This is a genomic window from Phycisphaerae bacterium, assembly GCA_017999985.1.
Taxonomy (GTDB): Bacteria; Planctomycetota; Phycisphaerae; order UBA1845; family Fen-1342; genus JAGNKU01.
Genome location: JAGNKU010000003.1, coordinates 115,344 through 173,014 on the forward strand (window position 1 = coordinate 115,344; position 57,671 = coordinate 173,014).

The 57,671-nt window shown below is 67.1% G+C and carries 50 protein-coding genes (2 of these 50 cut by a window edge); 23 read left to right on the plus strand and 27 right to left on the minus strand.

Annotated features, from left to right (window positions below; genetic code table 11):
• Window positions 1–140 carry the final stretch of a right-handed parallel beta-helix repeat-containing protein gene (locus tag KA383_05670; GenBank protein MBP7745601.1) on the plus strand. It extends 1,501 nt beyond the left edge of the window, so only the last 140 of its 1,641 coding nucleotides appear in the window; its start codon lies beyond the left edge, outside the window; its stop codon occupies window positions 138–140.
• A gap of 10 nt (window positions 141–150) precedes the next feature.
• On the opposite strand, the gene KA383_05675 is transcribed toward KA383_05670, so the two are convergent.
• The 4 genes from KA383_05675 to KA383_05690 are packed head-to-tail and all read right to left on the minus strand — an operon-like array spanning window position 151 to window position 4,519.
• Window positions 151–1,506 (minus strand): tryptophanase, encoded by a 1,356-nt coding sequence (locus KA383_05675; GenBank protein MBP7745602.1) that lies wholly within the window; start codon window positions 1,504–1,506, stop codon window positions 151–153.
• A gap of 42 nt (window positions 1,507–1,548) precedes the next feature.
• Entirely contained in the window at window positions 1,549–3,036 is a 1,488-nt protein-coding gene (locus KA383_05680) for a hypothetical protein (protein ID MBP7745603.1), read from the minus strand.
• A gap of 50 nt (window positions 3,037–3,086) precedes the next feature.
• On the minus strand, window positions 3,087–3,968 hold the full coding sequence (speB, locus tag KA383_05685; protein MBP7745604.1) for an agmatinase: 882 nt from the start codon (window positions 3,966–3,968) through the stop codon (window positions 3,087–3,089).
• A 5-nt stretch (window positions 3,969–3,973) separates the two neighbouring features.
• Entirely contained in the window at window positions 3,974–4,519 is a 546-nt protein-coding gene (locus KA383_05690; GenBank protein ID MBP7745605.1) for an arginine decarboxylase, pyruvoyl-dependent, read from the minus strand.
• Between the two features lie 457 nt (window positions 4,520–4,976).
• On the opposite strand from KA383_05690, the gene KA383_05695 reads away from it, so the two are divergent.
• Both KA383_05695 and KA383_05700 read left to right on the plus strand, forming a co-directional pair.
• Window positions 4,977–5,813 carry a sugar phosphate isomerase/epimerase gene (locus tag KA383_05695; protein ID MBP7745606.1) on the plus strand — a complete coding sequence of 279 codons (837 nt, stop codon included), beginning with the start codon at window positions 4,977–4,979 and terminating at the stop codon, window positions 5,811–5,813.
• Window positions 5,810–6,691 (plus strand): homocysteine S-methyltransferase family protein, encoded by an 882-nt coding sequence (locus KA383_05700; GenBank protein ID MBP7745607.1) that lies wholly within the window; start codon window positions 5,810–5,812, stop codon window positions 6,689–6,691. Before KA383_05695 ends, KA383_05700 begins: the two co-directional genes overlap by 4 nt.
• Before the next feature lie 33 nt (window positions 6,692–6,724).
• Here the strand turns inward: KA383_05700 and pyrE are convergent, their stop codons facing one another.
• The 4 genes from pyrE to KA383_05720 all read right to left on the minus strand — a co-directional run bounded on the left by pyrE (window position 6,725) and on the right by KA383_05720 (window position 11,017).
• Window positions 6,725–7,258, minus strand: coding sequence for an orotate phosphoribosyltransferase (gene pyrE / locus KA383_05705; GenBank protein MBP7745608.1), 534 nt, complete (start codon window positions 7,256–7,258; stop codon window positions 6,725–6,727).
• 2 nt (window positions 7,259–7,260) lie between these two features.
• Window positions 7,261–7,899, minus strand: coding sequence for a MarR family transcriptional regulator (locus KA383_05710; GenBank protein ID MBP7745609.1), 639 nt, complete (start codon window positions 7,897–7,899; stop codon window positions 7,261–7,263).
• Window positions 7,900–8,525: 626 nt separating this feature from the next.
• The gene (gene amrS / locus KA383_05715; protein MBP7745610.1) at window positions 8,526–9,653 is read right to left on the minus strand and encodes an AmmeMemoRadiSam system radical SAM enzyme; all 1,128 of its coding nucleotides are present in this window, start codon (window positions 9,651–9,653) and stop codon (window positions 8,526–8,528) included.
• Between the two features lie 47 nt (window positions 9,654–9,700).
• Window positions 9,701–11,017, minus strand: coding sequence for a UDP-glucose/GDP-mannose dehydrogenase family protein (locus tag KA383_05720; protein MBP7745611.1), 1,317 nt, complete (start codon window positions 11,015–11,017; stop codon window positions 9,701–9,703).
• Window positions 11,018–11,244: 227 nt separating this feature from the next.
• On the opposite strand from KA383_05720, the gene KA383_05725 reads away from it, so the two are divergent.
• From KA383_05725 to KA383_05735, 3 genes are all read left to right on the plus strand, one after another.
• Complete coding sequence (locus tag KA383_05725) at window positions 11,245–12,174, plus strand: SDR family oxidoreductase (GenBank protein MBP7745612.1); 930 nt, start codon at window positions 11,245–11,247, stop codon at window positions 12,172–12,174.
• Between the two features lie 249 nt (window positions 12,175–12,423).
• Window positions 12,424–13,713 (plus strand): HD-GYP domain-containing protein, encoded by a 1,290-nt coding sequence (locus tag KA383_05730; GenBank protein ID MBP7745613.1) that lies wholly within the window; start codon window positions 12,424–12,426, stop codon window positions 13,711–13,713.
• Between the two features lie 23 nt (window positions 13,714–13,736).
• Complete coding sequence (locus KA383_05735; protein ID MBP7745614.1) at window positions 13,737–14,258, plus strand: type II secretion system protein; 522 nt, start codon at window positions 13,737–13,739, stop codon at window positions 14,256–14,258.
• Window positions 14,259–14,349: 91 nt separating this feature from the next.
• On the opposite strand, the gene KA383_05740 is transcribed toward KA383_05735, so the two are convergent.
• Window positions 14,350–16,125 carry a 30S ribosomal protein S1 gene (locus KA383_05740; protein MBP7745615.1) on the minus strand — a complete coding sequence of 592 codons (1,776 nt, stop codon included), beginning with the start codon at window positions 16,123–16,125 and terminating at the stop codon, window positions 14,350–14,352.
• Between the two features lie 976 nt (window positions 16,126–17,101).
• On the opposite strand from KA383_05740, the gene KA383_05745 reads away from it, so the two are divergent.
• Window positions 17,102–17,356, plus strand: coding sequence for a hypothetical protein (locus KA383_05745; protein ID MBP7745616.1), 255 nt, complete (start codon window positions 17,102–17,104; stop codon window positions 17,354–17,356).
• A 153-nt stretch (window positions 17,357–17,509) separates the two neighbouring features.
• Here the strand turns inward: KA383_05745 and KA383_05750 are convergent, their stop codons facing one another.
• On the minus strand, window positions 17,510–18,358 hold the full coding sequence (locus KA383_05750; GenBank protein MBP7745617.1) for a sulfite exporter TauE/SafE family protein: 849 nt from the start codon (window positions 18,356–18,358) through the stop codon (window positions 17,510–17,512).
• Between the two features lie 122 nt (window positions 18,359–18,480).
• On the opposite strand from KA383_05750, the gene KA383_05755 reads away from it, so the two are divergent.
• Window positions 18,481–19,089 carry a tyrosine-protein phosphatase gene (locus KA383_05755; protein MBP7745618.1) on the plus strand — a complete coding sequence of 203 codons (609 nt, stop codon included), beginning with the start codon at window positions 18,481–18,483 and terminating at the stop codon, window positions 19,087–19,089.
• 84 nt (window positions 19,090–19,173) lie between these two features.
• Here the strand turns inward: KA383_05755 and KA383_05760 are convergent, their stop codons facing one another.
• From KA383_05760 to KA383_05770, 3 genes are all read right to left on the minus strand, one after another.
• On the minus strand, window positions 19,174–19,938 hold the full coding sequence (locus KA383_05760; protein ID MBP7745619.1) for a sigma-70 family RNA polymerase sigma factor: 765 nt from the start codon (window positions 19,936–19,938) through the stop codon (window positions 19,174–19,176).
• Between the two features lie 472 nt (window positions 19,939–20,410).
• Window positions 20,411–22,087, minus strand: coding sequence for a GH3 auxin-responsive promoter family protein (locus tag KA383_05765; GenBank protein MBP7745620.1), 1,677 nt, complete (start codon window positions 22,085–22,087; stop codon window positions 20,411–20,413).
• An 82-nt stretch (window positions 22,088–22,169) separates the two neighbouring features.
• A complete protein-coding gene (locus tag KA383_05770; GenBank protein ID MBP7745621.1) occupies window positions 22,170–23,126 on the minus strand; it encodes an alpha/beta fold hydrolase in 957 nt (318 codons plus the stop codon).
• A 386-nt stretch (window positions 23,127–23,512) separates the two neighbouring features.
• Here KA383_05770 and KA383_05775 point away from each other — a divergent pair, with 386 nt between their 5' ends.
• From KA383_05775 to KA383_05795, 5 genes are all read left to right on the plus strand, one after another.
• The gene (locus KA383_05775) at window positions 23,513–24,712 is read left to right on the plus strand and encodes a TlpA family protein disulfide reductase (protein ID MBP7745622.1); all 1,200 of its coding nucleotides are present in this window, start codon (window positions 23,513–23,515) and stop codon (window positions 24,710–24,712) included.
• A gap of 313 nt (window positions 24,713–25,025) precedes the next feature.
• Window positions 25,026–25,217 carry a 30S ribosomal protein S21 gene (gene rpsU, locus KA383_05780; protein ID MBP7745623.1) on the plus strand — a complete coding sequence of 64 codons (192 nt, stop codon included), beginning with the start codon at window positions 25,026–25,028 and terminating at the stop codon, window positions 25,215–25,217.
• A 214-nt stretch (window positions 25,218–25,431) separates the two neighbouring features.
• A complete protein-coding gene (locus KA383_05785; protein MBP7745624.1) occupies window positions 25,432–28,239 on the plus strand; it encodes a sodium-translocating pyrophosphatase in 2,808 nt (935 codons plus the stop codon).
• A 198-nt stretch (window positions 28,240–28,437) separates the two neighbouring features.
• Entirely contained in the window at window positions 28,438–28,824 is a 387-nt protein-coding gene (gene rsfS, locus KA383_05790; protein MBP7745625.1) for a ribosome silencing factor, read from the plus strand.
• Between the two features lie 166 nt (window positions 28,825–28,990).
• Window positions 28,991–30,412 (plus strand): hypothetical protein, encoded by a 1,422-nt coding sequence (locus tag KA383_05795; GenBank protein ID MBP7745626.1) that lies wholly within the window; start codon window positions 28,991–28,993, stop codon window positions 30,410–30,412.
• A 66-nt stretch (window positions 30,413–30,478) separates the two neighbouring features.
• On the opposite strand, the gene tpx is transcribed toward KA383_05795, so the two are convergent.
• The 3 genes from tpx to KA383_05810 form a co-directional block, all read right to left on the minus strand.
• The gene (gene tpx / locus KA383_05800) at window positions 30,479–30,994 is read right to left on the minus strand and encodes a thiol peroxidase (protein MBP7745627.1); all 516 of its coding nucleotides are present in this window, start codon (window positions 30,992–30,994) and stop codon (window positions 30,479–30,481) included.
• Between the two features lie 95 nt (window positions 30,995–31,089).
• Window positions 31,090–31,704 (minus strand): superoxide dismutase, encoded by a 615-nt coding sequence (locus KA383_05805; protein ID MBP7745628.1) that lies wholly within the window; start codon window positions 31,702–31,704, stop codon window positions 31,090–31,092.
• Window positions 31,705–31,814: 110 nt separating this feature from the next.
• On the minus strand, window positions 31,815–32,402 hold the full coding sequence (locus tag KA383_05810) for a sulfotransferase domain-containing protein (GenBank protein MBP7745629.1): 588 nt from the start codon (window positions 32,400–32,402) through the stop codon (window positions 31,815–31,817).
• A gap of 198 nt (window positions 32,403–32,600) precedes the next feature.
• Between KA383_05810 and KA383_05815 the strand changes: the two genes are divergently transcribed.
• On the plus strand, window positions 32,601–33,077 hold the full coding sequence (locus KA383_05815; GenBank protein ID MBP7745630.1) for a hypothetical protein: 477 nt from the start codon (window positions 32,601–32,603) through the stop codon (window positions 33,075–33,077).
• Between the two features lie 25 nt (window positions 33,078–33,102).
• Here the strand turns inward: KA383_05815 and KA383_05820 are convergent, their stop codons facing one another.
• From KA383_05820 to KA383_05830, 3 genes are all read right to left on the minus strand, one after another.
• The gene (locus KA383_05820; protein ID MBP7745631.1) at window positions 33,103–34,368 is read right to left on the minus strand and encodes a DUF2029 domain-containing protein; all 1,266 of its coding nucleotides are present in this window, start codon (window positions 34,366–34,368) and stop codon (window positions 33,103–33,105) included.
• Entirely contained in the window at window positions 34,365–35,087 is a 723-nt protein-coding gene (locus KA383_05825) for a polyprenol monophosphomannose synthase (GenBank protein ID MBP7745632.1), read from the minus strand. Before KA383_05825 ends, KA383_05820 begins: the two co-directional genes overlap by 4 nt.
• A 338-nt stretch (window positions 35,088–35,425) precedes the next feature.
• The gene (locus KA383_05830) at window positions 35,426–36,499 is read right to left on the minus strand and encodes a hypothetical protein (protein MBP7745633.1); all 1,074 of its coding nucleotides are present in this window, start codon (window positions 36,497–36,499) and stop codon (window positions 35,426–35,428) included.
• Window positions 36,500–36,800: 301 nt separating this feature from the next.
• Here KA383_05830 and KA383_05835 point away from each other — a divergent pair, with 301 nt between their 5' ends.
• The 6 genes from KA383_05835 to KA383_05860 all read left to right on the plus strand — a co-directional run bounded on the left by KA383_05835 (window position 36,801) and on the right by KA383_05860 (window position 43,890).
• Entirely contained in the window at window positions 36,801–37,376 is a 576-nt protein-coding gene (locus KA383_05835; GenBank protein ID MBP7745634.1) for a sigma-70 family RNA polymerase sigma factor, read from the plus strand.
• Window positions 37,377–37,429: 53 nt separating this feature from the next.
• Window positions 37,430–39,736: a serine/threonine protein kinase gene (locus KA383_05840; GenBank protein ID MBP7745635.1), complete on the plus strand. Its 2,307-nt coding sequence runs from the start codon at window positions 37,430–37,432 to the stop codon at window positions 39,734–39,736.
• A gap of 256 nt (window positions 39,737–39,992) precedes the next feature.
• Window positions 39,993–41,183, plus strand: a complete 1,191-nt coding sequence (locus KA383_05845) for a HEAT repeat domain-containing protein (GenBank protein ID MBP7745636.1) — start codon at window positions 39,993–39,995, stop codon at window positions 41,181–41,183.
• Window positions 41,180–42,226 (plus strand): hypothetical protein, encoded by a 1,047-nt coding sequence (locus tag KA383_05850; protein ID MBP7745637.1) that lies wholly within the window; start codon window positions 41,180–41,182, stop codon window positions 42,224–42,226. The genes KA383_05845 and KA383_05850 overlap by 4 nt, the downstream gene beginning before the upstream one ends.
• Before the next feature lie 198 nt (window positions 42,227–42,424).
• Window positions 42,425–42,883: a hypothetical protein gene (locus tag KA383_05855; GenBank protein ID MBP7745638.1), complete on the plus strand. Its 459-nt coding sequence runs from the start codon at window positions 42,425–42,427 to the stop codon at window positions 42,881–42,883.
• 32 nt (window positions 42,884–42,915) lie between these two features.
• On the plus strand, window positions 42,916–43,890 hold the full coding sequence (locus tag KA383_05860) for an SPFH domain-containing protein (GenBank protein MBP7745639.1): 975 nt from the start codon (window positions 42,916–42,918) through the stop codon (window positions 43,888–43,890).
• 137 nt (window positions 43,891–44,027) lie between these two features.
• Here KA383_05860 and KA383_05865 read toward each other — a convergent pair whose 3' ends face one another.
• On the minus strand, window positions 44,028–44,759 hold the full coding sequence (locus tag KA383_05865; protein ID MBP7745640.1) for a hypothetical protein: 732 nt from the start codon (window positions 44,757–44,759) through the stop codon (window positions 44,028–44,030).
• Window positions 44,760–45,201: 442 nt separating this feature from the next.
• On the opposite strand from KA383_05865, the gene KA383_05870 reads away from it, so the two are divergent.
• The 3 genes from KA383_05870 to KA383_05880 all read left to right on the plus strand — a co-directional run bounded on the left by KA383_05870 (window position 45,202) and on the right by KA383_05880 (window position 48,058).
• Window positions 45,202–45,720 (plus strand): hypothetical protein, encoded by a 519-nt coding sequence (locus KA383_05870; protein ID MBP7745641.1) that lies wholly within the window; start codon window positions 45,202–45,204, stop codon window positions 45,718–45,720.
• A gap of 179 nt (window positions 45,721–45,899) precedes the next feature.
• Window positions 45,900–47,183: an ABC transporter permease gene (locus KA383_05875; protein ID MBP7745642.1), complete on the plus strand. Its 1,284-nt coding sequence runs from the start codon at window positions 45,900–45,902 to the stop codon at window positions 47,181–47,183.
• A 41-nt stretch (window positions 47,184–47,224) separates the two neighbouring features.
• Complete coding sequence (locus tag KA383_05880) at window positions 47,225–48,058, plus strand: hypothetical protein (protein ID MBP7745643.1); 834 nt, start codon at window positions 47,225–47,227, stop codon at window positions 48,056–48,058.
• Here the strand turns inward: KA383_05880 and KA383_05885 are convergent.
• The 7 genes from KA383_05885 to KA383_05915 all read right to left on the minus strand — a co-directional run.
• Window positions 48,024–48,794: an MBL fold metallo-hydrolase gene (locus KA383_05885; protein ID MBP7745644.1), complete on the minus strand. Its 771-nt coding sequence runs from the start codon at window positions 48,792–48,794 to the stop codon at window positions 48,024–48,026. The two genes, KA383_05880 and KA383_05885, sit on opposite strands and share 35 nt — an antisense overlap.
• Window positions 48,795–48,987: 193 nt before the next feature.
• A complete protein-coding gene (locus tag KA383_05890) occupies window positions 48,988–50,178 on the minus strand; it encodes a S41 family peptidase (protein ID MBP7745645.1) in 1,191 nt (396 codons plus the stop codon).
• 581 nt (window positions 50,179–50,759) lie between these two features.
• A complete protein-coding gene (locus tag KA383_05895) occupies window positions 50,760–51,665 on the minus strand; it encodes a WD40 repeat domain-containing protein (GenBank protein ID MBP7745646.1) in 906 nt (301 codons plus the stop codon).
• A 661-nt stretch (window positions 51,666–52,326) separates the two neighbouring features.
• Entirely contained in the window at window positions 52,327–54,636 is a 2,310-nt protein-coding gene (locus KA383_05900) for a glycoside hydrolase family 65 protein (GenBank protein MBP7745647.1), read from the minus strand.
• A gap of 26 nt (window positions 54,637–54,662) precedes the next feature.
• Window positions 54,663–55,934, minus strand: a complete 1,272-nt coding sequence (locus tag KA383_05905; protein ID MBP7745648.1) for a hypothetical protein — start codon at window positions 55,932–55,934, stop codon at window positions 54,663–54,665.
• A complete protein-coding gene (locus KA383_05910) occupies window positions 55,931–57,058 on the minus strand; it encodes a L,D-transpeptidase family protein (GenBank protein MBP7745649.1) in 1,128 nt (375 codons plus the stop codon). The genes KA383_05905 and KA383_05910 overlap by 4 nt, the downstream gene beginning before the upstream one ends.
• Window positions 57,059–57,223: 165 nt before the next feature.
• On the minus strand, window positions 57,224–57,671 hold the 3' portion of the coding sequence (locus tag KA383_05915) for a glycosyltransferase (protein ID MBP7745650.1). 671 nt of this gene lie beyond the right edge of the window; 448 of the gene's 1,119 nt are visible here — the last part of the coding sequence; its start codon lies beyond the right edge, outside the window; its stop codon occupies window positions 57,224–57,226.

Sequence of the window (57,671 nt, forward strand, 5' to 3'; positions counted from 1 at the left end):
TCGTGCTCGCGCTCTGCAATCCGCCCCTGCACGCCACCCTGTTCCCGGGCTGCGCGCTGCAGACGGCGGACCTGAACAACGATGGCGTGCTCGACTTCGCCGACATCAACCCGTTCGTGGCGGTGCTGAGCGAGCGGTAAGTCCGCGGCTTCACACTTCCCGGAACCGCGCCGTGAAGTGCCGCAGCGAAGGCGGCGCGGCGACGATCTCCAGGGGCCGGAGCTGGTCGCGCACCTGGTACAGATCGATCAGCGCTTCGATCACGTAATCGATGTGGCTCTGCGTGTAGACGCGGCGCGGGATCGCCAGGCGCACAAGTTCCATCGGCGGAGCCTGCCCATTCTCCCCGAACATGACGCTGCCGATTTCGACCGCGCGGATGCCGGCCTGGCGGTAGAGACCCACCACCAGGGCCTGCCCCGGGAACTGCGCGGGTGGAATATGCGGCGCGAAGTGCTTCGCATCGATGTAGATCGCGTGCCCGCCGGGCGGTTCGACAATCTGGATGCCGGCGGCCAGCAGTTTCTCGCCCAGGTACGCGGTGCTGCGGATGCGGTAGCGCAGGTAGTCGTCGTGCACGACCTCCTCGAACCCCTGCGCCATCGCTTCCAGATCGCGGCCCGCCAGCCCGCCATAGGTGATGAAGCCCTCGGTCAGAATGAGCAGCTCGTCGGCGCGCTGGACCAGCGCCGGATCGCGCAGCAGCAGCAGCCCGCCGATGTTCACGATGCCGTCCTTCTTCGCGCTGATCGTCGCGCCGTCCGCGAGGTCGAACATGTCGCGGACGATGTCGCGCACGCCGCGCTCCTGCTGCCCCGGCTCGCGCTGCTTGATGAACCAGGCGTTCTCGGCGAACCGGCACGCGTCGAGGAAGAACGGCAGCTTGTAGCGGTCGCAGATCTGCCGCACGCCGCGCAGGTTTTCCAGGCTGACCGGCTGGCCGCCGCCGCTGTTGTTGGTGACCGTCATCATGACGACCGGGATGTGGGCGGGGCCGACCTCCTTGATTAGCGCCTCGAGCCGCGCGAGATCCATATTGCCCTTGAACGGGTGGCGCGTCGTCGGCTGGCGGCCCTCGGCGATGACCAGGTCGAGGGCCTGGGCGCCGGTGTGTTCGATGTTGGCGCGGGTCGTGTCGAAGTGGCTGTTGCTGGGCACCACCTTGCCCGGGCCGCCCACCAGCTCGAACAGGATGCGTTCGCTGGCGCGGCCCTGGTGCGTCGGCAGAATGTGCTCGAAGCCGGTGAGCTCGTGGATCTTGTCACGCAGGACGAACCAGCTCTTGGCGCCGGCGTACGACTCGTCGCCGCGCATGATGCCGGCCCACTGCAGGCTGCTCATCGCGCCGGTGCCGCTGTCCGTGAGCAGGTCGATCAGCACGTCCTCCGCGCGGATCAGGAACAGGTTGAAACCGGCCTCCCGCAGAATCTGCTCGCGCTCGGGGCGCGTGGTCATGCGGATCGGCTCAACGACCTTGATGCGAAACGGTTCGATAATGGTCTTCATGAGGTTTTTCCACTCAGGTACTGCGGGTTTGGCTGACGCGCATCATGGGATCCACGCGCGGAGCGGTTCCAGATGGCGCGCGGCGTCGGGGCCGGCCACAGCTTCGAATTCGCCCCGCTCATACGCCTGTGCCACGGCCTGCTCATACTGCGTTGTCCGCGTCCGGACGAGTTGACTCACAATCGGCAAAGACACGCTTAGCACGGCACAACTGATGACGGCGCCCGCGCTCACCCGCGCCAGGCGCACGCCGCGCGCTGCCGGCCAAAGCGCTGCGAGCCACGGCAGCGCGAGCGCGGCCAGCGCCGGCAGCAGCGGCAGGTACGGCCAGCCGCCGTCCGCCGTTCCGAGCCGCCGCAAATCCTCGCTCCCCGGCGCGAGTGCGAAGCGCGACCATGCCAGGCCGCCCGCCACGATCACCACGCCGAGCACCAGCCCGAACAGCACCGCGCGCCGCGTCAGCGCGCCTGGCCGCGCTGCACGTATCCAGAACCACGCCGTCAACAGCGCCGTCACGATGCTGCCAGCCAGCCCGCCGGCGATCCACAAGGCGGCCCCGAGCATGTCCCGCAGCCGGTCGTGGGCGCGCGAGTCGAGCTCGGGGCCCTCGGTCGTGCCGAACAGCGGCAGCGGCGCGCCGCGCTGCGCGGCGCTGTCGCGATAAGCGGCGCGCCAGGCGCGCAACGCGTCCGCCACTTCCGGCGGCGCGGCCGGCGCCGTGGTCGCCGGGCCGGAAGCCGGTGCCGTCTCGGCCACGAGGTGCCGGATCAGCAGGTCGGCTGCCAGCAACCGCAACGACGGCGGTCCCGGATCAAGCGTCCATTGACGCAGCACACGGCGCAGCAGACGCCGGCACAGGTCGGCCCCCGCCGTGTCCCCCATGTTCTGGCGGGTGGCGGCCAACTGCTGCACACGGTCCACCAAGTACTGCAAGAAGGGCCCGTGCGGCTCGCCGAACTGAATCTCGGCGCTGCGGCGGGCCGTACCGGGGCCAAGCCCCAGGCCCGTGAACAGCCGGGTCCGGGCGGCGAACTGCTCGGGCAGGAACAGGCTGAACGACGCGTCCTGCATGTCGGCGAAATAGGGCCCGAAGGTCGGCCACCACTGGTCGATCGGCACGCGAAGCTGCTCGAGCTGGAGCATCGTCAGGGCCGCCAACTGCAGGCGGACCGCGTACGTCTGGGTGATCATCGCCGCCCCGGCGCGCGCGTCCTCGAACAACTCCGCGAGCCTTTCGGGCGCGCGACGGGCGGTGTTGATGTGCACGCTGATGATCTTCAGCAGGTCACCGCTGCGCGTGGGCGCATCGAAGGCCGCGCGGGCGGCGCGAAAACTGCCGTCCAGCGCCTCCGGCTTGATCCGCGCCAGGGATCGCAAGGGAAGCTGGTTCCACGCCGCGCGCAGGCTTACGCCGCCGATGATCGCCACCACCATGATCGCCAGCAGAAGCGCCAGCCGGCCGAGCGCAAAACCGGTGGCCGGCGGCGGCGCCGAAGGCGTCGCGGTGTGAGGTGTGTGCCGCTTGCGCATGTGGAAAAGCTACGCGGGCGCGCGGCGGCGGGCAAGCGGGGCGCGGCGGGCTAGGCGCGGCTGGCGCGGCAGACCAGGCCGATCAGGCGGTAGACCAGCTTCGCCGCCAGGAACTCGGTGACCGTGCCGGGCGGCAGCGGGCAGACCTCGACGACGTCGGCCGCGACGATGCGCCGCGTACGGGTGACCGCCGCGAGCAGGTCGGTGACGTGGTACCAGTCCAGGCCGCCGGGTTCGGGCGTACCTGTGCCGGGCGCGTAGGCCGGATCGAAGCCATCGATGTCGATGGTGACGTAGACCGTGCTGCTCAGCTCCGCGACGGCGCTGTCGATCCACGTCGCCGACTCGTGGCACGTACGGCCGCTGAAGATCGGCTTGCGCGCCTCGCGGATGAAGCGCGCCTCGGCGGCGGAGTAGTTGCGGATCCCGACGCCGACGGCGGGCACGCCGAGTTCGTGGATCCGGCGCATGACGCTGGCGTGGCTGTACGGCGTGCCCTGGTATTCGTCGCGCAGATCCGCGTGCGCGTCGATCTGCAGCACGCTCAAGTCCTTGTAGCGGCTGTGCACCGCGCGCACCAGGCCGGACGAAATGCTGTGCTCACCGCCGAGGCCGATCAGGAACTTGCCGTCGCGGACGACGTGGCGGGCGGCGGCGTAGACGCGGGCGTGCATCTCGGCGGGGCCGCGTGCGTCGGGCTCGAGCGCTTCCAGTGTCGCCACGCCGGCGTGATGGCTCTCGCGCCCGAGTTGCTCGTCATACAGCTCGACCTGTTGGGACGCCGTGATCATGGCGCGCGGGCCGTGGCGCGTGCCGGCGCCGAAGCTGGTCGTGGCTTCGTACGGGATCGGCAGCACGACGAAGCGCGCGCGGGCGTAATCGGCATCGCGCGCGGGCAGGCCGAGGAAGTTGTCGGGGATGCTCGCAGCCACGCGGGCTACTCGAACAAGAAGATGGCCGCGGCGACGACGGTTGTCCACTTGCCGTTCTTGTCGCCTTCGGCGGTCTGGACGACGGCCCGCGTTTGAACGATCTGGCCGCTCATCTTGTACACTTCGCGGCGGGCGTCGTACGCGAGGTCGGGGTCGAACTCGATGCCGAGGGTTGTGGCCAGCATGCTCGCGGCCATGTCCTCGACGAAGTCAGCGGTCTTCTTCTCGGTCATGCCGTAGCCGTGGTGCTCGGAGATGTAGCCGAACTGGTCGCCCTTGGCAGGGATGGCGAGACCGATACCGGCGGAGACGAGGCGATTGGGTTCGTCGGTTCGCGCTTCCGCCATGACGCAGAACGTGATCTGGCCGGGGATCAGTTTGGCCAGGCCCGCTTTGCGTGGGATGATCTTGCAGCCGGGCGGGTAGATGCTCGAAACCTTGACCAGGTTGCACTGGGCGATGCCGGCGTCGCGCAGCGCGGCCTCGAATGACTCGAGATTGTGCCGATGCTTGCCCACGCCCGCGGTGAAGAAGACACGCTTGGGGACCATCAAATCCATCAAAGAGCCTCCTGTCCGGCAGCACGCGCCGTCACGCGACAGGGGTCGGTTCGCCGCCTCGGCGACCAGGCCGAGGGCGACACGACGAACGTCCCGCAAAGGGGGCGAATTATAGCAACTACGGTCGCGGTCACAACGCAAGCGCCGAAAAAACGCGCCGCCGTTCACGCGCCCCGCGGCCGGCCACCGCCCGTTTGGCGGCTGCGAATTTGTTTTCAATACTTGAGGTGGAGCCGGGTGCCCGGGCTTCGGCCCGGACCCCATGTCCGGGAGCCGGACGTCAGTGTGCGATCCGGAGGAGAGGAGTCTTTCCGGAGAAGGGCCGGTGCCCGCAGTGGGCGCCGGCCTTGTTTTGCGCGCGCCTCCGCCGATAATGCGCGGCGCCCTGGGCCGTGCCGGCTCCCCTCACGCAGCGCTCGACCGGTGCGCGTCCCGCCGGAGAGCGCCGATGTACGCCGCGATCAACGCCTGGACCTTCCCGCCGCCGACTCCACCCGCGGAACAACTGGCCTTGGCAGCGACAGCGGGCTTCGCGGGTTGCGAGCTGGTCGTCGCCGACGAAGGCCCGCTGCGGCCCGATACGCCCACGGGCGAGTTTGCGCGACTGGCCCGGCACGCCGCCAGCCTCGGCGTACGCATCGCCGGCCTCGCGAACGGACTATTCTGGCGGTTCAACTACGCCGCTCCGCACGCCGCGGATCGGCAGCGCGCCCATGAGCTGACCCTGCAACTCCTGGATCGCGCGGCCGCGGCGCAGGCCGGCGCGGTGCTGGTCGTGCCGGCGGTGGTCGGCAAGGCCGGCGATCCGCGTCCCGGCGTCACTTACTCCGACGCGCTGCTGCGAACCTATGACGCACTTGCCGAGTTGCGTTTCGCCGCCGAAGCGCGCGCGGTCGTGCTCGCGCTGGAAAACGTCTGGAACCGCTTCCTCCTGTCGCCGGTCGAGGCGGCGGACCTGCTCGATCGCATCAACTCGCCGTACGTGGGCTTCTATCTCGACACGGGCAACCTCCTGCCGTACGGCTACCCGGAGGATTGGATCGCCACGCTAGGCGGCCGCATCGCGCGGGTCCACGCGAAGGACTATGATCTGCAGCGCCCGGGGCCGGCGGGCTTCTGTCCGCTGGGTTCCGGCAGCGTGAACTGGCCCGCCGTCGTCCGCGCGCTGGCGGCGTGCGGGTATGATGGACCGCTGACCTACGAAGGGCCGGGCGATCCGGGCGAAGTCTGCCGCCGGCTGAAGAACATCCTGGCCGGGCGGCCCGCGTGTGAGGTGCAAGCATGAAACTGGATTGTGCAGCGCTGCGGGCCGGTCGCACGGTGGCCGATGGCGGCTGGTCCACACAGCTCCAGATGCGCGGCGTCCCGGGCGATGTCATGGCGGAGACCGCGAACGTCACGCACGCCGAGATTGTTCTGGAACTCGCGCAGACCTATCTCGACGCCGGGGCGCAGTTCATCACGACCAACACCTTCGCGGCCAACCGCTTCGGCGTGGAGCGGCGCGAGCTGACGATCAGCGTGGAGGAGTTGAACCGGCGCGGCGCCGAGTTGGCGCGCACGGCCGTGGGCGAGCGTGCTGCCTTCGTCGCCGGCTCGATGGGGCCGAGCGGGAAGATCATGGCGGTGCGCGAGGCGACGCCGGAGCAGCTTACTCCGGTATTCGTCGAGCAGGCGACCGCGCTGGCGGCGGGGGGTGTGGACGTCATCGTGCTGGAGACGTTTTCGGAGCTGGCGGAGATCCTGCTGGCGCTCCGCGCGGTGAAGGATGCGACCGGTTTGCCGGTGATCGCCAGCATGTCGTTTGACGCCGGCCCGCAGCGGACGCGGACGATGATGGGGGCGCAGGCGGGGGAGTGCGCGACGGCGTTGGAGGATGCCGGTGCAGACATCATCGGCTGCAACTGCGGCAGCGGCATCAACCACGTGCTGCCGGCGGTGGTCGCGTTGCGGGCGGCGACGAGCCTGCCGCTGTGGGTGAAGCCGAACGCGGGTCTGCCGGAGCTCGAAGACGGCCGCGCGGTGTGGAAGCAGACGCCGGAGGAGTTCGCCGGGTTCGTGCCGCAGCTCCTCGACGCGGGCGCGAATATCATCGGTGGCTGCTGCGGCAGCGGCCCGGAGCATATCCGCCGGGTGGCAAAGGTCGTCGCCAGGCACAAGTGACTCGCTGCCACTGCTCTGGAGCAGTGCCGCCCATCACTTCGGTAGCTGCACCCCCAGATCGCTGGTCGTGAACAGCGCCGCAAAGCGCAGGCCCGCCGCTTCGATCGCCGCCTTGCCGCCTTCCTGCCGATCGATCGTGACGACGACTTCTGTGACTTGTGCGCCGGCGTCGTGGAGTGTCTTGCACGCCTCGATCGCCTGGCCGCCGGACGTGGCGATATCCTCGACCAGCAGCACGTGCTCGCCCTTTTCGAGCCGCCCCTCGATGAGCTTGCCCGTGCCGTAGCCGGCCTTCTTCGAGTTGCGCACGATCACGAACGGCTTGCCCGTTTCCAGCGCCGTCGCCGCCGCCAGCGCGATGCCGCCGAGTTCGGCGCCCGCGATGCGATCCACCTCCGGCGTAACGTGCCGGGCGAAGCGGCGCGCCAGCTCACGGAGCAGCGCCGGCTGCGTCTCGAACAGATACTTGTCGAGGTAGTACTTGCTCTTGCGTCCGGAGCGGAGCGTGAAATCGCCTTCGAGCAGGGCGGCGGCCTTCAGGGCCTGGGCCAGTTCGGCATCGGTCATGTTCAACCTCTCTTCGTACTGCCGCGCGTCGTCCGGCGGGCGCCGCGCCGCGCAGGCTGTGGGGCGGCGACACCACTCGGCTCGGCCGGTTGGGCAATCGGTCGGCCCGCCGGCGGCGCCAGCGTCTGGGCGAGCTGCGTGACGCCTTCGCGACCGAAGCGCAGCACCAGCTCGAACAGGCTGCTCATGGTAGCGAGAAAGCCCTGGAGCTCGTCAAGGCGCTGGCGGTAGCTGCGCGCCGCGGCGGCGTCGCGCACGCTGTCCGGGCGGGCATCCGCGATCATCGCGCGGCAGCGGTCGATGGTGGCGATGATCGGCTCGACCTCGCGCCGCCGGCGTTCGCGCATGATGGTCTCGAACATGTGCCACACGTCGACGTCGGCCTGGAAGTACTCCTTGCGGTCGCCGAGTTGGTGCACCCGTTCGACCAGGCCCCAGTCGACGAGGGCCCGCAGGTTCATGCTGGTGTTGCCGCGTGAGACGTGGAGCTGGGCCATGATGTCGTCGGTGCACAGTGGCCGGTCGGAGACAAACAGCAGGGCGTGCATCTCGGCCATGGTGCGGTTGATGCCCCAGTAGCCGCCCATTTCGCCCCAGCGGCGGACGAGCAAGGAGCGGGACTCGGCCAGCGGGTCCGGCATGGCAGTCTCCTTTGAACTTTCAGAACTAATTGAACATAGCGCCCGCCGGCCAAATATCAAGCTGGAACAAGCGGTCAGCGATCAGCGGTCAGCCTTCAGCCAGACTGGCATCCGCGCCGGACACCTCAAACCTCCGGCGTTGCCCTGGGGGGGAGCAAAGCCTCCGCCTTGCTGTCTGTGGCAGCGGCGTCTCGCCGGTGAGCCTCGCCGGTGACTCGCGGGGTGGTGCGGGCGTCTCGCCCGCCGCAGTGTCAATCCGACTCGTGCCCGGTCGTTGCGCTGGATACGATCGGCACGCTACGTCGCAGCCGCTTTCCTTTTGGGCTCCGGAGATTTCCCGCACGGGCATCACGGAAATGTACGGAACGTGGAATACCCTCGAGTCAGAGGGCTCGGCGGTGATGGAGGCCGACGCGACGAGCGGTGCAACGCCGGGTAGTGCGCTGGTGGGTTGCTCACTGCCGTTCGCGGCGCGGATCGCGCTGGGTGGGGCCCTCGCTTGCGCTTCGGGCTCCGATCCGGCCGCGCGGCCCCGATCGGCCTGCACCGCTCCGGTTGGGCTGCAGGCCCCGGCGTGCATAGCGGCCCCCACTGTCACCTTGTTACCTGCCTCCTTTGTTACGTTGTCAGGTGCGCACGCGGCGGGGGTGCCCCGCCCCGGTGGAGAACTCGGGGGCGTTGCTCTCCCAGACGCCGGGGATGACGCGGTCGCACTCCGGGCAGTGCCCATCGCGGAGGCGGATGTTCCGCACGTAGAACCCGTCGCGCTCGATCAGCGTCGCGTTGCAGCCCGGACAGTGCGTGTGCTCGAGGTCGCCCACGTGGCCCGGGAGATTACCGGGATAGACGAAGTTCAGCCCCGCTTTGCGCCCGATCTCGTACGCACGCAACAGCGTGTCCGCCGACGTGCGGGGCGGACCGGTCATCTTGTAGTCCGGGTGGAACGCCGTCACGTGCCACGGAATATCCGGCGACACGCCAACCAGGAACGTTGCGATGTCGCGCAGTTCCTCGTCCGAGTCGTTGAAGCCCGGCACGACGAGCGTGACGACCTCGACCCAGTAGTCCATTTCCTTCAGCCGCCGGATGGTGTTGAGCACGTTTTCGAGCACGCCGCCGAGCTGGCGATAGCTCTGATCGCGGAACGACTTGAGGTCCACTTTGAACAGCTTGACGTACGGGCGGAGATACTCGAGCACCTCCGGCGTGGCGTTCCCGTTGGAGACGTACGAGCCAAGCAAGCCGTGTGGCTGGCCGGCCTTGAACACCGCGACGGCCCATTCCGTCGTGATCAGCGGTTCGTTGTACGTGCTGGTCAGGACCGGGCAGTTGTGCTCCACGGCGAGCTGCGCGATGCGCTCTGGCTCTACGAAACTCGGCTCGGCGACCGCCTGCGTGTCGCGCAACATCTGGCTCGTGACCCAGTTCTGGCAGTATGAGCAGTGCAGGTCGCAGCCGAGCATGCCGAACGACAGCGCCTCGCGCCCGGGAAACGCGTGGAAGAAGGGCTTCTTCTCGATCGGATCGACGGCCAGGCCGGCGACGTAGCCGAACGGTACACGCAACACGCCATCGCGGTTGAAGCGCACGCGGCAGACACCGTCGCGGCCGGGCAGCACCTTGCAGCGATGGGCGCAGGCATAGCAGCGCACAGCGCCGCCATCTTCGGTTTTCACCAGGGCGGGTTCGCCGGGGGCCGTGTGCTCAGCGAGCAGCTTCTTGAGCGAGATGACGCGCGGCGTGAGTTCGGGCATCGGTTCTCTCCCGCGGCGCGCCGGGTTGTCGTTTCCCCGGGTTGCGTCTACGTCGGATTGACCGGCGGCCGGCCGACGCTGTAGTACTCGAAATTGTAGCGCGCCATGGTCGCCGGCGCGAAGACGTTGCGGCCGTCGAAAATGAGCGGCTGCTTCAGGGCCGCACGGATACGCGGGAAATCCGGGCTGCGGAATTCCATCCATTCGGTGAGGATGAGGAGCGCGTCCGCTGCGGGCAGCACGGCATAGGGATCCGTGCAGTAAGTGATGCGGTCGCCGAACACGGCGCGCGTCGACTCCAACGCACGGGGGTCGTGCACCGCCACGCTTGCGCCGGCGTCGAGCAGACCGGCGATGATCGTCAGCGCCGGCGCCTCGCGCACGTCGTCGGTCTGGGGCTTGAAGGCCAGGCCCCAGATCGCGAACTTGCGCCCACGCAGGTTCTCGCCGAAGCGCTGCCGGATCCGCCGCAGCATGTTCTCGCGCTGCGCCAGGTTGCGGCGGTGCACGGCGTCGAGCAACTGGCAGTTCGCGCCCGCCGCTCGGCCGAAATTGGACAGCGCCTGCACGTCTTTCGGGAAGCAGCTTCCGCCGTAGCCGAGGCCGGGGTACAGGAAGTGGTGCCCGATGCGTGCGTCGGAGCCCATCCCGAGGCGGACCTCGTTGACATCGACATTCAGCCGTTCGCAGATCTCGGCGATCTCGTTGATGAAGCTGATGCGCGTCGCGAGGTAGGCATTGGCGGCGTACTTGGCCAGCTCGGCGGCAGCGCGGCTCATCCGCAGAATCGGCTTGTTGTTGCGGACGAACGGGGCATGCAGCTCGGCGAGTTCGTCGCCGGCGGCCGGATCATCGGCGCCGATCACGACGCGGTCGGGCCGGATGAAGTCGGTGACCGCGGAGCCCTCCTTCAGGAATTCGGGATTGCTGACCACGGGGCAGTGGTGGCGCGTGTTGGCCCTGAACAGGGCCTCGATGCGCGCGCCGGTGCCCACGGGCACCGTGCTCTTGGTCACGATGATCGCCGGGCCGGTCAGCGCCTGGGCCACGGCGGTGGCGACCGTCTCGATGGCAGTCAGGTCGGCGGAACCATCCTGTTGCGGCGGCGTGCCGACGGCCAGGAAAACCACGCGGACGCCGCCGACGGCCTGTGGCAGATCGGTCGTGAAGCGGAGCCGGCCGGCCTGCAGGTTGCCGCGCAGGACCTCTTCGAGGCCAGGCTCGAAGAACGGGCACTGCCCGGCCTGGAGCCGCCGGACCTTCTGCGCGTCATTGTCGACGCCGACGACGTGGTTGCCGGTCTCGGCCAGGCAGGCGGCCGTGACCAGCCCGACGTATCCGCTACCGATGACGGCAATCTGCATGCTTCCGTTCCTTTGCGCAAGGGCCAGGTTCCGGGTTGCGGCGGACCACGGTCCCGCCGCATCGTGTTCGCGTGTGCCTGGGAGCCGGGCGACCGTTCCCGTCGCCGTCCGTGGCAGGGGCGTCCGGTTGCGAGCTGCGCGGCCCTTCCAGTGTATAATCGCCGGCGACAGCGGTCGGCCGCGGACGCGGTGTGGCCGCGCAACAGGGTATCTCTGCGGAGTTTGTCATGCGGATCGTCGTGGCCGGCTGTGCGGGCTTCATCGGCTTTCACCTGACCCAGCGCCTGCTGGGTGACGGCCACGAGGTCATTGGCATCGACAACTTCGCCAGCGGAAGCCGCCGCAACGCGGAGCAACTCGCCGCCCACCCGCGCTTCCGGTTTCACGAACACGATATCGTGAACCCGCTCGGTGTCGAGGGGCTGTGCGAGCGGGTCTACGACCTGGCGTGCCCGGCGTCACCGGTGGACTTCGGCGCGCGGCGCCTGGACATTCTGGCGACGTGCTCGCGGGGGGTGTGGATGTTGCTCGAGTTCGCACGCCAGCACGGTGCCCGGCTGCTCCACGCCAGCACGAGCGAGGTCTACGGCGACCCGCAGGAGCATCCGCAGCGTGAAAGCTACTGGGGCCACGTCAACCCGATCGGACCCCGCGCGTGCTATGACGAGGGCAAGCGCTTTGCAGAAGCCCTCCTGACCTCGTACAGCGCGTGCCACGGCACGCCGGTGCGGATTCCGCGCATCTTCAATACGTACGGACCGAACATGCGGGCGGATGACGGACGGATGCTACCGACCTTCATCCAGCAAGCGCTGCGCGGCGCCCCGCTCACGGTCCACGGCGACGGCAGCCAGACCCGCAGCTTCTGCTACGTCAGCGACCTGGTCGAGGGCCTGATCCGCCTAATGGAGAGCGACGTCGGCGAGCCGGTCAACCTCGGCAATCCGGCGGAGATCACGATCCGAGCTGCGGCCGAGGAGGTCATTCGCCTGACCGGCAGCCGGAGCGAGCTCCAGTTCGTGCCGCGGCCGGTGGATGATCCGTGCCTGCGTTGCCCGGACATCACGCGGGCCCGCACGCTTCTGGGCTGGGCCCCGCAGATCGCGCGGGAAACCGGGTTTGCCCGCACGATCGCATGGTTCCGGGAAAATCGCTGATTGGCCGGGGGCGCCACCGCTGCATTTCGAGCCGGATTATCTGACGGCTGGGGGGCGAAACGTCCAAGATTCCCCACCCGTCCGCGGTCGGCGGCGTTCCGCGTAGCGCAGTTCGAAGGCGGGCCGCGCCGGAAGCGATAGCAGGTTCAGCGACACGCACGTCCGCCGGGCTACGTCCGCATTGTCGCCTCCGACGACGCGGCCTAGCCCAGGGGCTCGCTGGCCGAGTGCGGGTTGCGCGAGAACGCAATGAACGACCCGACCACACCTGATCTGTGGAGCACGGTGCCGGCCCATCGGGATGGCCCCACGCTGGCCGAACTGGCCTTGCATCTGGACCGCCTGGTCGAGGAGCGGGAGCTGCTCGGCCGGGAACTGCTGCGCTGCCATGAGCAGCTCAACCTGGTCTTCGATATCAACGAACAGATTTCGCACCTGACCGACCCGGACGCCATCCTCAGCGCGCTGCTGCGACGCTTCGGCAGCATGCTCGAAGTCGGGGCCGTTTTCCTGGATCGGGCCGGCTGCTGTATGCGCATCGAGCTCGACCAGTACGCTGGCCCGCGCCTGGACGTGCCGCCGGAGCACGTGCGTGGCGTCCTGGCGAGCCACATCGAGATCGTCCGGGAGACGCGTCAGGCCCGCGTCCCGCCCCTGACACCGGAGGAGACGGCGCGCCTGGCCGGCGCTCACGTGCTGCTCGGCACGCTGCAGCGCGCCGACCGCGACGTCGGCGTGGTTGTGGCGCTGCGCGCGCCGGCGGTGCGGCCCTTCGACGGCGGTGACTTGCTGGCGTCCGCGTCCGTGCTGGCCTACGGCACGCAGGTGCTGCGCAACCTGCACACGGTGCGCCATCTGCAGCGCACGGCGCTGGAGACCGTCTGCACGCTGGTCAACGCCATCGACGCCAAGGACAACTACACTTCAACGCATTCGGAGCGCGTCGGCGGGTTCGCCCGCCTGGTGGGCGAAGCGCTCGGCCTGGCGAAGCCGCAGCTCCAGTCCCTGGAGTGGGCGGGGTTGCTCCACGACGTCGGCAAGATCGGGGTGCCGGAGCAGATTCTCAACAAGCCCGGCGCCCTCACGCAGGCCGAATTCGAGCTGATGAAGAAGCACGCCGTCACGGGCTACGAGGTGCTCAAGCCCGTGGCCCAGCTCGCGCCGGTGCTGGAAGCCGTGCTCTATCACCACGAGAACCACGACGGCTCCGGGTACCCGCAGGGTCTGGCCGGCGAGGAAATCCCGCTCGCAGCGCGGATCATCCACGTGGTGGATATCTTTGATGCACTGACGACCAACCGCCCGTATCGCCGCAGCTACGGCATCGAGCAGGCGATTCAGGTCCTGCTGGCGGGGGCCGGCCGCGCCACTGATCCGGAGCTGACGGAGCAGTTCATCGAAACGCTCCGCCGCTACCGCAGCGAGCAGCCCGGCGAGTTCCGGGCGCGTTTCAGTCATCTGACGGAAACAGACAACGCGGCGCAGAAGCTGCCGCCCGGCGGCGTCCGGTTCGCGCCGCCAAGTGGGAACATTCACTGAGGCTCTGAGTGGAGAGATCGGTCGTGCGGCGCGCGAAAGGCATCAGTATCGTCGAGTTGATCCTGGCCATCGTCGTGCTGGGCGTCGTGGCTACGCTGGCGATCCCGCGGTTCAGCGGGGCCGCGCAGGCGCCCGACGAGAGCGCGCTCCTGCGCGACCGGCTCCAGGTGCTCCGCGTTGCCATCGAGCGCTACTACCAGGATCATGGCGCGTTCCCCGGACAATATGGCGACGGGCGCGCGCCGCGCAGCACGGCGGAGGCCTTCCGCAGCCAGTTGACCCAATTCACCGACGAGATCGGGCGCGTGGCGGAGTCGCGCGACGCGTCGCACCGCTTCGGGCCGTACCTGCGGGACGGCGTGCCCGTTTGCCCCGTCGCCGGAGACGGGCACCTGGGCGGTGTGCACGTCATCAGCGGCGCGGACCTGCCGGCTTTCACGGCTGAAGCGCCGGACGCCGGCTGGGTTTACAACTGCGAAACGGGACAGATCGGGCCAAACGCGGCCGGGACCGACAGCGCGGGCCGGAGCTACGCGGGCTATTGAGTCGCGGGGCGGGCCATAAGAAAACCTGGGAGGCCAACTGTCGGTCGATCTCCCAGGTTGCGTCTTTCTGGGGCGGCGATCAGCAGCGCTGCTACTCGTCGCTGCTCCGGTGGAAGAAGCCACCGAAGCCTTCGCCCATCTCGTCGCCCAGGCCGCCGCGGCGCTGCTTGCGCTCGCGCCGCCGACCCTCTTCGTCGCCGCCCGCCTCTTCGGGCTCGCTGGCCCATTCGGCGCGCTTCTTCGACAGGCCGATCTTGCGTTCGATCGTGTCCACGCGAAGGATCTTGACATCGACTTCCTGGCCGAGCTGCACCTCGTCCTGCGGGTTCTCGACCTTGTGGTCGGCGAGCTCGGAAACGTGAAGCAGGCCCTCGAGTTCCGGCTCGAGCTCGACGAAGACGCCGAAGTTCGTGATCTTCGTGACCTTGCCGCGGACGACCATGCCCGGCTGGTAGCGCTCGGGGACGGCCCGCAGCCAGGGGTCTTCGGTCATCTGCTTCAGGCCGAGGCCGATACGCATCTTCTCCTGGTCGACGGTGAGCACGACGCAGCGGACGCGGTCACCCTTCTTCACGACCTCCGACGGATGGCTGACCTTCTTGGTCCAGCTCATGTCGGACACGTGCAGCAGGCCGTCGATGCCTTCCTCGATCTCGACGAACGCGCCGTAGTTGGTGAGGTTGCGGACCGTGCCCTCGACGACCGTGCCCGTCGGGTATTTCTGGGCGACCGTGGTCCAGGGGTTCACCTCGGTCTGCTTCATGCCGAGCGAGATCTCCTGCTTGTCCTTGTTCACCTCAAGGACGACGACGTCGATCATGTCGTTGACGTTGACGACCTCGGACGGGTGATTGATCCGGCGAGTCCAGCTCATCTCGGAAATGTGGACCAGGCCCTCGATGCCCGGCTCGAGCTTCACGAAGGCGCCGTAGTTCATGATGTTGACGACCTCGCCGCGGACACGAGCGCCGACGGGGTAGCGGTCGGCGACCTTTTCCCACGGGTTCTCTTCCTTCTGCTTGAGGCCGAGGGCGATCTTCTCGCGCTCGCGGTCGATCGAGAGGACCTTCACCTCGACTTCCTGGTCGACCTTCAGCATCTGGCTCGGGTGCTCGATGCGGTCCCAGCTCATGTCGGTGATGTGCAGCAGGCCGTCGATGCCGCCGAGGTCGACGAACGCGCCAAAGTCGGCAATGTTCTTCACGACGCCCTTGCGCAACTGGCCGACGGCGACCTCTTCGAGCAGCTTGGCCTTTGCCTTGGCGCGCTCCTCCTCGATCAGCTTGCGGCGGCTGATGACGATGTTGCGCCGCTCGGTGTCGATCTTGAGGATCTTGGCCTCGATGTCATGGCCGATGTACTCGCCGACGTCCGCCGGCCGGCGGATATCGACCTGCGAGGCGGGCAGGAAGACGGGCACGCCGATGTCGACGAGCAGGCCGCCCTTGATCTTGCGGAGGACCTTGCCCTTGACGGTGTCGCCTTCGTGCGTGGTCTCGACGATGCGCTTCCAGTTGAGGATGCGATCGGCCCGGCGTTTCGAGACGATGATCATGCCGGTCTCGTCGATGTCCTCAACGAGCACGTCGATCTGGTCGCCGACCTTGACCTGCGAGGCGTCGTCCCATTCCTCGAGGGCGACGATGCCTTCGCTCTTCAGGCCGACGTCGAGGACGGCTTCGTTGCCGCTGAGCGCGACGACGCGGGCCTTCAGGATGGAGTTGAAGTCAAGCCCCGCCCCGGATTGCGTGCCGACCGCCTTCTCGAGCAGTTCGGGGTTGAGGTCTTCGCCGAACGCGGCCCTGAACTCGGCGTCCAGGTCGGCGTCGCTCACTTGGATGTCTTTGAACAGTGCTGGATCGATCATGAATGTGTCCTGTGCCGCATGCGGCGCGTGGGCAACTCGCCCGCGAGATTCGCCGTTGATGCGTTGTTGGTGGGGGGAACAGCTTGGAAGCCACCTGCCCTCGCCCCGGGCCATCCGGCGCAACCTGAGAACAGGCCAAGCAGTATAGCGGCTTGTTGGCCGCGGCCGCAAGGGCGCGCGGACGACATTCGGGAGCGATTGCGAACCTGCCAGGGCGTAACAAGGTGGGCAGGTGACAAGGTGACAATGTAAGCGGCCGCGGTCAGAAGGGCCCAGCAGGAGCCGGCAGTGGTCGCGTTTCAGCTAGATGGGCGTCCGCCCTTGGGAAGAGCAAAGCTCCAGCTTTGCTGGGTGTCGCTGCGGGGGCCGTGAAGCTCCCGCCTTGCTGACAATCGCCACGACGTCCCGCGCAGAACCCGCAGCGGCAGCGCCGGGTCCGCGCAGCGCGGGTAGCGGCCGCCGTCCTCGACCGCCGTCGGTGGGCAGGCGTGTTATGATGCCCCTCGATCTGCAGCAGCGTGGCGCATATGTCCCCGCGTGTCGGTCGTGGCGCGCTCTTGGTGAGTACCATGCCCGGCGGCTCGGGAGGTTGACTGTGGGCACGTACAAAGTCACGTGACACGTTCGGACAACGAGATCGGTGCTGTCTTCGTACAGTTTGCTGCGGTGGATATGTTGGCTCGCGCTGTTCGCGCTGGGCGTGCTGCTGCTTCTCCACGCGACTTCGCGGGAGACTGAGTATTATGAGTGGCCCACCGCGTCGCGGCCATCTGACAGCCGACTATTCCACTGGTGGACCAAGGGGGGCTGGGTGCGCGATATTGCGCTGCGCGACTCGCATGGGGCCTACTTCTTCCGCGACGAACACCTGAATGTTGGAGCTTTGGCTCTCCTCCGCGTCACCGGTGTCTAGCCCGGCATTTCGGATGCGACACGGGAACACGCGACGCTGTTCACAGCGACGCCCTACGAAGTCATGGCCACCGCGAGCCGGGATACCTTGGTCGTCATCCTGCCGGACCTGACAAAGAAGCACTTTGCTGTCTCCCCTGGTGCCGTCATCGAAATCGACCAACGCTTGATACGGGCGATGCAACGTCCGGCAGGAACCTTCTCCGTCGTCGAAGAGGTGTATCGCTACGCCGTCGATGTCGGCGAGAAGGATTTGTGGTCATTCCTCGAATCGTACTGGCCGATACACGACGTCGAATCGCGCGATTCCGCTGAGTGAGACGGCGGGGGCCACGACCGGCCGATTTCGCACCTGCGGCCTCGCTCCGCCGGCCTCGTCGGCGGTGCAGGGTTGCTGCTGCGAGACCGCCTGCGGCGAATTCGAGGTTCGCTCACTGCCGTTCGCGGCTCGGACGGAGGGGCGCCGGCTGAATCAGCCGGTGATCAGGCGATAGCCGGTGATGGCCAGCAATACGAGAAACGTATAGCGCAGCCAGCGGACGGGGAGGCGGTGCGTCAGGCCGGCGCCGCACCAGCCGCCCAGGATCGCACCGGGGGCCAGCCAGAGGGCCAGCCACCAGCCCGTCGCTGCACTCATCTTCGGGTCGGCCGGCAGGCGCGCGATGAATGTTGTCAGACTCAGCGATGTCAGCGCTGCCACGCCAATGATCATCACCGTGGAGTTCGCGATCGCGTTACGCAGCCGGACGCCGAAGAGCAGGCTCTGCGCGGGCACAGCCCAGATGCCGCCGCCGACGCCGAGCAGCCCCGCGATGATGCCGGCGGGCAGGCCGACGATGGTCCCGAGCAGCGCCCGCCGGCGCGGCATGGGGCACGCGTCACACAGGTGCGGCTCGCCCTTGAGCGAGCGCCATTCCTGGAACGCGGTGACGACGACGACGAATTCGAGGAACACGCCGAAGATCCGGCGGAGCGTGTTCGTGCTCGCGCCCGTGAGATAGCTCGCCGTGAGCACGCCGGCGAGCACGCCGACGAGCGCCAGCGGCACCATCCCGGGCAGCATGGCGTAGACAACGGCCTTAGCGCGGCTGTGCCGGATGGCCGCGGGTAGCGACAGGATGATCGAGGTCGTAATGGCGGCGAGCTTGTAGGCGTGGAAGTAGTTGGGGCCGTAGGTCTCAGCTTGCCCGAGGATAAAGACCATGGCGGGGATCATGACGATGCCACCGCCGATGCCGAGCATGCCACCCAGCACGCCGGCGAGCGCGCCGATGCCGAGCAGCTCGAGGATTTGTGTCAGGCTGACGGCGGCGAGCAGCACGCGGGGTCCTCATGCCGGTCGCGGGAATCCTAGCTGGGCCGGCGTGCGGTGCAAACGGCTGGCGCGGTAGAATCACGGAGGGACGGGACTATACTCGGGCGGAGCTCGAGCAGGGCCTGCTGATGGTGCGAAGTCGCAAACGGCGAGTGGTCGTGACGGTGCTGGCGCTCGCGGTGTGCGCGGCCGCGGTCGGCGTCGGGGCCGCGTGCTACGCGAATCGCCTGCCGAAGCGGTTCGCGCCCGTGGTCGAGGGGCGCCTCTATCGCAGCGGGGAGGTTTCGCCGAGCCAACTGGAGCGGCTGCAGCGCGACTATGGGATCGGGCGGGTCGTGTGTCTTCTGAACTCCGAAGCGCGGGTGACGGCGGCGGAGCGGGAGGCGGCCCAACGGCTGGGCGTCGTGTGGGAAAACGTCTCGTTGCCGGGCGATGGTGCGAGTACGCCGGCGGAGCGGGATCGGATTCGGCAGTTGCTGCTGGATCCGAATGCGCCGCCGACGCTGGTGCACTGTGCGGCGGGGGTGAATCGCACCGGGCTGGCGGTGGGGATGTACCGACTGCACGCGCAGCATTGGCCGCTGGAGAAGGTGATGGCCGAGCTGTTGGCGAGTGATTTCGAGAACGAGCCGAAACACGAAGAGCTGCGGGCGGCGCTCGTGGCGGAGGCGGCCAGCACGCAGCCGGCCGCTGATCGCGGGCCAGAAGCGTCTGATGCCGTGGGGGATGCGGATTAGCCGCGGGGCACCAAACAACAGGGGGCCCGTGCCGAAGCACGAGTCCCCTGGAGGAGGAGGAGGGAGGTAGAGGCTCGGGGCCTATCAGGCAACCAGGTCGCAGGCCGCATTGGCGAACCGCGACCGCAGTTGATCAACAATGTCAGCGTGCCGCTGGCAAACGCGGGACTCGCTCACGCCGAGCACGGCGCCGATGGCGGCCATCGTCAGCTTCTCGTAGTAGTAGAGCGTAAGGATGAGGCGGTCCTGCTCCTTGAGGCCGCGGGTGACATACTCGCGGATCAGCTCGCGCTCGGTGTGGTGTGCGGGCCCGGGGCAGGGATCGACCGGTACGAGCGCGCTCATGCGGCTGTCGTCGTTGCGGTCGCCGCCGCAGTCCAGGGGCACATTGTGCGAGGCGGCGACACTCTTGCGCATGCGGATGAATTTCGAGACGGGCATGTTCATGCGGCGGGCGAGTTCGACCGTGGTGGGCAGGCGTCCGGACTCGGCCTGGAAGCGTTCCTCGGCCGAGTTCATGGAGCGCTCAAAGTTACGCCCGGAGCGGCCGAGGGGGTCGATCTCGCGCTGCCAGTCGCGGATGGCGCCGACGATGCGCTGGCGACAGTAGGTTTCGAACTTGACGCCCCGACCCGGGTCAAACGACGTGACCGCCGCGATGAGGCCGTCATAGCCCGCGCTGGCGAGTTCATCGGCGGAGACGCGCGGCCAGAGGCGCCGGGCGAGGATCTCGGCGAGCTTGTGCACGAGCGGGACATAGTGTTCGACGAGGCGATTGCGGGCGTCGACGGATTGGGTGCGGCGGAAGTTTTTCCAGAGGGTTGCGACCGTGTCCTGCTTGGTCTTCATGTTTCCCGAGGCTCCTCATGCATTGGGTGATGCGCGAACCTCTGCCGAGCCAGGATGGGCTGATGGGATTGGGTGGCCTCTACCCGACTCTGGCGCCTTCTCCTCATGGGCAACGCGACTGTTATCGAACTGAGGTTACGTAAATCTTAACCCAAAATCACATGTAAGTGGGAACGCGAGGTTTCCCATTTTAACATTTTTTTCGATTTTCGTGTAAGTTGATTGTATCTGTTAATTTAGGTTGCATCAGAAAATGTGAGCGAAGAATCGCTTCAAACACCTTGCCAGTGACGGTATTCCGCCGAACTTCGGCGGGTATGTGCGATAAGATCATTTATAATAACGTATTACAGCCAGTGCAGCCGGACTTGCGCAAGCGTGAACGCGTTGACAGCCTGTCGGCGGCTGTTCAATGCGATTATCGTTGATTCATGGAAACAAAGTTAACATGGGATGAATTACATAATGAACATTAGGATGCCGTTGCGGCGTCGGGAGCCTGGGCGAGGTCGAGGGCGCGGTCGTCCTGACCGGGGGCTGGGAACAGGCAGGGACGCTTGTACTGCTCGGTCGTTGAGCGACGCGCCGCGGCCAGGCGGGCGTCCATCGTTGTCAGGCTCGTGAGGGACACGCTTCGGACCCGCAGGGGGCCGAGTCGGTTGGACTTGCGCCGTGAGTCGTACTCTTCGTTCTGGAGCGCCAATTCGGCGTCGAGGGTGGCTGCGAGTGCCGGGTGTTCGGCGTGCGTAGCGCTCACGCGGTAGTAAGGTGGATCGGCCCAGCACGGGGCGGCCACGAAGTCGAACTCCGGGAGCGCGAGTCGCCGGCAGGTTGCCTGGACGGCGGCGACCAGTTGATTCTCCGTGAGCTTCTCGCCGGCGACCGACGCGACGCGCCCGGCGCGGTGCAGGAACTCGACGAGCGGGGCCGCGCCGAGGTGGCCGTGGACGCGGACCACGTCGTCGAGGCGATAGCGGACCAGGCCGGACGTGTTGGTGAGGACCACCACGTAGTCACGGCCGACCTCCAACTCCTTGAATTGGAGCGTAGGCGGATGAGCGGCGTCGGCATCCGCGAGGGGGATGAACTCGAAGACGCCCGCGGTGACATCGAGCACGCCGATGGGGGTATTGTCGTCGAACGGGATGCTGACGCGTCCTTCGCTGGCGAGGAGGCCGACGTCACGGACGGGAACGGGTCCCCACCACTCGGCGAGGCGCCCGAGGTAATGGCCGAGGCTTCCGCCGGTCCAGCAGGCGACGAAGGACAACCGCCAGTAGTCGCGGGGCCTGAGGGTACCGTGTTGGCGGCGCAGCCGGGTCAATTCGGCGGCACGTCGCGGGTTGGGGCGCAGGCCGGTGGACAGTGTGCGGCGGAGGGTAGCGTCGCTCACAAGTTCGGGGGCGACCGTGCCGTCGTGGACGTCGCGGATTAGCGTCTCGCTGAGTTCGTCGGTGGTGCGGGCCATCTGGATGAGCGTCGCGGGGTTCGCGGTGATGGCGAAGGCGACATCGCGGACGACGCCGAGCCGCATGAGGGTGTAATAGCGAGCGCGGGCGTCCGGCACGTGGCTGATTTCGGGGCGGCCTACATAGAAGCGTCGCACGATGCGCTTCTGCGCCAAGGCGAGCAGGCCGGTGATCGCGCCGCAGGGGATGCCGGCAGAGGTTGTCTCGGCGTCGTGGCGCCCGGAGGACTGTAGGATAGCGCGCAACACGGCGTCGGGGTGGTCCGCGAGCATCTTGATGCCGAACGTGTTCCAGCCGCGACGGTAGTCGGCGACGAAGTCGGGTGTCACGGGGATACGCTTCGGCAGGGCCATCGTGCCGCTGCTGGTGGCGAACATGAGGATGGGCGTGCCGGGGCTGAAGAGGGCCTGGGTGTCGCCGTCACAGAGGCGGTCGATGGTGGGGCGATAGTCTTCGTAGGTCGCGAGCGGGACAGCGCGACGGAGGTCCGCGAGCGAGCGGACGGCGGCCAAGCCGTACCGGCGACCGAAGTCGCTGTTCGTCACGAGGCGGAGAACACGCATGAGTGCTTGCTGCTGGGCAGTGTCAACGTTGTCAAGGGTCCGCTGAAACCGTGCCAACACGCGGCGGGCGTGCAGCATGGCCAGGCGGGCCGCGATATGTTCCAGCAGGGTCGGCATGGCAACTTCGCTGAGAGAATTACGACGAGCACTGCTTGGCGGGCGGCATTGTAACGTGGCCGACGGCCGGCGCGCGGCCTGATCAGTCGGTGACGGTCGCGGCGGCGGGGGCGGCGGCCATGAGAGGCGTTGGCGGTTGCGGCGTGAGACCCGCGAGGTGGCGGTCGAAGAAACCGGTGGTCAGTCGCCGGTAGAATTCGGGGTGGTGCACGACCGCCTGGTTATGGCGGGCGCCGGGGGCGATCCAGAGGGCCTTGGGCTGTGGCGCGAGCGCGTACAGCCGCCGGCTCTGTTCGACGGGGAGGTACGAGTCCTTTTCGCCGTGGATGAAGAGCATCGGGCGGGGCGCAAGGCGCTTGATGGCCTTGCGCACGGAGGGGAAGCGGCATTTGAACTCGCGGCGTGCAAAGTGGAACATCGACCAGCGCAGGAAGCGCCAGAAAGCGGGCGGGTGGTTTTCGTAGACCACGCGGACCTTGGCGAAGATGTAGGCCCAGCGGCGCATGAAGTATTCGATGGTGCTGTCGGTGCTGAAGGCGCCATCGGCGACGATGACGCGAATGCTGGGATACTCGAGCGCGACGAGGATGGCGGCGCACGCGCCGCGCGAGATGCCAAACACGCCGAACTCGACCGGGTAGCCGTGGGCCTCAAGCCAGTGCTCGGCGTAGGCGGCCGCGCCGCGCATGTCGTCGAGATCGCGGTCGGTGACCCACTGGCGGGGCGTGTAGTCGGGTGGGCATTCGGATAGCCCGTGACCACGGAAGTCGAACGTGAGGATGTCGTAGCCGGTTTCCTGGAGCGGGCGGCAGTACCGGGCACAGGAGTACATGTCCGCGCAGAACTCGTGCGCGAACACGACGAGTCCGCGGCGCGGGACCGCCGGATTGGCGCGGATGATCATGCCTTGGAGCGGCAAGCCATCGTAGGCCGGGAAGAGAATCGGCTCGCCCGTCAGGCGGTCGAAGTCGAGGGGAGTGCGCGAAAGCGGGGGCTTCGTGGTGCGCATAATATTGAGGGAAATGCGCACGTACTTCATGAGGACCATGGCCGGCACAATGATCAGCGTGACGATGGTCGAAACGATCAGGACCAGCGCCCAATTGCGGGCGAGGGCGTCCAGGGCCGACCAGGCGAGGAGGGACAGCAAATCGACGTCTCACAACGAACCAGCAACGCCGCCGACCGCGCCGCCGGCAGCAGAGTGAGGTCGCATATTATCGCGGCCCAGATACGCTGTCCACGGCCGGCAAGTCCACCGCCGTCCGTGGTTCACCGGCGCCCCGGCGTGCCGGACCGTGCGCGGGGCCTTGGCCGGGGCGCTGCCCTGCGCTTGCCATGGCGCGGGCGTTTTCCGATGATAGGCGGTGTCCCGCGTTACTCGCGGCGGGTGTGTCTCGACCGCGCGAGCGGGAGGAGAGGAACATGCGAGCAACAGTGTGCCTGATCGTTCTGGTGGTGAGCGGGCTGGTCCCGGCGTTGCGGGCGGACTCCGCCGACGCGCGCACGGTGCTGCAGCAGGCGGAAGCCGCGATGCACGCGCTGAAGGCGATCCGGTACACGGGGCGCGGCGAAGCTGAGGGGATCCTGAGCACGCGCGTGCCGACGGTCGAAGGAACGGTCACGCTGGTGCCGGTCGCGGGGGCGGCCATGCCGAAGCTGCGACTGGACGCGGAGGTGCGGCCGTTCAACGCGCCCAAGCCGATGACCTTCCAGGTCGCGAATGACGGTAAGCAAGTGACCTTGGTGGACCACACGAACCGGGTGTACTTCGACCGGGCATTGCCGGAGGGCAGCCTGCTGCTGAACAACGTGTCGCCGCTGCTGATCCGCGAATTCGGGGCCGCGCAGCCGTTCGCGCGGGAAGCCGGGGCCGCATCGCTGGAGCTGACGGGCAGCGAGAAGGTGGGCGACGTCGAGTGCGATGTGGTGCACGCCGTGCTATCGCGCGGCGGCGACGAGGTGCGCTGGTACTTCGGGAAGACCGATCATCTGCCGCGGCGCGTGCAGCGGGTCGTGCAGACGCCGGCGGGAAAAACCACAATCACCACGTCGCTGACGACACTGGACACGCAGCCGCAGATCCAGGAGAGCCTGTTCCACGTCGCCAAGCCGGAGGGGTTCAACGAGCCCCTGACCGGGCGGATGATGCCAGGTCCGGGCGGGGGGGGCCGCGGGCTGCTGCCGGTGGGGAGCGAGGCGCCGGGCTGGACGCTGCGGAGCGCCGACGGTCAGGAGGTCTCGCTGGGGAAGCTGCGCGGAAAGGTCGTGCTGCTCGACTTCTGGGCGACCTGGTGCGGGCCGTGCCGCCAGGCGATGCCGGCACTCCAGCGCCTGCATGAGCGGTACAAGGACAAGCCGGTGGCGATTTTCGCGGTGAACTGCTGGGAGCGCAGCCCGCAGGTGGATCCGGCGGGTTTCCTCAAGCAGAGCGGGTACACGTACCCGGTGCTGTTGAACGCCAATGACGTCGCGCAGGCGTACAAGGTAACCGGGATTCCGACCTTTTACTTGATCGGGATGGACGGCAAGATCCTGCTGGCGTTTTCGGGTGTTTCGCCGGACGTGGAGCGACAGATCGAGGCGCTGATCGAGCAGGCTTTGGGGGGCGGGGCGAAGAAGTAGGCCGCTGTCTGATAATAGGGCACCAGCTTCCGTCGGCGACCAGACCGAAAGCGTTAGAGGCTGGGCGAGCGGTTCCCGACGTCTCGACGAAGCGAGTTCTGTCGCCAGCCGGCCGGGTCGTAGCAGACCTGGGGCCGCCCGGCGTCGGATGGCAAGGGCGGGTTCCGGCGGATGCGGGGTTACGGGTCCGGTCCGGGCTTGCGGGGGTGCGACCGGCGGCTATACTGGATGATTCACGGCGCCTGTGACGGTTCGGGCGCGCGGTAGGACAGCTCGTTGGACGGCGGCGGCCGCCAGGAAAGGTTTGGTGTGCATGATCCGGGTGAAGGTGCGCGGTAGCGAGTCGGTCGAGCAGATGGTGCGGCGTTTCAAGAAGTTGTGCGAAAAGGAAGGCCTGACGCGCGACATCAAGCGCACCAGTTACTACGAGAAGCCGTCCGAACGTCGCCGGCGCAAGACCCGCAAGTCGATGAAGCGCATCCAGAAGGACGCGCTGCTGTTCTAGCCGCGGCGCGACGCGGGGGTGCACGCCGGCCGCTGACCCGTTGCGGCCGGGCCGGCGTGGGGGTCGGCGACTTGTCGCGGGTGGTGCCACGGGGGTATATTCCGGGTTGCATTTTTGCCCCGCCGGCCTGATGCGGCGCGCGAGTCGGGCGCGCGGGGGCAGGTATGTCGCTGGTTTTAGTACAACCGCACGCGCTGTTCGAGGAGAACGCTCCGTGGACGCATTGTTTCGACCGCATCGTGCCGTGCTCGCGTGGACTCTGATGGTCCTGTTGGTGGGGGTGGCACTACCGGGCGCGGCGCTGGCGCAGAGCGCGCCGGCGGCCGCGACGACGACGGCGAGCGCCGGGGGACACTCGCTGGCCGACCTGCCGTGGGTGTGGTGGATCGCGCCGCTGGGCGCGGTGCTGGCGCTGGTTTATGCGCGCATCTTCTACAAGTCGATGATCGCGGCCGACGAAGGCGACGAGAACATGCGCCGCGTGTCGGGCTACGTGCGCGAGGGGGCGCTGGCGTACCTGAAGCAGCAGTACAAGGTCGTGGCGATTTTCTTCATCGTGGTTTCGGCGCTGCTGTTCTGGATGGGGTGGTCGCTCGAAGTGCAGCACAAGATCGTGTTTGCCGCGTTCCTGACGGGCGGTTTCTTCAGCGGTTTGTGCGGCTGGCTGGGTATGAACACGGCGACGCGGGCGTCGCACCGCACGGCGGCCGGCGCGCGGAAGTCGCTGAACGACGGGCTCGTGGTGGCATTCCGCAGCGGTGCGGTGATGGGGCTCGTGGTGGTGGGGTTCGGGCTGATCGACATTTGCGCGTGGTTCCTGCTGCTGTACTCGGGCATTCTGCCGTTCGAGTTCACGCAGAACATGACGCTCAATGACATCACGGTCGTGATGCTGACGTTCGGCATGGGCGCGAGTTCGCAGGCGCTGTTTGCGCGTGTCGGCGGCGGCATCTACACGAAGGCGGCCGACGTGGGCGCTGACCTGGTGGGCAAGGTCGAGGCGGGCATTCCCGAGGACGACCCGCGCAACCCGGCGACGATCGCGGATAACGTGGGCGACAACGTCGGCGACGTCGCGGGCATGGGCGCGGACCTGTACGAGTCGTACTGCGGGTCGATCCTGGCGACGGCGGCCCTGGGTGTCGCGGCGATCAGCGCCATCTACGGATCCGAAGGCGGTCCGGGGCTGGTGCCGGCACTGAAGATGATCGCGGCGCCGATGGTCCTGGCGGGCATCGGGATCGTCCTGTCCGTCGTCGGCATCTACATGGTGCGGACCAAGGAAGACGCGACGATGGGGCAACTGCTCAAGGCCCTGCGTGTCGGCATCTATGGCAGCAGCGCGCTGATCGCCGTGGCAGCGTTCATCATCTGCTGGCTGCTGTTCTCGGGGATCAGCGGAGTCAGCTTCGTGGGCATCTGGGTGGCGATCCTGGCGGGGCTCGTGGCGGGCAACGTTATCGGGTATGCCACCGAGTACTACACGAGCTACGAGTTCTCGCCGACGAAGCGGATCGCCGAGCAGGCGGTCACGGGGCCGGCGACCGTGATCATCGCTGGCATCGCGACGGGCATGAAGAGCGCGTGGGCGGCCGTGACGACGACCGTGATCGCGATCCTGGTGGCGTTCGTGGCGGCGGGCGGGTCGCAGGAGTTCCTGCTGGGCCTCTACGGCGTGGGCATCTCCGCGGTAGGCATGCTGGCGACACTGGGCATCACGCTGGCGACCGACGCGTACGGGCCGATTGCCGACAACGCGGGCGGCAACGCGGAAATGACCGGCCAGGAGCCGTATGTGCGGCACCGGACGGACGCCCTGGACTCGCTGGGCAATACGACGGCGGCGACGGGCAAGGGCTTCGCGATCGGGTCGGCGGCACTCACTGCGCTGGCGCTGCTGGCGGCGTATGTCGAGGAAGTTCGCATTGGCCAGATCCGTGAGGCGCGGGCCGAGATCATGAACGTGGTTCAGGAGGCGCAACCGAGCGAGGCGATCTACTACGGGCATGGCAAGTTCGCGCAGCGGATCGGCGCGGGCAACACCGACTCGGATTTCGGCTGCCTGATGCTCATCGAGCCGAGTCCGCCGCCTGCCGAGCTGACGCTGGGGACGAAGCTGACCAGCATCAGCGAGCCGAACGAGGAGAACGTCCGGCTGGCGACGCTCGGGGCGCACACGCTGCGGCTGGTGAACGCGCGGCGGTCGTCAATGGCGCAGTACATGGCGTTCTATGACGTGACGCTGATGAACCCGAAGACGTTGTGCGGGCTGTTCTGCGGCGTGCTGCTGGTGTTCGTGTTCTGCGCGATGACGATGCAGGCGGTCGGCCGCGCGGCGTACCGGATGATGAAGGAGTGCCGCGTCCAGTTCGAGAAAGTGCGGGCGTACCTGCGCGGCCAGGGCAAGGACGAAGCCTACGTCAACGACCCGGACAACTGGCCGCGACAGCAGATCGAGTTCCAGGGCGCGAAGGTGCCCGACTATGCGAAGGCCGTCGCGATCTCGACACGCGGCGCGCAGCGCGAGATGGTGATCCCGTCGCTGATGGCCATCATCGTGCCCGTGCTGGTCGGGTTGGTCTTCGACGTGCCGGGTGTGATGGGCCTGCTGGCCGGCGGTCTGACGGCCGGGTTCGCGGTGGCGATCTTCATGGCGAACGCGGGCGGGGCGTGGGACAACGCCAAGAAGCTGATCGAGACGTTCGGCAAGATCACCGCGCGGCAGTGCCTGGAGGATGCGGCGGTGCTGGAACGCATTCCGCAGGCGATTCGGGCGGACATCAAGGCGCGCGCGCAACTGGCCACGAACGGCGGCCACCCGGACAAGATCGTCTACGGCAAGGGTTCCGACGATCACAAGGCCGGCGTCGTCGGCGACACGGTCGGCGATCCGTTCAAGGATACGTCCGGCCCGAGCCTGAACATTTTAATCAAGCTGATGAGCATGGTCTCGGTCGTGTTCGCCGGTCTGATCGTCAAGTACGCGCCGCTGATCACGGCCTGGCTGGGCCTGGGTGGCTAGCGACCGGAACGCGAACGCGGCTGCGGAAGCCCCGGGGGATCGACCTCCGGTCTGCCCTGACAGACCGGAGCTCGGTCCCGCGGAGTTGGGGGTGTGCGTGGCGTGCCGTCTTGGCCGGGGTCAGTCCCAGCGTCTACAATGCGATCCATGAGTGAGTCCGACTCGCGGCCCGCGGGCCGCCGTGCGAACGCGGCTGATGTGAGCAGTGAGGACGCGCGCGCGTTCGCGGTGATGACCGCGCGGATCGCCGCGGAGCAGAAGACTGAGAACATCTGCGTGCTCGACCTGCGCGGGTTGAGCAATCTGGCCGATTACTTCGTGATCGGGACGGGTACGTCGGGCCGACAGATGCACGCCGTCCTGGACCACGTCCGCGAGCACGCCGCCACGGTCGGGCGGCGGCACTTCAACATCGGCGACAGCCGTGACGCGAGCTGGCTGCTGGCGGACTACGTCGACGTGGTAGTCCACCTGTTCGACGCCGAGCACCGCGAATACTACGACCTGGACGGGCTTTGGGGAGATGCACCGCGCGTGGACTGGCAGCCCTCGAGGGATGCGGTCGGGGGGACCGCGGCGGTGTAGGCCGCGGCCGGAGTCCGCGGGCGAACCGGGGGCAGCCTTCGTGGAACCAGTCAATTCCGCGTGCCGCCGGGCTGTCGCGCGTCAGCGCCTTGCCAGTGGGCACAACCTGCCTTAGCGTTCCGCCATTCCGAACGCGCGATCGAGCGCCAGATCCAAGAGGCAGACCATGTGGAAGAGATTCGCCCCGTTTCTGGTGGTGCTTGTTCCGTACACCTGGATGTCTGGCTGCGGGGCCCCGGCTCCGTTCGATGCGCCCGCCGGTTTCACGGCCATCAGCGAGCCTGGCTTCGAATCCGCGGACAACGCGGCGGATCGGAACGACTATCCGTGGGAGATGACGTACTTCAAGCCTGACGGCCGCGAAGTCGGGCACATCTACGTCGGGACCGGCAACGCGGTCATGGATGGCATCCTGGGGCGCATTTTCGGGTGGCCCACCGAGTCGTTCTGGCGCCCACCCGAGATTCGACGGTACCAGGCGGACAATGGGACGCAGGACTGGGAACGCGTGCTCGACTTTCGCGCTGTGGAGAGCGGGCCGCCGTGGCAGACGACCGGCGTGCGGGCGCTGCTCCCCTATCGCGTGCCATCGACGGGCGAGACGTACCTGTACGCCGGCACGTTCGGGACCCGGCCCACGCTCTGGCGGAGTCGCACCGGTGATCCGGGCACTTGGGAAGCGGTGTGGTCGAACGCGACGGAAGGGTCGATTCGCGCGCTGGCCGTCCACAGTGACATTCTGTATATCGCGGTGACTCATGAGTACCTCGAGCCGCAGGTGGCCGGGGAGATTCACGCCACCGACGGCCGGACCGTGTGGCCGGTGATGACCGACGGATTCGGGACGGCGGACAATGCCGGCGTCTTCGCGTTGGCGTCGTTCAGCGGCTGGCTATACGCGGGTACGATCAATCGCAACCAGGGGTTTGAGGTCTGGAAGCTCGCAGGCCCGGACGGACAGGCAGACCCGGTCCGGATCGTTGCCAACGGCGGGACGTCGCGTTCGCAGCAGGCGGTGGGGGAGATGCGTGTTTTTCAGGAACGCCTGTACGTGACGGCGCTCATCTTCATGAATCTGAACTACGATGGGTTCGACCCGCTGTTGCGGGCGGCCGACATGCTGCGCATCGACGCGCTGGACCACGTGGAGGTCGTGGTTGGGCCGGGGTCCGTGGGCGGGGTGCCGTCGGGGTTCGGGCACTTGCACAACGCCTACTTGTGGTGCCTGGAGGAGCACCACGGGAAGCTGTACTGCGGCACGTGGAACGCGACCAGCTTTGTGCCGGTGACGGACCGCTATTGGGGGCGGATTCAGGCGACGCTGAATGAGCGCGTGGGCGTCCCGCTGTTCTTCGGCCCGTCGCCGTTTTCCGGTTTCCTCGAGAGTGGCCAGTTCGACTACCTGACGCGCAACGGCGCGCGCCTGTACGCCTCCGACGACGGCGTATCCTGGCACGAGGTTTTCCGGGATGGGCTCGGTAATCCGCGCAACTACGGCGTGCGCAACATGGTGTCCACGGGCGACACGCTGTACATCGGCATCGCGAACATCGACGACGGCCTGCAGATCTGGACGATGGCCGAGTAGCGCGGCGCGTCCGCGTCGCGGCCGTCTCATCGCCGCGCCGGTCCGGCCATCCGGGCCCGGTTGCCGCTATGACGTCGCTTTCACGGCCGCCAGCGCCGCGTCGTAATTTGGTTCGTGGGTGACTTCCGGCACGTATTCAGCGTGGACCACCTGGCCCTGGCGATCGAGCACGAATACGGCCCGCGCCAGCAGGCCGAGTTCCTTGATGAGCACGCCGAACGCCGCGCCAAACGCGCGGTGCTTGTAGTCGCTGGCCGTCACGACGCGCTCGATGCCTTCCGCGCCGCAGAAGCGCTTTTGCGCGAACGGCAGGTCCATGCTGACCGTGAGCACGGTCACATCCTGGCCGAGCTGTGTGGCGCGCTGGTTGAACGTCCGCGTCTGCGTGGCGCAGACCGGCGTGTCCAGGCTGGGAACCACGCTGAGTACGAGGATCTTGCCGTGGTATGCCGCGCACCGCAGGTCTGAGAGATCATTGGCGGTCAACGTGAAATGCGGTGCCTCGCTGCCCACCTTCAGCGCGGGCCCGACGAGTGTCAGCGGATTGCCCTGAAATGTAATGACACCTTTTCGCTCGGTCATGCGATTCTCCGTGCCCCCGTTGGCTCCAATGCCGTGCTGGCGCTCGCAGCCACGTTGCTTCGCCCCGCTGGCGCCTCCCTGGCTGGCGGTCCGGGCTAACGCCGAGCGGCGGCGTACAAGTCCGCGACCGCGTCCCAGTTCACGATGTTCCACCACGCGCTGATCCAGTCGGCGCGACGATTCTGATACTGCAGGTAGTAGGCGTGTTCCCACACGTCGATCGTCAGCAGCGGGGTGTGACCCTGGGAGAGTGGCGAGTCCTGGTTCATGGTGTCGCAGATGTGCAGTTTGCCGTCGGGGGTCCGGCAGAGCCACGCCCAGCCGCTGGCGAACCGGCCCATGGCCGCCTTGGTGAACTGCTCCTTGAACGCGTCGAAGCCGCCGAACGTCTTTTTCAGGTCATCGGCGAGCGGACCCTTGGGCTGGCCGCCCTTGCCGGGGCCCATGATGTTCCAGAAGAACGTGTGGTGATAATGCCCGCCGCCGTTGTTGATGACCGCCGGGCGGATGTCCGCGGGCACCTGCTCGATCTCGCGCAGCACCTGCTCGATCGGCTTGGCGGCGATGGCGGGGTGTTTTTCGAGCGCCTTGTTCAAGTTGGTGGTGTACGCGACGTGATGCTTGTCGTGGTGGAACTCAAACGTCCGCGCGTCAATGTGCGGCGCAAGGGCGTCGTACGCATAGGGCAGCGGGGGAGTTTCGTAAGCCATGGTGTGTCTCCTGGTGACCGGTCGTGCCGTTCCCTGATGTCCGTGGCCGCTCGCGGCCAAGCCGCGCGGCAGGCCCCCAAAGTTGAATTGCGTCGCTGACCGGCCGCCGGCTACGACTCGGCGCGCTGCCGGTAAAGGCCGGGCTCAACGACTTTGCACATCGCCGTCGTATCCAGCCGCCCGCCGAGGAATTCGTTGATCGCTTTCACCGGCGGCTGCGGGTCTTTCAGCATTTCGTTGTAGTTGACGTAGAGGATGCGGAAGTTGGGCTGCCGGGCGACCCAGGCTTCGAACTCGCTGAGCTGCTTCTTGAACAGCTCGATCAGCTTCTCTTTGGGCAGGTCGCCGCCCTCGCGCCCGCGGCGGCTCAGCATCACGTCCTGTGACTTGATCACTTCGTGCAGGTGGCGCTGCATGAACACGACGTAGTACGTGCGATCGGGCGGCAGGTCATACAGCAGGCGGTAGACCATCTTGACGACCTTGCCGCCGGCCTGCTTGAGCCAGGAGGGGTCTTCCTTGGTCTTCTTGACGGGCTCGAACTCGTAGTAGCCGCGCGGATTGTCTTCATCGGCGGCGCGGATGTTGTCAACGAGCGCGGGGATGCCGGCGGCCTCGAGCATCCGCATCATCATGGAGGTTCCGGACCGGGGCAGGCCGGACACGATCGTGACCAGGTCGGGATTGGTGACTGTCATAGCTGGCATCTACTCCGCGCCTCACAGGGGAATCCTTCGCGAGTACGCCCATTCTAGGGCCCGCGCATGCTCATGCAAGCGCGAGCGGGCGGCGCTGCGTGTCGGTTGACGCCTGCCCGGCCGGGCCTGAAAATGGGCCCGCGTGGTGCATGTCGACGCCGCCGGCCGCAAATCGGCGCTGTGAAGGCAGGGTGTGGCATGGAATCGTGGGAACTGTTGCGGGACGCGACGGAGCAGGCGGGCGTGAAAGCCGTGGCGGCCCGATTGGGACTGAGCACGGCGCTGGTCTACAAGTGGTGCCAGGAACCGCCGACCCACGATCCGGACGCGTCGGGGGCGCGCAACCCGCTCGACCGCCTCAAGATGCTTTTCGAGGTGACGCGCGATGCCCGTCTGATCAACTGGATCTGCAACGCCGCCGACGGCTTCTTCGTGCTGAACCCGCGCCTGCCGCCCGGCGAGCGCGAAGAGCAACTTCTGGGCACCACCCAGCGCGTCGTGCAGGACTTCGGTGAATTGCTCTCGGACATCAGCCGCAGTATCCGGAACGACGGGCTCATCACAGCCGACGAGGCGGGCACGATCCGGCAGTCGTGGGAGAAACTGAAGTCGCAGGCCGAGTGCTTCGTGGCGGCCTGCGAAAAGGGCCTCTACGCGCGGCCGCCGCAGAAGTAGCCGCGCGGCAGGGCGGCTGCCCACCTCAGGGCGCGCTCCGCCGCGACAGACCGATCATCGCGATCCACAGGACGACGACGGCGGCCGTCTGGGCGCCGGCTGCGCGCGCCGCCGGCCACGCCAACAGCATGATCGCTACCAGCCAGCCGCTCAGCGCAACAACGGTGCCAAGCGGCGCGCGATGCTCCACCCGCCACGCGCGGATGAGGTGATCCGTCAGTAGCGCCAGCGGCCAATAGGCCAGTGGCAGGTAGTGCGTCCAGACCAGCGGCGACGCGAGCAGCATCAGGCAGCACCACGCGCCGAACTGCGCACGCAATGTGCGCACGCCATCCACATCCTCCGGTGGCCAGCGGTGGACACCCCACATCGTGGCGGCGACGCACCCGCCGACGAAGAGGGCCATCAACGCCAGGTAGAGACTGACCAGCGCGGGGCGCGGCAGGTCCGTGACGTTCACCCGCAGCGCGCCGGCCGCCTCCTTGCCGCCGTCGAGCGGGGTGAGGAGGCGCCGCAGCACGATCGGCACGGCGTTGTTGCTGTACATCGCCTTCTGCGGCTGGTCGGCGGTCAGCGTCGTGATCGCGGAGCCGCCCTGCACCGCGCCTCGGAAGAATTCCTGGTGCAGTTGCACCGTCCGCGATCCGCCGACCGCGAGCACGGGTAAGCCGAGGCCCAGGATGACGACCACGGCGGCAGCAGTGCCGGCGGCGTGCCAGCGGCGTTTGAGTAACAGGAAAACAACCAGTACGCCCGGGAGGAGCTTGATCAGAACGGCCAGGCCGAGCGCACAGCCGGCGGCCGTGTCGCGTCCGCGCTCCAGCAGGTACCACGCGGTCACGATCAGAAAGAGCACGAGCAGCCCGACGTTGCCGAGGACCGCGCAGGAATGGACATAGGGCAGCACGAGGGCAACGGAGAGCAGCAGGGCGAGGCGCGGGCCGCGGCGCAATGCGTCGTTCAGCAGGGACTCCGCCAGGTAGACGGTCACGCCGAACAGGCCCAGGCTGAGCAGCGTGAACACGACGATGGCGACGTGCAGGGGGAGCAGCCCCCACGGCAACATGAAGATCGTGAAGAACGGCAGGTAGTTGTGAACGCCGAGCTGCGTGGAGATCTCGCCCGTCTGGCGGAAATGCACCGCGTTTTCCCAGAAGTCGCGGAAGTCCGACGTGCTCTCGGCGCGCCAGGCGGCAACGACCGCGATCAGGATGGCGTAAACGAGAGCGGCGGCGAGCAGTGCGTGCCATTCGCGGGGAGGGAGTCGGGATGTGCGCGGTTGGTCAGTCATGTGGGCCGCGCTTGCCGACGGAACAACACGAAGGCGTACAGGCGCGCCAGGTGCCGGAGATAGCGGAGTTGCTCGGCGATGTTGAGTTTCGTCTGGCCGGCAGCGCGGTCGGTGAACGAGATCGGGATCTCGACGACGTTTCGCCAGCGGTGTCGCACGATCAGCTCGAGCGCGATCTTGTAGCCGACCGGGCGAAGCTCCGTGAGACGCAGGTCACGTCGCCGGACGGCGAAGAAGCCGGACATCATGTCGCGGACCGGCGTTAGCGGCCGGGCGAGCAGGCGGCCCACGAGGCTGTTCAGGTGTCGGTGCAGCGGCCAGTGCAGATCGACGCGCCCGCCGGCGACGAAACGGCTCCCAATGGCCATCTCCACCCGTGGATCGCGCAGGTGGTCGACAAGCGCGGGGATGCTTTCGGGCGGGTGCGACAGATCGGCGTCCATGACGACCACGATTTCGCCGTGGGCGGCCTGCAGACCGGCGATGACGGCGGTGGCCAGTCCGCGCTCGGCGCGGCGCACCAGGCAGCGGACCGGGTACGTCTGGGCCAGGGCTTCAGCGGCGGCGGCGGTGCCGTCGGGCGAGTTGTCGTCGACGACGAGCAGCTCGGTCTCCGGCGGATCGAGCACATCGAAGACACGCCGGGCCAGCGGCGCGAGGTTCTCGCGCTCGTTGTAGGTGGGCACGACCACGGTGACCCGCGCGGCGTTCAGTGTCATGGCGGTGCAGTGTAGCCGCCGGCGGCGACATTGCGTAGCACCGCAGATGGGGCATGTGGCCGATATTGATGGAGACGGACCGGTCGCCGGATATTCAGCATCGCTGCGTGGCGGACTGCACCCTGGTCACTTCGTAGGCGCTCCTCCTCCAATGCCAGCAGTGTCCGGAGCTTGTGCCAGTCACGTCGGGTCGTGGCCCGTTGCGCTGTCTGTGGCTTAGCGCTGCATATGTCAGCGTCAGACAAAGCGAGCCGCCCCCTGTGATCGAGCCCAGGGGGCGGCAGCGGCGCTTAGCCGGATGCTACGCAATCGACTATGGGCCCTGCCTGGCTGTTGGTCTAATCACAGCAACTGGGGTACTCGATGGCGTACTGGGCCGGGTTCGTTAGCGCCAGAATGAATGGGTTGATATCCTTGAAATCGACCAGCCCGTCGCAGTTAAGATCGCCTGTGGTCATCAACCTCCATGTATCCGCGAGATCGTTGCTCACCCCCACATGTCCACCGAGCACCCAGAGTGTACAATGGTGGACCAATGCCGAATGAAGGGCACGCGGGCCCCACTGCGCGTCGGGAACCTGAAACCACTGCACGCCGTCCGGTGACCTCCACACGTCGTTGAGCAGTTCAGTGCCTGATCCGCGATAGCCGCCAAACAGCCACAGACTCCCCCTGAAAGTGATCAGTGCGTGGTGGCCGCGCGAGAGCCAACCGGGCTCATCCGTGGCGAGCACCCATTGCACGCCGTTTGTGGACCAATATACCTCGTCCGTATACCCACGCGACGTGTTTCCGCCCGTCAGCCACATGCGATCCTGGAAGACCGCGCCACGCTTACTGGCCGCGGGCATGAAGCCATCGGGGTCGCCATCCGCGCGCGCCTGAACCCAGGCTTCCCCATCCACCGTGTACCACGCGTCATTGACATAGGATCCGCCGACTTCGATGGCACCGCCGAGTACCCAGATCCGGTCATCAAACACCAATGGGCCGTGGCCGTATCTTGGCGCCCACGGCGCGGTAGGTTTCTGCTCCCAATTCATGCCGTCAGTCGAGCACCACACATCGTTGAAGCACCCCGAATTGTCTGTTCCACCCATGATCCAAATTCGGTCTTGATACACCACTGCGCCCAAGAGCTCGCGCGGTGCCCAGGGGGCGCTGGCCGTGGCTTCGATCCAATGCTCGCCGTCCGAGGACCGCCATACGTCGTTGAATAGCTGGCCGGTGGCCTCGGCGTAGCCGCCCATGACGAAGATCATGTCTTGAAATACGATGCTCGCGTGTCCGGACCGGGCGTCCCACGGCGCAGCTTGGGCAACGGACTGCCAGTACTGCCCGAGGGTCGGGGTCGCCTGGGCTCCCAGAGTTACGACGCTCACGACGATTAGCGTTCGTCTCAGTGCATCCATGTGCCTCTCCTTAATGGACTTGTGTGCTCTGACCGACACGCACGCGGACCGTCCGCGTGGCGTATGGTTGCTTTGGCCGCCGGTCTAACATTCGAGGCCCGTCTGACGGGCGGTGCCTGCTTTGGTGTCGACCGTGTCCCACGCCCCGCATCCGCCCGTACGTGCGTAGACGTCCGTCCTGTGGCGCAAAAAAATTCCCCCATACTCTGCTCACGTGGACCGATCGTGCGGCCGAGTGGACGCGGATCTGTAGCGCGCGATGCTCAGCATGGTAAAATGGTCGGCGGATGGGACACACGGCATGTCCGCAGGAGTGGAGAATCCGTTGACGCGACTGCTCGCTGCAGCGAGCGTGGGTGACCAAGCTGCTCAAGAACAACTCTGGCGGGCGGTGTACGACGAATTGCGTCGTGTTGCGCATCGCCAGATGAGCGCTGAACCAGGCGGTTGCGAGCTTCAAACGACTGTCCTTGTGCATGAGGCCTACCTCCGCCTGGTCGGTGACGGGCATATGGATTGGAACAGCGCCGGACATTTCTTCGCGGCCGCAGCACAGGCAATGCGCCGGATCCGCGTGGATTACGCACGTAGTAGCAGGAGCGCGAAGCGTGGCGGTGGCCGTCGCGCCGTCGGGGCGTGCGACGAACTGTCTGCCGGCGAAGAGAATCTGGACGCTGCCGAATTGCTTACGTTGGACGAGTCGCTGCAGCGCCTGGAACAGGAAGCACCGCGCGCAGCGCAGGTGGTGATGCTGCGATACTTCGCAGGATTGAATGTGGACGCGGTGGCGCGCATCTTGGATGTCTCGCCCCGCACTGTTGAGTTGGACTGGTGGTTTGCGCGGGCGTGGCTGAGGCGTGAGTTGACCAGCAAATAGCTTACGGGTGAGCTTGGTTTGGTGGGGCCGACTCTCCCCCATGGATCTGCGGCATGGGTGCAAGGCGATTGGAGCGCGTACAGGAGTTGTTCGCGGATGCGATCCAGCGGTTACCTGCCGATCGGGCCAGTTATCTCGACGAAGCCTGCGGTAACGACACCGAGCTGCGGGCAGAAGTGGAGGACCTTCTTGCTCATGCAGCCTCGGTACCGCCGCACTTCCTGGCTCCGCCGCCGGTACCACCGGATCTCGAGAGCCTGCTCGCGACCAGCACGTTGCCGGACACCAGCGCCGGTGCTCAAGATCCGCTGGTTGGCGAGCGGCTGGGGCGCTACGAGGTCATACGTGTAATCGCTGCCGGCGGCATGGCCACAGTGTACGAGGCGGTCCAGGACCGGCCGCGGCGAGCGGTGGCATTGAAGGTGCTTAAACCACACATGGTAACGCCCATGGTGCTGCGGCGTTTTCGGCTGGAGGCCGAGATTTTGGGGCATCTGCGGCACTCGAACATCGCACAAGTCTATCAGGCGGAGGTAGTTACGGCTCCAAAGGGCATGTCAGTCTGGGCGGGGAGCAGCGTGGCGTACCTCGCAATGGAATACATCCCGGGCGCGCCGACTATCACTGAGTACGCTGCGGCGAAGCTGCTCGACACGCGTCGGCGGCTCGCACTCTTTCTGCCTGTTTGCGAGGCGGTGCATTACGGGCACCAGAAGGGCATCATTCATCGCGACCTTAAGCCGGCGAACATCCTCGTTGGGGCAGATGGACAACCGAAAGTGATCGACTTCGGTATCGCGCGGGTCACAAACAAGGACATCGCGCTGACAACGCACGCTACTGATCTTGGGCAGCTGATTGGCACCGTGCAGTACATGAGCCCTGAGCAGTGCGCTGGCGATCCGCGCGATGTCGATGTGCGCACGGACGTCTACTCTCTGGGCGTAGTTTTATATGAACTGTTGTGCGGCGTGTTGCCGTACTGTGCCACCGGGTTGAGCGCCTGGGAGGCGATACGCCGGATTCAGCAGGAACAGCCACGTTTGCCATCGGCGGCTGTTAGCGGAAATATCGCGCTCGTTCGCCAGTTGCGAGGTTCGCTGGACGCGATCGTGCTCAAGGCGCTGGCCAAGGACCGCGAGCAGCGGTACGGCTCAGCCGCAGACTTGGCGCTCGATATCCGACGGCACCTGCAAGGCGAGCGCGTCGACGCACATCCGCCGAGCCCGTGGGCATCCACCGTGCGCTGGGTCATTCGGCACCCCATTTACACTACCGGCGCTGCTTGCAGTCTGATACTGGGGCTGACGGTGGTGTTAGTGCTGGTTATCGCGGAGAATCTGGCGCTCCGACCGGACCGCATTCAATTCGACGAGTTTCGCAAGGACCGTGCCACGCTGCTAACTGCCGGGAACCGCCCGCTGCGCAGCTGGGGAGACGGTACCGAGCGTGCCGTCGGGATGGCGGAGGTTCTGGCTCCGTCGCAAGCGGGGCGTCAACGGCTGGCCGTTGTGGGTCTGCCAGCAAGCACGTTGGAGTCCGAGGGCCCCGGAGTGTGTTGCTACGACCTGAGTCGGAGCCATCACGAGTTGCATTGGCGCCGCGTCGTCGAGGACAACGATATTCCAGGCGCGTTGCTGACGGACCCGAACCGCGTTTTTGCCTCAGAGACATTCGGGGTCCGGTCCGGCGTCGTGGCAGATGTGTTTACGGAGCTCCCGGAGATGGAGATCGTGGTCGCTTTCGGACACGACGACACGACGCAAGGTGCGCTTCACGTATATGACCTGAAGGGGGAGCGCCATTACCAGGCGTGGATAAACACCTTGGTCGACTCAGTCTGCTGGCTACGCGACGCCGGAGTGCTCATTTTGGCAGGAGTCAACGGCGAGTGCTTCATTGAGGACCGCGGCCTCGCTGCTGGTGCGAAGCGTTCACATCCTCCGGTTGTCCTCGCACTGCGCTTACGGCGAGGTCTCGACACCCGCGAGTACATTTCGAACGAGTCGGACAATCCGCAGCTCCGACCGGAGTGGAGCCTTTGCGTTATCGCTCCGCTAGATACGCGGGTGCGTCTGTACGTGGATTGTCCGCGTGAGACAGCGCCGGGTGGGGTGCGTCTCTCGGTATACCTGCCCAGCGATTACCCAGAGGCCCTTACGAGCCTCACGTGGCTGATCGATTCGTCCGGTGAGATCATCCGCGGCCCGCGTGCTGACGATACCTACGACCGCAATCGCAAACACCTGCCGGAGGGCGATCCGCGCAAGTTGCCGCCGATTGAAGCCTGGAGATTAATCCCGCTGCCGCCGTGTCGCGGCCAGTCACCAGGAGGCGGCGCTACCGCTCAGTTTCGGTGACTGGTAACTGCACGGCGGCATCTATCGCGGGCTTTAAAGGTGGCTGAAGACGGACTCGACAGGCGAAAACCAAACAAGTCACCGACTTTCACGGAGGATTCTTCGGCGGCCGGGGGAACTTACAGCTTCCCGGATCGTCTAAAATGAGTCAGAGACCGTCGGCGGGGGACGGTGAGGACCGGTAGTGCGCTGCCGCCGCACGTTGCCAGGCTGTCGATCGCCGGGGCTGCTGAGGGGGCCTGCGCTGATTCTCTCGGTGCTGCTGGTGTGGCCAGTCGGGGCGGCGGGGGATGTGTTTCAGCTTCGCAACGGTGGCAGTGTCTCGGGCGCGCTGCTTACGATCGACGAGGGGAATTACCGGATTCGGACGACCGTTGGGATCGTGAGCGTTCCCGCTTCTTCCGTCGTCGCCGTCGAGGAGGCTGCGACCCCATTCGAGGAATATGATCGCCGGGTGCGGGCGACGGCGGACACGGCTGACGAGCAGACGGAGCTGGCGGCTTGGTGTGATGAGCAGGGCTTGCGCGCGGAGCGGCGGCGGCACCTGCGTCGCGCGGTCGAGCTCGACCCGGACCACGCGGCGGCCCGTCGCGCGCTGGGTTATGTGCGCGTCGGGGCGCTGTGGGTCGACGGGCGGCGGGTCGCGGAAGCGGGCGGGGAGGCGGCGGCTGACAACGGTGATGAGGCGGTCGAGCCCGAGAAACTCGCGCGCGCGATCCAGGCGGAATGGAGTCAGCGGATTCGCGCGATCAAGCATTCGTTGCTGGACAGCTCGCTTGCACGGCTGGTCGACGAAGGGCGGGTGCGCATCCGCGAGATACGGGACCCGCTGGCGATCCTGCCCCTGGCACAGGTGCTGGGACTGGGCGACCGCGACAGTCGACTGCTGCTGGTCGAGATGTTGTCGCGGTTTCCGGAGGATGAGGCCACGCTGAACCTCGGCGTGCTGGGGCTCGTGGACGACGACGAGGACATTCGCGCGCGCGCGGTGGCGGCCCTCGCGCCGCGGAAGGACCCGCGCATCGTGGCGCAATATCGCGCCGCACTGCGCAGTGGCAGCGATGTCATCCTGGCCCGCGCCGCGACGGGACTCGCGCAGTTGCAGGCGCCCGAAGCGGTGCCGGACCTGATCGCCCTGCTCACCGCGCAGCGCGAGCGGTGGGTGGAAGTGCCGCTGCGTCAATACATGCGCACTTGGCCGCAGACATTCGTGACGATGACGACGGTCCACCTGTCCAGTGGCGGCGGGCTGGTCGTCCACCGGCCGGAAGTCGGCGTCTATCGCGATTTCGTCCTGTGGAACGAGCCGGTCCGCAACGAGTGGCAGTTCCGCGAGGTCACGGTGTACCGCACCGAGGTACTGGAGGCGCTCAAGCGGCTCACGGGGCAGAACTTCGGGTTCGAGGGCGAGGCCTGGCGGCGGTGGTACGAGGAGAGCCCGCGATGAAGCGATACGGCGTTTTGCTCGCGTGCGGCGTGGTGCTGGCCGCGGCCGCAGGCGAACCCCCGGATGATCAGCAGTTGATCGAGCGCGCACCGGGGCAGGTGGCGCCGCCCACGGCGCCTGCGGTGCCGCCGGAAGCTCTGAACCAGGCCGAGCAGGCCGCGCGGCAGGCGGCCAACCTGGCGGTCGCGCGCCTGGAAACCGTGCTGGGCCGGAAGGCGCTGGCGGCGGGTGACCTGACGACGGCGGTGCAGCATGCGCAGCGGGTGCTGGCGCTCTTGCGCGATGTGCCGGCAGACGCCGACGTCAGCGAATTCGAACTGCAGGCCGAGGGGATGCTGGCGCGCGCGGCGCGCGCCGGTGTGGCCCCGCGTGCCGGCGTCGAGGCACCCATGCCCACGGACGCGGCCGTGCCGCAGCCCGTGCGGCGCGGCGTGCCGGCGGTCGCGCGACACGGCTATCAGCCGGCGCCGGGGCTGGTGAACACCGCCGCGCTTCAAGCCGACGATCGGGAGAGCTTCGTATACCAGGAGGCGCTCCGCGAGGCGTACCGGCGTGACGAGGTCCGTGCGTTGATGGAGGCGGACGAGGCGCGCCTGATCCCGAACGGCATCGTCACCTATCCGCCGGACTGGCCGGAGCGCGTGGCGAGGCGGGAGAAGTGGAAGGACGGCGTGATCGCGCGTTCGCCGAGCTGGTATGACAAGGACGGGCGCGAGTGGTACATCGCGGTGTACGACGTGCAGGACCTGATCTACGTACCGCCGGACTTCAGCGTGGACGCGCGCTGGGCGGACCCGCGGTTCAGGACGCGGGACATGCTGGACCGTCAGGCGTTGCGCGACGGCAGCATGATCTTTCGTGGAAGTGCGCTGGACCTGGCCGCGGGCATTCCGTTGTTGCGTTACTTCGGGGGGATCGACCCGTATGCGGCGCGCGGGCCGCGGTACAGCGCACAGAAGCAACAGGAACTGGTCGAGATGATCAAGGCCTTCACCGGCGGCCAGGTGGATGCGCTACCGGTGAACGTGCCGCCGGAGCAGTGACGTCCGGGCGATGGTTTTTCGAATGCGGCAGCGCGGCGCCGGGGGGCCGCGCTGCTGCCTGGGGGGATGTGCCCGGGAGGCGGCCGGGCGTTACAAACTCCGTGTGCATCTGTAGTAGCCGCTGGTAGGGGGTCAGGTACACTATTTCATAGAGCGGTGGAGCGGTCGGTATGGGCCGGCCGGGCGGAGAGCGAGACCATGCCCCTGGAATGTCCGCGCTGCAGATCCTGGAACCCGGAGCTGGCCCGGTTCTGCCGTAACTGCGGGCTGGCCCTGATCGCGGGTGCGGAGGGTGTGCTCGGCGCGGGCCGGGCGCCGCATCCGGAGCCGCTGACGCCGCCGGACGGCTGCCAGGAGATCGAGGCGGCGCGGGACCTGTACTTTCGCTGGCACGCGGTGGGTGGCGGGGTGCCGCTGCTGGGTACGGAGCCGCTGGTGGTGAAGGTGTTCAACGGCGGCTATGACCTGCGCGCGGTGCTCCTGCGTATCAGCGGCACGGGTAGCGCGGGCCTGGTGCTCCTGGCGGCCCAGCGCGAGATCGAGGACTGGCCGCGGGGCGCGACGGTGGCGCTCGAGATTCCCTCGTACGAGCTGCCGGACCCCGTGCAGACGTTGACGGTTGAGCTGGTGCAGGCGGAGTTTGGCAAGCCGGCGTGACGAGCGCCGGCGCTCGAGAAAGGAAGGCTGCAATGGCACCTGGGTTGATCGTGGCGGACATCATGGGACCTGGGTTGATCGTGGCGGGCATCCTGATCCTGTTCCTGCTGGTCATCATCGCGAGCGGCATGTTCACGGTGCAGCAGCAAACGCACGCCGTGGTGGAATGCTTTGGCCGTTTCCGCAAGATTTCGCCGCCGGGGCTGAACTTCAAGTGGCCGCTGATCGAGAGCATCGCGGGCCGGGTGACTCACCGCGTGCAGGAGCTGGAGATCAAGGTCGAGTCGAAGACGAAGGACGACGTGTTCGTGGACCTGATCATCGCCGTGCAGTACTACGTGCCGGAGAATCCGGAGGCTGTACGCTCGGCGTTCTACCGGCTGACGAACCCGCGGCAGCAGATCAGCTCGTACGTGTTCGACACGGTGCGGGCGCTGGTGCCGGACATGGCGGTGGACCACGTGTTCGCCGAGAAGGACAAGATCGCGCAGGCGGTGAAGGACCGGCTGCAGGACACCATGCAGCAGTTTGGCTTCACGATCCTGCAGTCGCTGGTGAACGACATCCAGCCGGACGCAAAGGTCAAGGACGCGATGAACCAGGTCAACGCCAGCGCGCGGCTGAAGGAGGCCGCGAAGAACGAAGCGGAAGCGCAGAAGATCCGCGTGATCGCGGCGGCCGAAGCTGAGGCGCGGGCGAAGGAGCTGCAGGGTGTGGGTATCGCGCGGCAGCGCCTGGCGATCGCGAACGGCTTGAAGGAGTCGGTGGCGGCCTGCTCCGAGGCCGGCATCTCGCCGGAGGAAGCGACGAAGATGGTGTTGCTCACGCAGCACTACGACACGGTCACCGCGGTCGGCGCGCACAGCAAGTCGACGATCATGATGGTGCCGTACAGCCCGCAGGGTATGTCGCAGGTGTCGGAGCAGATCACGGCGGCCCTGCTGACGACCGCCGAGGCGGAGCGCGTGACAGCGGTCCGGGCGCCGAAGGCTCCACCGAGCGCGTAGCCGCAGTTCGGTACGCAGGCGTTTGACGCTCCCTCGGTCCCCGCGCCAAGACGGAGGCGCGTCACAAAACAACTGGGGCGAGCGCGCCACTGGCGCGCTCGCCCACCCCCCTTTCTCCTCCTCAGTTCGTCAGCGTCCTAGCGGCGGCGGAGCAGGCCGACCGCACCGAGGGCCAGCAGCAGGCTGGTCGGCTCGGGGACGATGGTGCCAGCAATCAGGATGTTGTCGAAGCGGTTGTTGCCGTTGGTCGACGTGGCCCCGCTCAGCGTGACGCGGATCAGGTTGTTCTCGTGGCCGCTGGTGGCTGCGAAGACATCGCCGAAGTTGACGGTGTGCAGCACCCAGGTGCTGGTCTGCTGCGCCGCGTGCGACTCGAAGAAGGTCCACGACGCGCCGTTGTCGGTCGAGTAGGAGTACGAGTGCGTGTTGAAGCCCGTGCCCGTGCCGCGCGTGGCGTACGTCAGCACGCAATCTTCGATCGCGTCGTCGAGTTCGATCAGGAAGTAACGGCCGTTGTTTTCCGTGCCGAGGATCGAGAAGCTCCCGCCCGCCGTGGGCGTGGGCGAGATGTCATTCAGCACGTTGCCGGCGTAGCTGCCGAAATTCTGGTTCTCGGCGCCACCGTTGGTGCCGAAGAGATTGCCGAAGCTGGTGTCGCCGGGGGCCTGCCAGACCGAGATTTCGGCCGTGCCGGTGCCCAGGTCGTTGGGGTAGTCGGTCTGCGCGCCGACTGTACCGAGCGGATTAATCTGGTACAGGGACGTGCCCAGGTTCGTGCTGTCGTTGAAATTCCAGAACGCGATGTTCTCGGCGCTCGCCGCGAAACCGCACAGAGCCAGTACGCTCAAAACACAGATCATCTTCTTCATTGCGACCTCCTCGCTCTCCTCGAGCATGCCATAAACTGGACCAGTTTCCGACCTCTACGACCTGGTGGATGCACCCTTCCCCACGGCTGTAGTGGCTGAGCCGCCCGCGCTGTCGGCGATCGGGAACTGCAATCCACCTCCTCCTAACGTCCCGAAAGTATAGCCCCGCCACGTGCGGCGCCAAGCCAAAACGCGCTAAAACCCCGTTAAGACGACGCGTGCTGACATGCCCGCCGACGAAAACCGCGACGGGTGTGCGTGTGCCAAGCCTCGCTCTCAGGCGGAGTTACCGCTGCCCACGCCGGATGGGGCCGCCGCGCGGACGACGACGTCCCGCGATTGCGGGCGTTTTCGGATCGGTTGGCGGCGCGGCGGTGTGGTAGCATGTGTGAATGTGGCGCGGCCCCGGGGAGCACGCGTCATCGCTCAACGGGGACACGCGATGTCGCTGAATGAGCCGGTGGGTTACGAGGAGCGCGTAGAGGTCGAGTGGTCGCCGGCGACCGGGCTGCGGCGCGGGCTGGCGCACGGGTTGGCATTCGCCGCGGTGCTGATCGTCGTCCTCTGGCCCGTGGCGGCGGGCTTGCCCTACCTCCTGCTGCCGTGGATCCTGCGGGCGGTCGCGGCGTTCGCGATTGCATATGTGCTGTTCATCGTTGTGCAGCGGGCGGCGGGCATGGCCAGCCCGATGGTGACCGCGCTTGTCATCGGTCTGACCGGACTGGTGCTGTTCGCGCAACACATCGCGTTCGCGTGCCACGGCGTCGCCGAGCCGCCAGATGAGGGCATGTCCGGCGTGGGCATCGTCGTGTTTCCGGCGCAGATGGTCGGGCGATGGGTCAGTCAGCGGGGCGGCGAGCTGATCGGGTGGGGCTGGCTGCATCCGTGCGTGCTGCTGTGGGTGAACTTGGGGCCCGCACTCGGTGTCGGCTTTGTGGTAGCGCTGCGGCATCGGGGGTAGCGTCCGCCGTTGAGATACCTGGGCGGAGCGGCACAGAGCCCCGCGCGCCAGCGCGCGTCCGGCGGAGTGCGTTCGCTGGGCAACCCGTCGCTTGCGCTCTGGGCTCTGACCGGAGGGCGGCAGTGCCGCAGTCGGATCGCGTGCGGGGTGGGCGGGTTTCGGGTACGATCGGAGCCGCCATGACCAACAGCGTGATGTCACTCCGGGGCTTGCTGCGGTATGTCACGCTGTTTGCCGGCCTGGGCGCGTTGTTCGTCGCCGGCACGCTGTTGCATCCGCAGTTCCTGACGATTGCGAATCAGCGGGACGTGTTGGCGCAGGTCTCAATCAACGGGATTCTGGCGGTGGGGATGACGCTGGTGATCCTGACGGCGGGGATTGACCTCTCCGTGGGCAGCGTGATGTCGCTTTGCACCGTCGTGTGCGCCATGCTGCTGATGGAGCGGCCGGAGGCGGGGGCGGCCGGCGTGCGGTGGGCGTCCCGCGCGCATTACATGCTGGTGCCGGCCCTGGCGGTGTTCGCGTGGCTGGCGGTGTACGGGATCGTGCGGCGGGTGGCCCGCTGGCGGGAGTGGAACGCGCTCGACGGGGGCATTGTCCTGTTCGGCACGCTGCTGGTGACGGCGGTGGCGTTGGCGTGCCTGCCGACGCGCTGGCTGTGGGGTGACGGGTTCACGACACTGGCCGTGCTGCTGGTCGTGCCGGTCGTTGGCGGAATGCTCGGGCTGGTCAACGGTGTGATCATCGCGCAGACGCGGCTCCAGCCGTTCATCGTCACGCTCGCCATGATGGTCGCGGCGGTCGGGTTGGCGAAGTTCATCGCCGGCAATGGCGGGCAGATTCACGCGATCTACACCGGTGACACCGAGCATGCAGGCGCGCCGACGTCGTTCGAGCAGCTCGGTGCGACGATCCTGACGGTCGGGCAGGAGACGCTGCGGACTGGCCGCGTGCGGGACTTGAAGCTGGTGCCGATTCCCGGGCTGTTTCTCATCGGGGCTTGGCTGTGGGCCGCGCTGGTGCTGCGCAAGCTCGCGCTGGGGCGCTACGTGTTCGCGGTCGGTGGCAACGAGGAGGCGGCGCGGCTGGCCGGCGTGCCGGTCGCAGGGGTGAAGATCTTCGCCTACACGGCGTGCGGCGTGCTCGCGGGTCTGGCGGCGGTGCTGTACTGCGCGCAGTACACACAGGGCAAGGCGGACGCGGGGCAGGGCAAAGAGCTGGACGCGATCGCCGCGGTGGTCATCGGCGGCACGAGCCTGATGGGCGGGCGGGGCAGCATCTTGGGCACGCTCGTGGGCGTGATGATCTTCGGGTACTTGACGAACATTCTGCAGCTCCGCGCGGTGTCGAGTGAGATTCAGGACATTCTGAAGGGCGTCATCATCGTGGTGGCGGCGGTGGCGCAGAGCGGGGATCTGCTGGGCGGGCTGCGGCACATTTGGCGGCGGCCGGCGCGGGGGTAGTCGCCGGCGCGCAGCCCGGCTCATGATTCGGGAAGTCCGGCATGCGTGATCCGGTCGCGATTGCTCAGCGGCGTCGCAATGTGCTGCTCGTAACCATCGCGCTGCTCGTCGGCGCGGCGGTGATCGGCGTGGGGGCCACGGCCTGGCAGTGGAGCCCGAGTTCAACCGCGTACGATTTCCTCGCGTCCGTCATGCTGCTGCTGTTGTTCAGCTTGACGGCGGTGGCCGGGTTGGCGATGTGGCGGCGGCGCGCCGGGGCTTTCTTCGTGGCGCTGAGCACCATGTCGTCGGCGGTCGCGTTCGTGGCGTGGATGACGGTGATCTGGGGCTGGCCGAACCCCGGCCAGGTCACGCGGCCGGGGGCGTTCGTGGCGCTGACCTTCAGCCTGGTGGTGGCGCACTTCGGGTTGCTGAGCCTGGCGCGGCTGCGGCGGCGCTGGGAATGGGTACGGTTGGCGACCCGTGTGTGTGCTGGGCTATTGATGGTGTGCTTTGCGGCCGGGGTGGCGTGGCACATCCCCGAGCGACTCGTGTTGCCGGGGCTCGTGATTCTGCTGATCGGAGTAGTCTGCGGGACGCTGTGCGTGATCTTGCTGCACTGGATAGGGCTTGTTTCTGCGGGCGAGGGGGTGACGACGCCGATGCGGCTGACGCTGACGTGTCCGCGGTGCGGGCTGAGCCAGGTAATGCTCGCCGGGCGGTCGCAGTGCACACAGTGCCACCTCTCGCTGCGGATCGAGATCGACGAGGAGTACTGCGAGAAGTGCGGCTACCTGCTCTATCGGCTGACGTCGGACCGGTGCCCGGAGTGCGGGACGCCGATCGCACGCGGGAGTGACCTCACCGAAAGCGCTTCTCGGCCAACGGCTCGGTGAATAGGGTCGCGGTCGGATCGCGCGCCAGGATGGCATCGATCAGACGCTGCCGGTTCTGCGTGGGCAGGTGCATGTAGACGACGTGTTGCGGGGCGACGACGGTGGACATGAGCTGGAGCGATTCCGGCGAGATGTCGTAGCCCTCGACGAACGCGATATCGATCGGTCCGCCCAGTTGAGTCAGAACCTCGCGATTCTTGTGCAGCAGCGCGTCGCCGACGTGCAGGAGCCGGTTTCCGGACAGCTCGACGACATAGCCGAAATTCACTACGTCCGCGTGCTTGTCATATTCCTGCCCGGTCTGCTCATCCTTCATGAAGTACGCACCGTGAGGCAGCCGGAGGGTCGTGACGCGCAGACCGTTGATCCTGGTCGCGGCCATGGCGTCTGAGCCGGTCAGCGGAACGTGGATCCGCCCCTGCATGTCCGCGTAACCCGGCACCGTGTCCCGGAGCGCCTCGCGCACCGGGCCGGGGCACACCAACCGGCACCGGCGGTTATGCTTGAGAAAACGCGCCACGGATGCGGCGTCGAAATGGTCCACGTGCGCATGGGTGACCAGCAGCAGGTCAATGTCGGCAAACGGCGGCGTCCCGGACTCGATCCGGGCCAGCAGCTCCGCGGAAGGCACGTCGCAGTAGTCCAGCGCGTCATCGTGGAACAACGCGTCAATGATGACCTTGTCGGGGCCGGACTGGATCAGGAAGCCTTCGTTGGCGATGTAGGTGACCTGCACTGCGTCGCGTGCCGGCGCGCAGCCGACGACAAGGCCTGTGAGTGCGGCTAGCAGGACTGCGGGGGCAGGCGGTCGGGCGCGTCCCTTCATTGATGCGCGTATACCGCGCGGCGCGGCACACGTCGAGCGCTTGGCCTCGCCGCGCGGTCTGCACTGCTCGAGAGCAGTGGCACACGGGATATGATGCGATGGCCTACTTCGTCAGTTCCTCGATGGCCCGCTCGATGACGTAGTCGTGCTCGCCGTCGAAGCTGGCGTCGGCCGCCACCGCGATGTCCGGGGCGATGCCGCGGTCCTCGATCTCCACCATGGCCGGCGTATAGGCGATCCAGGTGGGGATGCGCAGCTTGACGCCGTTGTCGAGCGTGACTTCCGTCGGGTTGCCCGAGCTGCCGCGGGTCGTCGTGCCGATCAGCGTGACGTTGGGGCAGGCCTGCATCATGAGCGTAAACCACTCGGCGGAGCTCATGCAGCGGCCGCTGATGAGGCAGGCGACCGGGCCGGTGAAGAAGTGGCCATTGCTGGGTTCCAGCACCTTGTCCTGCAGGGCGGCGAAGTCGTCATGGCTGGGGCCGTTGCGGGTCTTGGTGTGGCCGTAGGTCACGGGGTCCAGCGTGAAGTGCGACGCGATCTCGGCGGCGAAGTTCTCGTTGCCGCCATTGTTCGGCCGCAGGTCGAGAATCATGCCGTCCGCACCCGCGTAGGTGTTGAAGAGGTCGGTGATGTCCGCCGCCGTGATGGCGCTCGTGGCGTTGGTGTCGAGCGTATCGACGCGGATATAGGCGATATTGTCCTGGAACCACGAGTGCCAGATGACGTTGTCGCCGAGCGTCTCGTAGGTGTCATCGTTGGTGTAGCGCTTGCGCGGCGTCGAGGGATACGTCTGGGGGATGTCCTGCGTATAGACCTCGACGTAGGTGCCGTCCGGCTTCTGGACGCTGACGTGCCAGTCGTGCAGTTCGCGGAGCATGGGGGCGAGAGCCTCGGCGAAGGCGTCGGCCGACAGGTCATCGGCGAAGTCCGGTCGATATTGCGCCTTCAGCGCATCCCAGTCGATGCCCTTGTAATGGAAGTATGAGTAGGTCTCGTCGAACGCGGCCCACGCCTGGTCGAACACCGCCTGGGCGCCGGTCGTCGCGTCGTCGTTGTCGTCATCATCGTCATCGGCGTCGGTCGGATCGTTGCCGTCGAACGGGTCGAAGTCGTCGTCCCAGTCGGCGGGGTCGTTGCCGTCGAACGGATCGAAGTCGTCGTCGAGGCCGGTCGGATCGTTGAGGTCAACCGGGTCGTTGGCATCCGGCAGCAGCCCATCCGTCGGGCAGCCGCCGGGAACAAGTGTGATCGTGAGGGACAGCAGCAGGACGCCGTAGAAACATCGCATCATGAAAGCACCCTTCGCCCTTTCGGGCCCCATTGAACTGGTCGCCGGCCGTAAACGGACGCCGCCCGGCTTTCACTACATCCTAGCGGAACCGGGCGGGGGTCTGACAGAAAAATGACGACGCGGGAAGTGGGAAATCCGAGGTCCGAAGTTCGAAGTCAGAAGTCAGCCGGAGCGGAAGCGATGCAGTCAGAGCCCCGAGCGCCAGCGAGCGGGTCCGCGCAGCGCGTGTGGCACTGCTCTTGAGCAGTGGTGGGGGAGCGCGGGAGCGGGGGATTTCAGGGAACAGGGAACGGGGAACAGGGAACGGGGAACAGGGAACGGGGAACAGGGAACCGAAGAGGCACGTGGCCAGGTAGCCACGCAGGCACGGGGAGAGGCGACGTAGCCGCGACGGGCAGCGACGGAGCCAGAGCCCCGAGCGCCAGCGGGCGCGTCCGCGCAGCGCGCCGGAATCCGAGCCCGAAGCGCAAGCGAGGGTCTGCGCCTGCGTCCGCCAACCGAGCTGCGAACGGCAGTGAGCGAACGTTCCGCGCCCCGTCGGACGTCAACCGGAAATCAGTATGATGTCCGCAGATTGCCGGTTACTCTGCAGGCGACGTTGACACAGGCACCGTGCTGGTCTGCGAGGAGTCCCACATCGAAACGCCCCAGATCTTAAGCGTACCAGGGACGAACGACGCCAGTGCTTTCGAGTCCGGCGAGAAGTGCACCAGCAGCACAGTTGAACCACCGTGATCGAGGACCTTGACCAGTTTGTTGGTCGCGGTAGATCCGACGAACACCAGACCCTCCGGCCCGGTGCCGGCTGCGACCCATTTTCCGTCGGGACTCACCGCCAAGCATGAAATCCGGTGACCGTACTCCGCTTTACCCGTTGGCGAGGCATACCAGCGGCCCAGTTCCGTGCCGCTCTCGACATCCATGGCATACACGGCCGCCATGGTCCCTCCGGTGTAGACGATCTTGCTGTCCGGAGCGAATGCCGCATAAAAGAGCGAGGCTTCGCCCGCGGGTTGCTTGAACCAGGTTTGCATCCTGGCGGCGGTATCGACCATCGCAACGCCGTTGTCCAAACCCGCGATGGCGATGTGCGCACCATCATTGGAAGGCACGACAGACCGAAGGGGATCAGTGGAACCGCTGTGCCGGCCCGCCAGTGTTCCCACCCAGTCAACATCAGTTGCGTTCGGCCCGACAACTCCGGCTCGCAATCTCGGGTGGTCCCAGTTCGCGTCAGGCGGGGCATGTTCGCCAGCATCCTCGATCAGGCACACGGCCACATGCACCCCGTTGCTGCTGGGTTGCGTTAGCGTCACGTACCAGCCATCAGGGACTCGGCACTGAGTAGCTCGATCCTCTTTGGTCTCCACAATGTAGAAATGATACGGTTCATACTTGGCCCCCTTCACCGCTGCAAAGAAGCAGCGACCATTCAGCGCCCAAGCCGGGTGCGCGCAGTTCTGGACGGGAAACTCGTGCCGCTTCACGAGTGTGTGGTTCTCCCACTCCCAGACGTCCAGTATTTCCGGCTCGGCAGAACTGCCGTAAATGTACGTCCCCCCACATCCCCATTCGCGGAAGCCGCCTCCGCGGCCGATCCATGGCAGAGTTGCAAAGGGCACGTTTACAGGGCGTGCAGTCCCGCTGGGGGTGCTGGTGGGGGGGGCGCACGCCACGCCAGTGCACACGCAACCCGCCGCAACACCGCTGAGAATGCACAACCCTTTCGCTGTCATGATGAAGCAAGCCTCAACTGGTGGCCGTCAGCAAGAAACGTATTAAGGTGTTGAGGGACAGCCACCTTTTTCTATACCTCCAGCTTCGCCTGCGAGACGTCCGACCGGCCGGGGATGCAGACGCCGGCCGCAGCTTGCGGCGCGGCGACATGTTACTGCGCGGCCGGCACGTGTGCGACCGGCGGCGGGGATGCGAGGCTGATTCGACCGCCCTTCGGGCCGGCAGAGACAAGGGGAGTGCGGGTTTCCGATCCCAGGGGCTGAAACCGCGTGGCAACCCTCGCGCGCCCTGCCGGCGAAGATGGGCGGCAAAGCAGAGCTTTGCGCTCCCCGGCGGGTCGAAAGGCGGTCCGGAGCCTCTGTTTGGCGCGCCGGAAAATGTACCCGACCCCTGTGCGGCCCCTGAGCTAAACTACGGCGCGGTCGGGCGCGGCCAGGTCTGTGTTGTGCCAGCGACTACCGTGGCGGGTTGGCCGTAGATCAGCGCCGCAAGCGGGCGTGTGCCGCGATGCGTGATCGTCACCGATGCCGGCTCGATGGTGATTTCCAGCGGCTGGCCGTCCCAGACGAACGGGAAGCGCAGGGCAGTCCAGGCGGCCGGCAGGTGCGGGTCAACGTGCAACACCTCCGACTGCATGCGCGTGCGGACGCCGGCGAAACCGAAGATCGCGGCCTGCCAGTTTCCGCCGGCACAGGCGGCGTGGATGCCCTCGGCGGCCTCGTTCGGGCGGAGGTCGAGCCCGGCGGAGGCGCGCCAGTGCTCGAACGCGACGTCGGGCAGGCCGATCCAGGCGGCGATAATGGCGTGCACGGCGTGGCTGAGGCTGGAATCGTGCGTGGTCAACGGGGCGTAGGTGTCGTACGCGACGCGCATCTGCCGGTCGTCGAATTCGTGCGGGTACAGGGCCATGAGCTGGAGCACGTCGGCCTGCTTCAGCACGCGGCTGCGGTAGAGGCGCTCCTGGCTGACACAGGCGCCCACGCGGCGCGTGCGGTCCGGCCACCAGCGGTCGAAGTCGAACGGCTCCTGGTCGAAGAAGTCGTCGGACTGGGGCACCAGGGCGTGCTCGTCGTCGTAGGGCAGCCGGATGCGGCTGGCGACCTCGGCGAAGTGGGCGAGCTCGGCGTCCTGCAACTGGAGGCGGGTACGCAGGTCCGCGGCCGCGGCGGCGTCGCTGCGCTCGAGCTTGTTCCACAGGAACGCGGCGGCGGTGAGCGCGAATACAACCATGCGGTTGGTGTAGGCGTTGTTGCGACTGAAGGGGGTGTATTCGTCCGGGCCCATGACCATGAGCAGTTCGTAGGCGTCGCGTTCGGGTGAGTAGGTCACTCGCGCGCACCAGTAGCGGGCCGTCTCGATCAGCACCTCGGTGGCGTCGAGCAGGAAGCGCTGGTCGTCAGCGTTCGTCACGTGGGCGTGGAAGAGTCCGTACGCGACGTCCGCGGTGATGTGCACTTCATGGTCGGCATATTGCCAGTTGGGGCAGTGCTCGTCGCCGCTCGGCGAACTCTCCCAGGCGTAGCGGGCGCCGGGATAGCCGTAGAGCTGGGCGTTGCGGCGAGCGCCCGCGAGGCTGGTGATGCGAAAGCGGGCGAGCGTCTTGCCGATCTCGGGGCGCGTATACAGAAACAGCGGCAACAGGAACAGCTCGGTGTCCCAGAAGTAGCGGCCGCAATAGGCCTCGCCGGCGGCGGCCTTGGCGTCGATGGCACAGCGCGGCTCGTCCTCGACGACGGCGCGGAGCAGATGATAGAGCGAGACGCGCAGCGCGAGTTGGCTCTCCGGGTCGCCGTCGATGATGACATCGGTACGGGCCCAGCGCTCGGCCCAGACGGCGTCGGACTCGGCGGCGAGGCGGTCGAAGCCGGCGGCGGCGGCATCCCAGGCGAGCTTGCGGGCGACATCGACCGGCGAGCCGGAAACATGGTGCGACGACGTAAGCGCCGCGAACTTGTCGATACGCAGCGACTGGCCAGGGTCGAGCGTGCAACCGCCACAGCAGGCGACCCAGCGTGGCTGCTGCTCGATGTTCCAGAGCAGGCCGCGGTCCGACGTCAGCAGGGCCGCGGCGGCGACGTCGATCCCCGAATTGGTGCGGACGGCGAGCGTGACCGGCTCGTGCTCGCCGGTAATCTCAACGGCCTTGAAATGGTCGTAGCCATTGGTGCGGACCTCGGCGTCGAGCGTGCCGAGGAAGCGCAGTTCGGCGGAGGGGCCGTCCAGGTGGCGGACCGTGCAGCGCAGGGCCATGACGTGCCGGCGGCGGGCGCTGATGAAGCGCTCGAAGCGCAGGCGCAGGCGGGCGCCGGAGATGGTCTGCCAGGTGAATTCGCGGACCAGGTGGCCCGCGCGCATGTCCAGGCGGCGCGTGTAGTCGGTGATGCGCTCGCCTTCCATGTCGAGGCGCTCGCCGGAGGTGTAGATGAGCAGCCCGTGGAGCGCGGGGAGGTTGATGAGCTCGTCGCGGCAGGTGGGGTGCGGGCCGCTGACGCCGGGGAGATAGGTGCCGACGCGGCTCTTGAAACTGGGAAATTGCTCGACGGTGACGTTGCCCATGACGCGCAGGTACTCGATGTCCTGCGGGTCGTCGCGGAGACCCTCTTCGAAAGCGGCGCGCTGCTGGAGCGTGCCGCTGCCGATGGCCATGAGGCCCTCATAGTGCCGGTTATGGGCCACGTCGAAGGTGGATTCGACGATCGACCACGTGTCGAGCGTTGTCACGCGCACTCCTTGTCTCGCGGATCGCTTCAGGCTCCGCCCCCAGCCATGCGGCGGCCGAGCTCGCGAAACAGCCGCCAGCCGAGGTGTTCGAAGTCGGCGAACACGACGATCGTGGCGATCTGGTAGTGCATGGTGAGCAGCCAGCAGATGGCTGTCCAGAGGGGGCCGGCGGGGGGCCTGCGGCCGCTGCGTTGCCACGCGTGATCCCAGGCGCGCTGCACCGTCAGGGCGACGGCCTGGCTCAGGCCCCAGGCCAGGAAGGACCAGCTCGCGCCGTGCCAAAGACCGCAATAGCCGAAGACGGCGAGGGTATTGAGCGTGCCGTGCCGGCGATTGCCGCCGAGGGGGATGTAGATGTAATTCCGCAGCCAAGAGCCGACGGTAATGTGCCAGCGGTGCCAGAAATCGCGTACGGAGGTGGCGAGGGGCAGGCGGTTGAAGTTGTCGTCGACGCGGATGCCGAGCCAGCAGGACAGGGCGACGGCGAGTTCGTTGTAGGTCCAGAGCAGGAGGTAGATCTGAATCGGAATCAGGTAGAAGACGCGCACGAGCTTGCCGGTGGCGAAGAGCTGCGGCTCGGCGAAAAAGTCGGGGGCGTTGGCGGCGATCGTTGGAATCTGGCGGCCGACGACCGCGAGCCCGACGCCGCCGAGGAGGAACAGGGCGAAGCGCTTAAGGCCTTCGCGCCATGCAGGGATGTGGCGCGGGTCCCAGGTGTCCAACCGGGCAAGAAACTCCTGCCGGCGTAGCACAGGGCCGAGTCGCATGCAGGGCGCGTAGAGCAGCCAGCAGAGTGTGTCGCCAAGGCGGGTCGGCGGTTGTGGCTCGCGAGCGAGGTCGACGCCCCAGGCGATGAAGCGGAACAGAAAGTACGAGAAGCCGACGTTGTGCAGCGCGGCCATGCGCGACGGATACCAGGACTGCTGCGCGTGCCACCACAGCGGCAGTGCCAGCAGATGCAGGCCGACCCAGACCAGCGCGATCATCGTGCGCGGGCCGATCTGATTGCGCCGGCGGAGTTCGCCGAGCAGCAGGACGTAGGTGCTGGCCACCAGCACGCCGCCGAGCAGCACGGCGGTCGTGGTGAGCTGGAGCGTGGGCAGCAGCCAGACCAGTCCGCCGAGGATGAGCGCGGCGCGCGGACGGCGGCGCGCGAGCAGGAGGATCAACGGGATCAGCGGCAGGAACGCCAGCAGGCCGAAGGGGCCGGCCAGGATTTCCTGTGGCGACAGCGGCGGGTGGGCCGTGACGGCATTGAAGATGGGCGTGGGCTTCGGCAGCGCGGCCCAGAGCGTCACGGGAGGATCGTCACCTGCGACTTACCGGGCTGCAGCAACTTGTAGAGCAAGGCGACGTCTTCGTTGTGCATGCGGACGCAGCCAAGCGAGACGGCCTTGCCGATCGAGTCGGGCTCGATGGTGCCGTGGATGCCGAAGCCCTCGTGTCCGACGCATGCACCCTCGATGCCTTCGAGGCCGATCCAGCGCTTGCCGAGTGGGTTGTTCGGGTCATCGGGGGCGATGATGCGCTTGTCCGTCGCGGACCCCGGCGGATAGTAAGTCGGGTTTTCGAGGCGGTTCTTGACGCGCCAGACGCCTTCCGGGGTGCCGTTCTCGCTGCCCAGCGCGACGCGGAAGCTACGGATGTACAGGTCCTGCAGGTACACGTCCATGCGGAACTTCGATTTGTAGATCTTCACATGGAACGGGCCGCGCGGGGCCTTCAGCTTCTGATCGACCCGGATCTTCGTTGCGTCGGCGATGCCGTTCACCTCCATCAGGGCTTCGTAGGGCACGTCGTATTTCTTCGCGATGTTGAGCAGCACGTCGCCGGACTGCACGACGTAGGATTCGATCAGCGGGTCGTCGGGCAATATCCGGCGGCTGAAGATGGACTCGTCGGCGACGCGGGCCAGCAGTGTGCGCACCTCGTTGGCGTCGGCCTCGGGCAGCGTCTCCTTCAGCAGGGCGTTGAGTGCGTGGCGCGCCTCGATGACCCGGCCGGTGTCCAGCAGCTGGCGCGCGGCGGCGATCGGCCGGCTGGCGGCGCGGGGCGGGCTGGGCTGGGTCGTCGGGGCGGCGGGCTGCGTAGTGCGCGCGGCAACCAGCGCGGGCTGACTGGTGGGCGCGGTCGGGATCAGCACCTGCTCATCCGCGGCCAGCTTGACGTCCCTTTTTGGCGCGGGGGCGGTAGCCGGCGCGGGCTGGGTCGTCGCGACCGGACGCGCCGGCGGCTTGTGCGGGATGGTCACCGGCTTCTGAGCGGCCGGGGTGACCGGTGCTGGCGCTTGCGGTGCCGGCAGAGTCGCCGGCTTGGGCGGACGGCGGAAGTACCACCAGCCGCCGGCGGCCACCAGCACGACGAAGAGGCCGGAGAAAACGATGGGGGTGTATGGATTCCTGCGTCGCCGATGAGTTCTCACGATGCCGCCTCCTGGGCACGTCCGGTTTCGCGGCCGTCGTCCTGACGGGTCGCGGCGTGAAGATAACGCAGTTCGGCCTGCATGGCCACTGGCGCGGGTCATGCACCGCCAAGGCACAAGGACACCAGGGTGGGACGGTGAGGGGGCTACCCGGCAGTGTATGGTTCAGAGGTAGCGGCTTGCGATTTCCACCAGCTCGCCCATGCGGTGGGCCCAGGTGTGTTCGCGCAGCGTGCGGGCCTGACCGGCCTGGGCGATCCGCTCGCGTTCGTCGTCGTGGGCGAGATAATGCGCGGCCAGCGCGACGCATTCTTCCAGGTCGCCGTACGCCACGACCTCACGCCCGGGCTCGAAGAGTTGCGCGAGGTTGTCCTTACGATCGGTGAGCAGCAGCGTGCCGACGCCCGTGGCTTCGTAGAGGCGCATGTTGTTGGCGTAGTTGGCGGCGACGTCGATGTGCCGGTTGAAGACGATCCGGGCGTTGCGCAGCGTCTGGTACATCGCCCGGCCCCAGAGGGGTGGCCCACAGGTGGCGCGGAGCGGCGAGTCGGGCGCCAGTCGGTCGCGCCCGTAACCCCAGACGTGGACCGCGTGGCGCCGCGCGAGTTGTCCG

Bases quoted from the DNA above. Each gene is read 5' to 3' on its own strand.
- KA383_05810 (MBP7745629.1), bottom strand. From the start codon at position 32,402: ATGACAGTCACCAATCCCGACCTGGTCACGATCGTGTCCGGCCTGCCC.
- KA383_05890 (MBP7745645.1), bottom strand. From the start codon at position 50,178: ATGATGCGATGTTTCTACGGCGTCCTGCTGCTGTCCCTCACGATCACA.
- KA383_05690 (MBP7745605.1), bottom strand. From the start codon at position 4,519: ATGGTCCCCAAGCGTGTCTTCTTCACCGCGGGCGTGGGCAAGCATCGG.
- KA383_05825 (MBP7745632.1), bottom strand. From the start codon at position 35,087: ATGACACTGAACGCCGCGCGGGTCACCGTGGTCGTGCCCACCTACAAC.
- KA383_05840 (MBP7745635.1), top strand. From the start codon at position 37,430: ATGGGTGCAAGGCGATTGGAGCGCGTACAGGAGTTGTTCGCGGATGCG.
- KA383_05815 (MBP7745630.1), top strand. From the start codon at position 32,601: ATGGAATCGTGGGAACTGTTGCGGGACGCGACGGAGCAGGCGGGCGTG.
- KA383_05775 (MBP7745622.1), top strand. From the start codon at position 23,513: ATGCGAGCAACAGTGTGCCTGATCGTTCTGGTGGTGAGCGGGCTGGTC.
- KA383_05860 (MBP7745639.1), top strand. From the start codon at position 42,916: ATGGCACCTGGGTTGATCGTGGCGGACATCATGGGACCTGGGTTGATC.
- KA383_05770 (MBP7745621.1), bottom strand. From the start codon at position 23,126: ATGAAGTACGTGCGCATTTCCCTCAATATTATGCGCACCACGAAGCCC.
- KA383_05765 (MBP7745620.1), bottom strand. From the start codon at position 22,087: ATGCCGACCCTGCTGGAACATATCGCGGCCCGCCTGGCCATGCTGCAC.
- KA383_05760 (MBP7745619.1), bottom strand. From the start codon at position 19,938: ATGAAGACCAAGCAGGACACGGTCGCAACCCTCTGGAAAAACTTCCGC.
- KA383_05755 (MBP7745618.1), top strand. From the start codon at position 18,481: ATGGTGCGAAGTCGCAAACGGCGAGTGGTCGTGACGGTGCTGGCGCTC.
- KA383_05830 (MBP7745633.1), bottom strand. From the start codon at position 36,499: ATGGATGCACTGAGACGAACGCTAATCGTCGTGAGCGTCGTAACTCTG.
- KA383_05850 (MBP7745637.1), top strand. From the start codon at position 41,180: ATGAAGCGATACGGCGTTTTGCTCGCGTGCGGCGTGGTGCTGGCCGCG.
- pyrE (MBP7745608.1), bottom strand. From the start codon at position 7,258: ATGACCGATGCCGAACTGGCCCAGGCCCTGAAGGCCGCCGCCCTGCTC.
- tpx (MBP7745627.1), bottom strand. From the start codon at position 30,994: ATGACCGAGCGAAAAGGTGTCATTACATTTCAGGGCAATCCGCTGACA.
- amrS (MBP7745610.1), bottom strand. From the start codon at position 9,653: ATGCCCGAACTCACGCCGCGCGTCATCTCGCTCAAGAAGCTGCTCGCT.
- KA383_05855 (MBP7745638.1), top strand. From the start codon at position 42,425: ATGCCCCTGGAATGTCCGCGCTGCAGATCCTGGAACCCGGAGCTGGCC.
- KA383_05805 (MBP7745628.1), bottom strand. From the start codon at position 31,704: ATGGCTTACGAAACTCCCCCGCTGCCCTATGCGTACGACGCCCTTGCG.
- KA383_05730 (MBP7745613.1), top strand. From the start codon at position 12,424: ATGAACGACCCGACCACACCTGATCTGTGGAGCACGGTGCCGGCCCAT.
- KA383_05865 (MBP7745640.1), bottom strand. From the start codon at position 44,759: ATGAAGAAGATGATCTGTGTTTTGAGCGTACTGGCTCTGTGCGGTTTC.
- KA383_05725 (MBP7745612.1), top strand. From the start codon at position 11,245: ATGCGGATCGTCGTGGCCGGCTGTGCGGGCTTCATCGGCTTTCACCTG.
- KA383_05835 (MBP7745634.1), top strand. From the start codon at position 36,801: ATGTCCGCAGGAGTGGAGAATCCGTTGACGCGACTGCTCGCTGCAGCG.
- KA383_05875 (MBP7745642.1), top strand. From the start codon at position 45,900: ATGACCAACAGCGTGATGTCACTCCGGGGCTTGCTGCGGTATGTCACG.
- KA383_05880 (MBP7745643.1), top strand. From the start codon at position 47,225: ATGCGTGATCCGGTCGCGATTGCTCAGCGGCGTCGCAATGTGCTGCTC.
- KA383_05740 (MBP7745615.1), bottom strand. From the start codon at position 16,125: ATGATCGATCCAGCACTGTTCAAAGACATCCAAGTGAGCGACGCCGAC.
- KA383_05795 (MBP7745626.1), top strand. From the start codon at position 28,991: ATGTGGAAGAGATTCGCCCCGTTTCTGGTGGTGCTTGTTCCGTACACC.
- KA383_05680 (MBP7745603.1), bottom strand. From the start codon at position 3,036: ATGCGCAAGCGGCACACACCTCACACCGCGACGCCTTCGGCGCCGCCG.
- KA383_05700 (MBP7745607.1), top strand. From the start codon at position 5,810: ATGAAACTGGATTGTGCAGCGCTGCGGGCCGGTCGCACGGTGGCCGAT.
- KA383_05710 (MBP7745609.1), bottom strand. From the start codon at position 7,899: ATGCCGGACCCGCTGGCCGAGTCCCGCTCCTTGCTCGTCCGCCGCTGG.
- KA383_05720 (MBP7745611.1), bottom strand. From the start codon at position 11,017: ATGCAGATTGCCGTCATCGGTAGCGGATACGTCGGGCTGGTCACGGCC.
- KA383_05695 (MBP7745606.1), top strand. From the start codon at position 4,977: ATGTACGCCGCGATCAACGCCTGGACCTTCCCGCCGCCGACTCCACCC.
- KA383_05675 (MBP7745602.1), bottom strand. From the start codon at position 1,506: ATGAAGACCATTATCGAACCGTTTCGCATCAAGGTCGTTGAGCCGATC.
- KA383_05820 (MBP7745631.1), bottom strand. From the start codon at position 34,368: ATGACTGACCAACCGCGCACATCCCGACTCCCTCCCCGCGAATGGCAC.
- rpsU (MBP7745623.1), top strand. From the start codon at position 25,026: ATGATCCGGGTGAAGGTGCGCGGTAGCGAGTCGGTCGAGCAGATGGTG.
- KA383_05745 (MBP7745616.1), top strand. From the start codon at position 17,102: ATGGCCACCGCGAGCCGGGATACCTTGGTCGTCATCCTGCCGGACCTG.
- KA383_05870 (MBP7745641.1), top strand. From the start codon at position 45,202: ATGTCGCTGAATGAGCCGGTGGGTTACGAGGAGCGCGTAGAGGTCGAG.